Source organism: Sphingomonas sp. (genome assembly GCF_017304615.1).
In the GTDB taxonomy this organism is placed as follows: Bacteria; Pseudomonadota; Alphaproteobacteria; order Sphingomonadales; family Sphingomonadaceae; genus Sphingomonas.
On sequence record NZ_JAFKLZ010000001.1, the window covers coordinates 111,764 to 166,426 of the forward strand.

60 protein-coding genes (2 of these 60 only partly in view) are annotated in these 54,663 nt (G+C 65.2%); 25 read left to right on the forward strand and 35 right to left on the reverse strand.

Annotated elements, in window-relative coordinates; translation table 11 throughout:
* The 3 genes from J0J06_RS00580 to mutS all read right to left on the reverse strand — a co-directional run.
* Positions 1-1,295 carry the start of a [protein-PII] uridylyltransferase gene (locus J0J06_RS00580; RefSeq protein ID WP_294039417.1) on the reverse strand. The gene continues 1,456 nt to the left of window position 1, outside the view, so the window shows 1,295 of its 2,751 coding nt (coding positions 1-1,295); its start codon is at positions 1,293-1,295; the stop codon falls past the left edge of the window.
* 41 nt (positions 1,296-1,336) lie between these two features.
* Positions 1,337-1,723: a helix-turn-helix transcriptional regulator gene (locus J0J06_RS00585; RefSeq protein WP_294039418.1), complete on the reverse strand. Its 387-nt coding sequence runs from the start codon at positions 1,721-1,723 to the stop codon at positions 1,337-1,339.
* Positions 1,724-1,786: 63 nt separating this feature from the next.
* Positions 1,787-4,366: a DNA mismatch repair protein MutS gene (gene mutS / locus J0J06_RS00590; RefSeq protein WP_294040790.1), complete on the reverse strand. Its 2,580-nt coding sequence runs from the start codon at positions 4,364-4,366 to the stop codon at positions 1,787-1,789.
* A 215-nt stretch (positions 4,367-4,581) separates the two neighbouring features.
* Here mutS and J0J06_RS00595 point away from each other — a divergent pair, with 215 nt between their 5' ends.
* Together J0J06_RS00595 and J0J06_RS00600 are read left to right on the forward strand one after the other, a co-directional pair.
* Positions 4,582-6,840, forward strand: coding sequence for an NADP-dependent malic enzyme (locus J0J06_RS00595; RefSeq protein ID WP_294039419.1), 2,259 nt, complete (start codon positions 4,582-4,584; stop codon positions 6,838-6,840).
* 60 nt (positions 6,841-6,900) lie between these two features.
* On the forward strand, positions 6,901-7,521 hold the full coding sequence (locus J0J06_RS00600) for a TIGR02281 family clan AA aspartic protease (RefSeq protein WP_294039420.1): 621 nt from the start codon (positions 6,901-6,903) through the stop codon (positions 7,519-7,521).
* Here J0J06_RS00600 and J0J06_RS00605 read toward each other — a convergent pair.
* Positions 7,518-8,306 (reverse strand): SDR family oxidoreductase, encoded by a 789-nt coding sequence (locus J0J06_RS00605; RefSeq protein ID WP_294039421.1) that lies wholly within the window; start codon positions 8,304-8,306, stop codon positions 7,518-7,520. The two genes, J0J06_RS00600 and J0J06_RS00605, sit on opposite strands and share 4 nt — an antisense overlap.
* Before the next feature lie 40 nt (positions 8,307-8,346).
* A complete protein-coding gene (locus J0J06_RS00610; RefSeq protein ID WP_294039422.1) occupies positions 8,347-9,492 on the reverse strand; it encodes an acyl-CoA dehydrogenase family protein in 1,146 nt (381 codons plus the stop codon).
* Positions 9,493-9,628: 136 nt separating this feature from the next.
* On the opposite strand from J0J06_RS00610, the gene J0J06_RS00615 reads away from it, so the two are divergent.
* The 4 genes from J0J06_RS00615 to J0J06_RS00630 all read left to right on the forward strand — a co-directional run bounded on the left by J0J06_RS00615 (position 9,629) and on the right by J0J06_RS00630 (position 12,667).
* Positions 9,629-10,459 carry an SDR family NAD(P)-dependent oxidoreductase gene (locus J0J06_RS00615; protein WP_294039423.1) on the forward strand — a complete coding sequence of 277 codons (831 nt, stop codon included), beginning with the start codon at positions 9,629-9,631 and terminating at the stop codon, positions 10,457-10,459.
* Positions 10,456-11,064 (forward strand): MFS transporter, encoded by a 609-nt coding sequence (locus J0J06_RS00620; protein WP_294039424.1) that lies wholly within the window; start codon positions 10,456-10,458, stop codon positions 11,062-11,064. The genes J0J06_RS00615 and J0J06_RS00620 overlap by 4 nt, the downstream gene beginning before the upstream one ends.
* Positions 10,985-11,935, forward strand: a complete 951-nt coding sequence (locus J0J06_RS00625) for an MFS transporter (protein WP_294039425.1) — start codon at positions 10,985-10,987, stop codon at positions 11,933-11,935. Before J0J06_RS00620 ends, J0J06_RS00625 begins: the two co-directional genes overlap by 80 nt.
* Positions 11,936-12,112: 177 nt before the next feature.
* Positions 12,113-12,667: a CHAP domain-containing protein gene (locus J0J06_RS00630; RefSeq protein WP_294039426.1), complete on the forward strand. Its 555-nt coding sequence runs from the start codon at positions 12,113-12,115 to the stop codon at positions 12,665-12,667.
* 60 nt (positions 12,668-12,727) lie between these two features.
* Here the strand turns inward: J0J06_RS00630 and msrB are convergent, their stop codons facing one another.
* The 4 genes from msrB to J0J06_RS00650 form a co-directional block, all read right to left on the reverse strand.
* The gene (gene msrB, locus J0J06_RS00635; protein ID WP_294039427.1) at positions 12,728-13,219 is read right to left on the reverse strand and encodes a peptide-methionine (R)-S-oxide reductase MsrB; all 492 of its coding nucleotides are present in this window, start codon (positions 13,217-13,219) and stop codon (positions 12,728-12,730) included.
* Between the two features lie 52 nt (positions 13,220-13,271).
* Entirely contained in the window at positions 13,272-14,513 is a 1,242-nt protein-coding gene (locus J0J06_RS00640) for a cytochrome P450 (protein WP_294040791.1), read from the reverse strand.
* Positions 14,514-14,609: 96 nt separating this feature from the next.
* The gene (locus J0J06_RS00645) at positions 14,610-15,836 is read right to left on the reverse strand and encodes an ABC transporter permease (protein WP_294039428.1); all 1,227 of its coding nucleotides are present in this window, start codon (positions 15,834-15,836) and stop codon (positions 14,610-14,612) included.
* Complete coding sequence (locus J0J06_RS00650) at positions 15,836-16,777, reverse strand: ATP-binding cassette domain-containing protein (protein WP_294039429.1); 942 nt, start codon at positions 16,775-16,777, stop codon at positions 15,836-15,838. Before J0J06_RS00650 ends, J0J06_RS00645 begins: the two co-directional genes overlap by 1 nt.
* Before the next feature lie 44 nt (positions 16,778-16,821).
* On the opposite strand from J0J06_RS00650, the gene queG reads away from it, so the two are divergent.
* Positions 16,822-17,883, forward strand: a complete 1,062-nt coding sequence (gene queG, locus J0J06_RS00655) for a tRNA epoxyqueuosine(34) reductase QueG (protein ID WP_294039430.1) — start codon at positions 16,822-16,824, stop codon at positions 17,881-17,883.
* Here the strand turns inward: queG and J0J06_RS00660 are convergent.
* Together J0J06_RS00660 and J0J06_RS00665 are read right to left on the reverse strand one after the other, a co-directional pair.
* A complete protein-coding gene (locus J0J06_RS00660; RefSeq protein WP_294039431.1) occupies positions 17,857-18,225 on the reverse strand; it encodes a hypothetical protein in 369 nt (122 codons plus the stop codon). The two genes, queG and J0J06_RS00660, sit on opposite strands and share 27 nt — an antisense overlap.
* On the reverse strand, positions 18,222-18,902 hold the full coding sequence (locus J0J06_RS00665) for an EI24 domain-containing protein (RefSeq protein WP_294039432.1): 681 nt from the start codon (positions 18,900-18,902) through the stop codon (positions 18,222-18,224). Before J0J06_RS00665 ends, J0J06_RS00660 begins: the two co-directional genes overlap by 4 nt.
* Positions 18,903-18,961: 59 nt before the next feature.
* Between J0J06_RS00665 and J0J06_RS00670 the strand changes: the two genes are divergently transcribed.
* Entirely contained in the window at positions 18,962-19,960 is a 999-nt protein-coding gene (locus J0J06_RS00670; RefSeq protein ID WP_294039433.1) for an adenosine kinase, read from the forward strand.
* Between the two features lie 71 nt (positions 19,961-20,031).
* Here the strand turns inward: J0J06_RS00670 and J0J06_RS00675 are convergent, their stop codons facing one another.
* The 8 genes from J0J06_RS00675 to hisB all read right to left on the reverse strand — a co-directional run bounded on the left by J0J06_RS00675 (position 20,032) and on the right by hisB (position 25,450).
* Positions 20,032-21,645: an amino acid permease gene (locus tag J0J06_RS00675; protein ID WP_294039434.1), complete on the reverse strand. Its 1,614-nt coding sequence runs from the start codon at positions 21,643-21,645 to the stop codon at positions 20,032-20,034.
* Between the two features lie 74 nt (positions 21,646-21,719).
* Positions 21,720-22,097, reverse strand: coding sequence for a histidine triad nucleotide-binding protein (locus J0J06_RS00680; RefSeq protein WP_294040792.1), 378 nt, complete (start codon positions 22,095-22,097; stop codon positions 21,720-21,722).
* Complete coding sequence (locus J0J06_RS00685) at positions 22,097-22,417, reverse strand: phosphoribosyl-ATP diphosphatase (protein ID WP_294039435.1); 321 nt, start codon at positions 22,415-22,417, stop codon at positions 22,097-22,099. Before J0J06_RS00685 ends, J0J06_RS00680 begins: the two co-directional genes overlap by 1 nt.
* A gap of 33 nt (positions 22,418-22,450) precedes the next feature.
* Complete coding sequence (locus J0J06_RS00690; RefSeq protein WP_294039436.1) at positions 22,451-22,651, reverse strand: hypothetical protein; 201 nt, start codon at positions 22,649-22,651, stop codon at positions 22,451-22,453.
* A 111-nt stretch (positions 22,652-22,762) separates the two neighbouring features.
* The gene (gene hisF / locus J0J06_RS00695; RefSeq protein WP_294039437.1) at positions 22,763-23,530 is read right to left on the reverse strand and encodes an imidazole glycerol phosphate synthase subunit HisF; all 768 of its coding nucleotides are present in this window, start codon (positions 23,528-23,530) and stop codon (positions 22,763-22,765) included.
* Entirely contained in the window at positions 23,527-24,264 is a 738-nt protein-coding gene (hisA, locus tag J0J06_RS00700) for a 1-(5-phosphoribosyl)-5-[(5-phosphoribosylamino)methylideneamino]imidazole-4-carboxamide isomerase (RefSeq protein WP_294039438.1), read from the reverse strand. The genes hisF and hisA overlap by 4 nt, the downstream gene beginning before the upstream one ends.
* Positions 24,261-24,866 carry an imidazole glycerol phosphate synthase subunit HisH gene (gene hisH / locus J0J06_RS00705; protein WP_294039439.1) on the reverse strand — a complete coding sequence of 202 codons (606 nt, stop codon included), beginning with the start codon at positions 24,864-24,866 and terminating at the stop codon, positions 24,261-24,263. Before hisH ends, hisA begins: the two co-directional genes overlap by 4 nt.
* Positions 24,863-25,450, reverse strand: coding sequence for an imidazoleglycerol-phosphate dehydratase HisB (hisB, locus tag J0J06_RS00710; protein WP_294039440.1), 588 nt, complete (start codon positions 25,448-25,450; stop codon positions 24,863-24,865). The genes hisH and hisB overlap by 4 nt, the downstream gene beginning before the upstream one ends.
* Before the next feature lie 71 nt (positions 25,451-25,521).
* Here hisB and J0J06_RS00715 point away from each other — a divergent pair, with 71 nt between their 5' ends.
* Positions 25,522-25,998: a ClpXP protease specificity-enhancing factor SspB gene (locus tag J0J06_RS00715; RefSeq protein ID WP_294039441.1), complete on the forward strand. Its 477-nt coding sequence runs from the start codon at positions 25,522-25,524 to the stop codon at positions 25,996-25,998.
* A gap of 96 nt (positions 25,999-26,094) precedes the next feature.
* On the forward strand, positions 26,095-27,486 hold the full coding sequence (fumC, locus tag J0J06_RS00720) for a class II fumarate hydratase (protein WP_294039442.1): 1,392 nt from the start codon (positions 26,095-26,097) through the stop codon (positions 27,484-27,486).
* On the opposite strand, the gene J0J06_RS00725 is transcribed toward fumC, so the two are convergent.
* Positions 27,483-27,809 carry a metalloregulator ArsR/SmtB family transcription factor gene (locus J0J06_RS00725; RefSeq protein ID WP_294039443.1) on the reverse strand — a complete coding sequence of 109 codons (327 nt, stop codon included), beginning with the start codon at positions 27,807-27,809 and terminating at the stop codon, positions 27,483-27,485. The two genes, fumC and J0J06_RS00725, sit on opposite strands and share 4 nt — an antisense overlap.
* An 84-nt stretch (positions 27,810-27,893) precedes the next feature.
* Between J0J06_RS00725 and J0J06_RS00730 the strand changes: the two genes are divergently transcribed.
* From J0J06_RS00730 to J0J06_RS00740, 3 genes are read left to right on the forward strand one after another with little or no spacing between them, the layout of a single operon-like run.
* Complete coding sequence (locus tag J0J06_RS00730; protein ID WP_294039444.1) at positions 27,894-28,115, forward strand: hypothetical protein; 222 nt, start codon at positions 27,894-27,896, stop codon at positions 28,113-28,115.
* A gap of 48 nt (positions 28,116-28,163) precedes the next feature.
* Entirely contained in the window at positions 28,164-28,823 is a 660-nt protein-coding gene (gmk, locus tag J0J06_RS00735; RefSeq protein WP_294039445.1) for a guanylate kinase, read from the forward strand.
* 19 nt (positions 28,824-28,842) lie between these two features.
* Positions 28,843-29,616, forward strand: a complete 774-nt coding sequence (locus J0J06_RS00740) for a hypothetical protein (RefSeq protein ID WP_294039446.1) — start codon at positions 28,843-28,845, stop codon at positions 29,614-29,616.
* On the opposite strand, the gene J0J06_RS00745 is transcribed toward J0J06_RS00740, so the two are convergent.
* From J0J06_RS00745 to J0J06_RS00775, 7 genes are all read right to left on the reverse strand, one after another.
* A complete protein-coding gene (locus J0J06_RS00745) occupies positions 29,605-30,288 on the reverse strand; it encodes an ATP12 family chaperone protein (protein ID WP_294039447.1) in 684 nt (227 codons plus the stop codon). The two genes, J0J06_RS00740 and J0J06_RS00745, sit on opposite strands and share 12 nt — an antisense overlap.
* Entirely contained in the window at positions 30,285-30,548 is a 264-nt protein-coding gene (locus J0J06_RS00750; protein WP_294039448.1) for a hypothetical protein, read from the reverse strand. Before J0J06_RS00750 ends, J0J06_RS00745 begins: the two co-directional genes overlap by 4 nt.
* On the reverse strand, positions 30,548-31,204 hold the full coding sequence (locus tag J0J06_RS00755) for an HAD-IA family hydrolase (RefSeq protein WP_294039449.1): 657 nt from the start codon (positions 31,202-31,204) through the stop codon (positions 30,548-30,550). The genes J0J06_RS00750 and J0J06_RS00755 overlap by 1 nt, the downstream gene beginning before the upstream one ends.
* Entirely contained in the window at positions 31,201-31,800 is a 600-nt protein-coding gene (locus J0J06_RS00760; RefSeq protein WP_294039450.1) for an FMN-binding negative transcriptional regulator, read from the reverse strand. The genes J0J06_RS00755 and J0J06_RS00760 overlap by 4 nt, the downstream gene beginning before the upstream one ends.
* Positions 31,800-32,951 (reverse strand): RluA family pseudouridine synthase, encoded by a 1,152-nt coding sequence (locus J0J06_RS00765; RefSeq protein ID WP_294039451.1) that lies wholly within the window; start codon positions 32,949-32,951, stop codon positions 31,800-31,802. Before J0J06_RS00765 ends, J0J06_RS00760 begins: the two co-directional genes overlap by 1 nt.
* Positions 32,948-33,322, reverse strand: coding sequence for a fluoride efflux transporter CrcB (gene crcB, locus J0J06_RS00770; protein WP_294040793.1), 375 nt, complete (start codon positions 33,320-33,322; stop codon positions 32,948-32,950). The genes J0J06_RS00765 and crcB overlap by 4 nt, the downstream gene beginning before the upstream one ends.
* A 136-nt stretch (positions 33,323-33,458) precedes the next feature.
* Positions 33,459-34,226: a hypothetical protein gene (locus J0J06_RS00775; protein WP_294039452.1), complete on the reverse strand. Its 768-nt coding sequence runs from the start codon at positions 34,224-34,226 to the stop codon at positions 33,459-33,461.
* Positions 34,227-34,330: 104 nt separating this feature from the next.
* On the opposite strand from J0J06_RS00775, the gene J0J06_RS00780 reads away from it, so the two are divergent.
* Complete coding sequence (locus J0J06_RS00780; RefSeq protein WP_294039453.1) at positions 34,331-34,552, forward strand: hypothetical protein; 222 nt, start codon at positions 34,331-34,333, stop codon at positions 34,550-34,552.
* A gap of 55 nt (positions 34,553-34,607) precedes the next feature.
* Here J0J06_RS00780 and J0J06_RS00785 read toward each other — a convergent pair whose 3' ends face one another.
* From J0J06_RS00785 to J0J06_RS00795, 3 genes are all read right to left on the reverse strand, one after another.
* Positions 34,608-35,177 carry a glycine zipper 2TM domain-containing protein gene (locus J0J06_RS00785; RefSeq protein ID WP_294039454.1) on the reverse strand — a complete coding sequence of 190 codons (570 nt, stop codon included), beginning with the start codon at positions 35,175-35,177 and terminating at the stop codon, positions 34,608-34,610.
* Between the two features lie 99 nt (positions 35,178-35,276).
* Entirely contained in the window at positions 35,277-35,702 is a 426-nt protein-coding gene (locus J0J06_RS00790; RefSeq protein ID WP_294039455.1) for an OsmC family protein, read from the reverse strand.
* A 75-nt stretch (positions 35,703-35,777) separates the two neighbouring features.
* Positions 35,778-36,086 carry a glycine zipper 2TM domain-containing protein gene (locus J0J06_RS00795; protein WP_294039456.1) on the reverse strand — a complete coding sequence of 103 codons (309 nt, stop codon included), beginning with the start codon at positions 36,084-36,086 and terminating at the stop codon, positions 35,778-35,780.
* A 948-nt stretch (positions 36,087-37,034) separates the two neighbouring features.
* On the opposite strand from J0J06_RS00795, the gene J0J06_RS00800 reads away from it, so the two are divergent.
* From J0J06_RS00800 to J0J06_RS00810, 3 genes are read left to right on the forward strand one after another with little or no spacing between them, the layout of a single operon-like run.
* Positions 37,035-37,649 (forward strand): hypothetical protein, encoded by a 615-nt coding sequence (locus tag J0J06_RS00800; protein WP_294039457.1) that lies wholly within the window; start codon positions 37,035-37,037, stop codon positions 37,647-37,649.
* A 5-nt stretch (positions 37,650-37,654) separates the two neighbouring features.
* The gene (locus tag J0J06_RS00805) at positions 37,655-38,287 is read left to right on the forward strand and encodes a trimeric intracellular cation channel family protein (protein ID WP_294039458.1); all 633 of its coding nucleotides are present in this window, start codon (positions 37,655-37,657) and stop codon (positions 38,285-38,287) included.
* Complete coding sequence (locus tag J0J06_RS00810; RefSeq protein ID WP_294039459.1) at positions 38,284-38,748, forward strand: hypothetical protein; 465 nt, start codon at positions 38,284-38,286, stop codon at positions 38,746-38,748. The genes J0J06_RS00805 and J0J06_RS00810 overlap by 4 nt, the downstream gene beginning before the upstream one ends.
* On the opposite strand, the gene J0J06_RS00815 is transcribed toward J0J06_RS00810, so the two are convergent.
* Entirely contained in the window at positions 38,745-39,311 is a 567-nt protein-coding gene (locus tag J0J06_RS00815) for a GNAT family N-acetyltransferase (protein ID WP_294039460.1), read from the reverse strand. The genes J0J06_RS00810 and J0J06_RS00815 overlap by 4 nt on opposite strands.
* Positions 39,308-41,191, reverse strand: coding sequence for a signal peptide peptidase SppA (sppA, locus tag J0J06_RS00820; RefSeq protein ID WP_294039461.1), 1,884 nt, complete (start codon positions 41,189-41,191; stop codon positions 39,308-39,310). Before sppA ends, J0J06_RS00815 begins: the two co-directional genes overlap by 4 nt.
* Positions 41,192-41,324: 133 nt before the next feature.
* Between sppA and J0J06_RS00825 the strand changes: the two genes are divergently transcribed.
* Positions 41,325-42,206: an IS1595 family transposase gene (locus tag J0J06_RS00825; RefSeq protein WP_294039462.1), complete on the forward strand. Its 882-nt coding sequence runs from the start codon at positions 41,325-41,327 to the stop codon at positions 42,204-42,206.
* Between the two features lie 50 nt (positions 42,207-42,256).
* On the opposite strand, the gene J0J06_RS00830 is transcribed toward J0J06_RS00825, so the two are convergent.
* The gene (locus J0J06_RS00830; protein WP_294039463.1) at positions 42,257-43,000 is read right to left on the reverse strand and encodes a hypothetical protein; all 744 of its coding nucleotides are present in this window, start codon (positions 42,998-43,000) and stop codon (positions 42,257-42,259) included.
* A gap of 69 nt (positions 43,001-43,069) precedes the next feature.
* Between J0J06_RS00830 and J0J06_RS00835 the strand changes: the two genes are divergently transcribed.
* The 3 genes from J0J06_RS00835 to groL all read left to right on the forward strand — a co-directional run bounded on the left by J0J06_RS00835 (position 43,070) and on the right by groL (position 46,598).
* A complete protein-coding gene (locus J0J06_RS00835; RefSeq protein WP_294039464.1) occupies positions 43,070-44,482 on the forward strand; it encodes an MATE family efflux transporter in 1,413 nt (470 codons plus the stop codon).
* Positions 44,483-44,612: 130 nt separating this feature from the next.
* Positions 44,613-44,900 (forward strand): co-chaperone GroES, encoded by a 288-nt coding sequence (gene groES, locus J0J06_RS00840; protein ID WP_294039465.1) that lies wholly within the window; start codon positions 44,613-44,615, stop codon positions 44,898-44,900.
* A gap of 54 nt (positions 44,901-44,954) precedes the next feature.
* Positions 44,955-46,598, forward strand: coding sequence for a chaperonin GroEL (groL, locus tag J0J06_RS00845; protein ID WP_294039466.1), 1,644 nt, complete (start codon positions 44,955-44,957; stop codon positions 46,596-46,598).
* Between the two features lie 254 nt (positions 46,599-46,852).
* Here the strand turns inward: groL and J0J06_RS00850 are convergent, their stop codons facing one another.
* Positions 46,853-47,335 carry a GNAT family N-acetyltransferase gene (locus tag J0J06_RS00850; RefSeq protein WP_294039467.1) on the reverse strand — a complete coding sequence of 161 codons (483 nt, stop codon included), beginning with the start codon at positions 47,333-47,335 and terminating at the stop codon, positions 46,853-46,855.
* A gap of 119 nt (positions 47,336-47,454) precedes the next feature.
* Between J0J06_RS00850 and pepF the strand changes: the two genes are divergently transcribed.
* The gene (gene pepF, locus J0J06_RS00855; RefSeq protein ID WP_294039468.1) at positions 47,455-49,314 is read left to right on the forward strand and encodes an oligoendopeptidase F; all 1,860 of its coding nucleotides are present in this window, start codon (positions 47,455-47,457) and stop codon (positions 49,312-49,314) included.
* A 50-nt stretch (positions 49,315-49,364) separates the two neighbouring features.
* A complete protein-coding gene (locus J0J06_RS00860) occupies positions 49,365-50,987 on the forward strand; it encodes a DUF6311 domain-containing protein (RefSeq protein WP_294039469.1) in 1,623 nt (540 codons plus the stop codon).
* Here J0J06_RS00860 and J0J06_RS00865 read toward each other — a convergent pair.
* Positions 50,984-52,033, reverse strand: a complete 1,050-nt coding sequence (locus J0J06_RS00865) for a mannose-1-phosphate guanylyltransferase/mannose-6-phosphate isomerase (protein ID WP_294039470.1) — start codon at positions 52,031-52,033, stop codon at positions 50,984-50,986. The two genes, J0J06_RS00860 and J0J06_RS00865, sit on opposite strands and share 4 nt — an antisense overlap.
* Before the next feature lie 184 nt (positions 52,034-52,217).
* Between J0J06_RS00865 and J0J06_RS00870 the strand changes: the two genes are divergently transcribed.
* Both J0J06_RS00870 and prsK read left to right on the forward strand, forming a co-directional pair.
* Entirely contained in the window at positions 52,218-53,606 is a 1,389-nt protein-coding gene (locus J0J06_RS00870; RefSeq protein WP_294039471.1) for a TIGR03013 family XrtA/PEP-CTERM system glycosyltransferase, read from the forward strand.
* Position 53,607: 1 nt separating this feature from the next.
* Positions 53,608-54,663, forward strand: the 5' portion of a protein-coding gene (gene prsK, locus J0J06_RS00875) for an XrtA/PEP-CTERM system histidine kinase PrsK (RefSeq protein ID WP_294039472.1). Its footprint extends 993 nt past the window's final position; only the first 1,056 of its 2,049 coding nucleotides appear in the window; its start codon is at positions 53,608-53,610; the stop codon falls past the right edge of the window.

A 54,663-nucleotide genomic window follows, 5' to 3' on the forward strand; every position in this document is an offset into this window, starting at 1 on the left:
TCGTCGACCAGCTTCGCGTCGCGCGCTGCGGCGCGCATCGCGAGTGGGTGGATTTCCAGGTCATGCCGGTCGGCCAGCGCGAACATCTCGATCAACCGGGTCGGTTTTTCGGCGAGAAAATTGTCGTTGGGGAGCGCGAGGCGCCCGCGATCGAGAACGAAGCCGTTGAGCTTCCATGGCCGCCGCCGCAGAGTCGGCAGCCCGAACCGCCGCCCGCGCGCCGCAAACTTCTCATCGAGGTGCGCCAGGAACACACCCGTCAGGTCGCCGACCGCCTTCGCCTGCAGGAAGTAGTAATGCATGAAGCGTTCGACCTTGGACTTGCCCGGCCGGTCGGCGAACCGCATCCGCTCCGCAATGTCACGCTGCATGTCGAAGGTCAGGCGATCCTCCGCGCGGCCCGCGATCGAATGCAGGTGGCACCGGACCGCCCAGAGGAAATTGTCGGCGCGGTGGAATTGGGCATATTCGGAAGCGGAGAACAGGCCGGTCTCGACCAGTTGCGACGCGGTCTGGACGTTATAGACATACTTGCCGATCCAAAAGAGCGCGTGGAGGTCGCGCAACGACCCCTTGCCCTCCTTGACATTGGGTTCGACGACGTAGCGTGTGTCGCCCATCCGTTTGTGGCGCTGGTCGCGTTCGGCGAGCTTCTCCGCGATGAAGGTGCGCTCGGTATTGTTCTGGACCTCGGCCTTGAAGCGGCGTGCCGCCTCGTCGTACAGATTCTGGTCGCCCCAAACGTAGCGCGCCTCGAGCAACGCGGTGCGGATCGTCACGTCGCCCTTCGCCTGGCGCACCATTTCGTCGACGCTGCGGATCGACTGACCCACCTTCAGCCCCAGGTCCCACAGCGAATAGAGGATCGATTCGACCACCTGTTCGTGCCACGGCGTTTCCCTCCACGGCGTCAGGAAGCCGATGTCCACGTCCGAATAGGGCGCCATTTCGCCACGCCCATAGCCGCCGACCGCAATCAGCGTGAGCCGTTCAGCGGCGGTGGGGTTGCTGAGCGGGTAGAGCCGCTGGACGGTGAAATCGTAGAGCAGGCGCAGAATCTGGTCGATCAGGAACGCCTGGGACGCGGCGATCTCCAGTCCGCGCGACGGGTGCGCGATCAGCCGCGCCTCGATCTCCGCACGACCCGCCGCCAGCGCCGCCTTCAATTCTCTGGTTGCCGCCTGGCGCAGCCTGCCGCTGTCGTTGCCCTCGATCGCGGCGGCCAATGTATCGGCCAAGGCGCGCCGATCGATGATCGCACGGCGTTGCGGCAACGTGTCGAAGCGCGAGGACATGGCTGGTCAGATAGGGACGAAATGCCGCCCCGTCACGCACGTTAGCGCCGCTTGAATTGCGCGGCGCGGACGCGCCGTGCCGGCTGGCCGCTCCAGCCGAGATCGAAGCGATCGCGCGCGTCGAACTGTTCGGTGATCGCGTCACGCAGGCAATCGGTGATCCAGTCGCGCGAGACGCCGACCATTCGGGCGTAATTGCGCGCGAAACCGATCGCATAGACCGAGGCCGCGAAGCCGTCGAACCGGCCTTCCTCGATCGCGGCGAGGTGGCGGACGGCGATGCGCGTCTCGCCGGCTACATCCTGCAGCGTCATGCCCATGCGCTCGCGCGCGGTGCGCAAGGTTGGGCCGGCGACCGTCGGTGAGGGAACTGGCATCGCCAGCATGCCCGGTCCCGACGCCGGGAACAGCCCGTCCTGGATTTCCATGAGTCGCATCTCCCCGCCCGCGCAAACTCGCACTAATGTGTGGATCGCGCAACGATCGCGGGATCAGGCGTCGCGAGCGAGTGTCTTGAGGCGGTACAGAATCTCCAGCGCGTCTCGGGGGGAGAGGGCATCGACGTCCAACGCTTCGACTTCGGCGCGGATCGCGTCGCATTCCTCTTCCTCGGCCTCGACTGCGGCCGCGAACAGCGGGAGATCGTCGAGTCCGGCTGCCAGCCCGCCGGTCTTGGCACGGCCGGCTTCCAGCTTGGCGAGCACCGCCTTCGCGCGGGCGATGGTCGCGGGCGGCAGACCGGCGAGCCGCGCGACGGCGAGGCCATAGCTGCGGTCGGCGGGGCCGTCGGCCAATTCGTGCAGCAGGACGAGGTCGCCCTTCCATTCGCGCGCGCGGACGTGGTGCAGCGTTAGGGCGTCGCAGCGTTCTGCGAGGCGGGTCAGTTCGTGATAGTGCGTCGCGAACAAGCAGCGGCAGCGATTGTCCTCGTGGATCGCCTCGACCACGGCCCAGGCGATGGCCAGACCATCGTACGTGGACGTGCCGCGCCCGACCTCATCGAGGATCACGAACGACTGCGGCGTCGCTTGCGCCAGGATCGCGGCAGTCTCGACCATCTCGACCATGAAGGTCGATCGCCCGCGCGCCAGATTGTCGGACGCGCCGACGCGGCTGAACAGGCGATCGACAAGGCCGAGCGTTGCGCTCGTCGCTGGCACGAAGCTGCCTGCCTGGGCGAGCACGGCGATCAGCGCGTTCTGGCGCAGGAAGGTCGATTTGCCGCCCATGTTGGGGCCGGTAACGAGCCACAGCCGGTTGGTTTCGGACAGGCCGCAATCGTTGGCGACGAACCGCTCGCCGGTGCGGCGGACGGCGTCTTCGACGACCGGGTGCCGCCCTCCCTCGATGTCGAAACACGCGTGATCGGCGAGATGCGGCCGCGCCCAGCCACCCTCGGCGGCGCGTTCGGCCAAGCCCGCCGCTACATCGAGCCGCGCCAGCGCGTCGGCGGTCGCGGCGATCGCTTCGCGACTGGCGAGCGCCGTTTGCGTCAGATCCTCCAGGTGCGCGGCTTCCGCAGCGAGCGCGTGGCTGCCGGCCTGCGTCACCTTCATCGCGAGTTCGTGCAGTTCGGGCGCGTTGAACCGCACCACGCCCGCCAGCGTCTGGCGGTGGGTAAACCCGCTGTCCGCCGCCATCAGCGCGTCGGCGGCCTTTGCCGGCACCTCGACATGATAGCCGAGCACGCCGTTGTGGCGGATCTTGAGCGCCGTCGCCCCGGTCCGGCCGCGATATTCGGCCTCCAGCGCAGCAATCGCGCGCCGCCCGCCCGCGCCGATGTCGCGCAGATCGTCGAGCGCGCTGTCATACCCTTCCGCGATATAGCCGCCGTCCGAGGCGTCGATCGGCGGCATCGGTACCAGCGCGCGCTTGTAGAGGTCGATCAGCGCGCCATGACCGCGCAGCCGCGGTGCGATTTCGGCTAGGAGCCGGGGCAGCTCGGCCAATCTGTCGATTCGCTCGCCGAGTAGCCATGCGCCGTCGAGGCCGTCACGTAACTGGCCAAGATCGCGCGGAGAGCCGCGGCCCGCCGCAATCCGCCCGAGCGCGCGTCCGATGTCAGGCAGGCTGCGCAGCGTCGCGCGCAGGCTTTCGCGCAAACCGCCATCGTCGTGCAGCCGTTGCACCAGATCCAGCCGCGCCTCGATAGCCGCCTTGTCCATCAACGGCGCGCCAACATCCGCCGCCAGCAACCGCGCGCCCGCGCCCGTCACCGTACGATCGACCGCGTCGAGCAAGCTGCCCTTGCGCTGGCCGGTCTGCGTTTGAGTCAGTTCCAGGCTCTCGCGCGTCGCAGCGTCGATTGCCATCGTCTGCGCCGCGCTGGCGATGCGCGGTGGGCGCAGGAAGGGGAGCGAACCCTTCGCGGTATGCTCCAGATACGCGACCAGTCCGCCTGCCGCGGCCAGCCCCGCACGGCTCAACTGCCCGAAGCCGTCGAGCGTCGCGACGCCGTAGACGCGTTTCAATCGCGTTTCGGCGGTGGTCGAATCGAACTCGCTTTTGGGGCGCAGGGTCGTGGCGTATTGCTCGACCGCGCTGCCCTCGCTGGCGATGACCTCCGCCGCGCTCAACCGCGCGAGTTCGGCCGCCAAACCGCCTGCATCCGTCTCCACCAGTTCGAACCGCCCGGTCGACACGTCCGCCGCCGCGACCGCGATGGCGCCCGCCGCCTCGCCGATCGCGACGCACCAGTTCGCGGCGCGCGCGTCGAGCAACGCTTCCTCGGTCAGCGTCCCCGCCGTCACCACGCGCACGATCGCGCGCGCGATCAAAGCCTTCGAACCGCCGCGCTTCTTCGCCTCGGCCGGGCTTTCGGTCTGGTCGGCGATCGCGACGCGATGCCCCGCCTTGATCAACCGTTGGAGATAACCGACCGCGGCATGCGCAGGCACGCCGCACATCGGGATCTTCTCGCCCGCATGCTCGCCGCGCGCCGTCAGCGCGATGTCGAGCACGGCGCTCGCGACTTTGGCGTCGTCGAAGAACAGTTCGAAGAAATCGCCCATCCGATAGAATAGCAGGCAATCGCCGGCTTCCGCCTTGAGCGCGAGATATTGCGCCATCATCGGGGTGGGGGCGGCGTCGGCCATCGCGTCCGAGTTAGCCGACGCTCGCCATGCCGCAAACCCGTCGCGCGGCTTTGCTGTGGTAAAATGTGCGGATAATCGCACGGTCCGGCTTTCATGATCGAGCAATCGGCACGGCGCAGGAGGGCGGCAAGCCGGTTCCCTTATCGGCATGCGGCTCCTAAGGGTGAGCCGACAGAGAGGTTGCTCCACCAATGACCGAGAAGAAGTCCGCCCAGTTTTCCGACCGCGAAGCATTGCTGTTCCATTCGGAGGGACGGCCCGGCAAGATCGAGATCATCGCGTCGAAGCCGATGGCGACGCAGCGCGACCTCGCGCTCGCCTATTCGCCGGGCGTGGCGGTGCCGGTCGAAGCAATCGCGGCCGATCCAGCGACGGCGTATGATTACACGGTCAAGGGCAATCTGGTCGCGGTCATCTCGAACGGCACCGCGATCCTTGGCCTCGGCAATCTTGGCGCGCTGGCGTCGAAGCCGGTGATGGAAGGCAAAGCGGTACTGTTCAAACGCTTCGCCGATGTGGATGCGATCGACCTGGAGGTAGAGACCGAGGATGTCGATCGATTCATCGGCTGCGTGGAACTCCTGGGCGCCAGCTTCGGCGGGATCAACCTTGAGGACATCAAGGCGCCCGAATGCTTCATCATCGAGCAGACGCTGCGCGAGCGGATGAACATCCCGGTCTTCCATGACGACCAGCATGGCACCGCGATCATCACCGCCGCCGGTCTCATCAACGCGTGCCTGCTGACCGGACGGCAGCTGTCGGAGATCAAGGTCGCGGTGAACGGCGCGGGCGCGGCGGCGATCGCCTGCACCGCGCTGATCAAGGCGATGGGCGTGCGCAACGAGAACGTCATCATGTGCGACCGGTCGGGCGTGATCTATCAGGGCCGCGAGAACATCAATCAATGGCAGTCGGCGCATGCGGCCGTAACCGAAAAGCGGACCCTTAAGGAAGCGCTGGTGGGGGCCGACCTGTTCCTCGGCCTGTCGGCGGCCGGCGCTGTCACGCCGGACATGGTGAGGGACATGGCTCCCGCGCCGATCATCTTCGCGATGGCCAACCCGGTCCCCGAAATCCTGCCCGAACTGGCGAAGGAAGCGCGTCCCGACGCGATCATCGCCACAGGGCGGTCGGACTATCCGAACCAGGTAAACAACGTGCTCGGCTTCCCGTTCATCTTCCGCGGTGCGCTCGACGTGCGCGCGACCGAAATCAACGAGGAAATGAAGATCGCCGCCGCCCAGGCGATCGCCGAACTCGCACGCGAACAGGTGCCGGAGGAAGTCGCCGCGGCGTACGGCGTGCGCCACACGTTCGGTCCCGAATACATCATCCCCGCGCCCTTCGATCCGCGGTTGATGGAGGTCGTTCCCGCCGCGGTCGCCAAGGCGGCGATGGACACCGGCTTCGCGACGAAACCAATCCTCGACATGGCGGCCTATCGCCAGCAGCTCCGCGCACGGCTCAATCCGACCACGTCGGTGCTGACGCTCGCTTACGAAGGCGCGCGCGCGCAGCCCAAGCGCGTGCTGTTCGCGGAAGGCGAGGAGGAAGTGGTACTGCGCGCCGCCGTTGCGTTCCGCGAGGGCGGCTATGGCACCCCGGTGCTGGTCGGCCGCGACGACGTCCACGATCGCCTCCGCGCGCTCGGCGTCAAGGACGTCGAGGAATATGAAGTCCATAATAGCCGCATTTCGCCGCTCGTGCCGCGCATGATCGATTTCCTGTACCAGCGGTTGCAGCGGCGCGGCTATCTGCGCCGCGACGTCGAGCGGATGATCAACCAGGACCGCAATACATTCGGCGCGGTGCTGCTCCAACTCGGCGAGGCCGATGCGATGATCACCGGCGTCACGCGGACCTACGCCCAAACAATGCGCGACGTTCGCCGCGTGATTGACGTCGAGGCGGGGCGGACGGCGTTCGGCATCCACGTCATGGTCGGGCGCAGCCATACCGTCTTCATGGCCGACACCACGATCAACGAGCGGCCGACGGCTGAGGAACTTGCCGACATCGCCGAGCAGACTGCGGCGGTCGCGCGGCGGATGGGGCACGAACCGCGCGTCGCGTTCCTCAGCTATTCGACGTTCGGCAATCCCGAGGGGCGCTGGCTGGAAAATCTGCGCGACGCGATCGGGGTGCTCGACAAGCGTCAGGTGGGGTTCGAATATGAAGGCGAAATGGCGCCCGACGTCGCGCTCAACCCCCGGCAGCTCGCCAACTATCCGTTCGCACGCCTGTCCGGCCCCGCCAACGTGCTGATCATGCCGGGTCTGCAGTCCGCCAACATCTCGGCGAAACTGCTCCGCGAACTGGGCGGCGATTCGGTGATCGGCCCCATGCTGGTGGGCATGGAAAAGCCCGTCCAAATCGCCCCGATGACCTCGACCGCGAGCGAACTGGTGACGCTGGCGGTGCTCGCAGCGGGAGGGATTGCAGGGTAGTCGAGCCACTGGCGAAGCCGCGTCAGCCGCCATACATCTGTGCCATGGCAGATACGCGGCATGGCTGACGGGTTGGGTGGATCGACGCAGCTTTATCTGCTGATCGGCGGCGCAGCGGTCGTCCTGCTGCTGGCGCAGCGTTTTCGCGTGGTCGGGCGGATCGTGTCGTTCGTGTTCATGCTGGGAGCGATCGCGCTGGCGGCGCTGCTGATCGGCGAGCGCGGCCGGTTCGACCCGACATTTGCGCGGATCGCGTCCTTCCTCCAGCTCGATCGAAACCAGGAAGTCGTCGGCAAGGAAATGCGCGTGCCGATGGCGAGCGACGGGCATTTCTGGGTGACGGTGAAGTTCGGCGACGTCGAGCGGCGGATGCTGGTCGACAGCGGCGCGACGGTCACCGCGCTATCGGCGGCAACCGCCGAGGCCGTTGGTCTCAAGCCTGACCGAAGTCCGTTCCCGATGATCGTTCAGACCGCGAACGGATCGATCCGCGCGACCACTGCTACCGCGCCCGAAATCCGCATCGGCAATATCGTCGCGCGCGACTTACCCGTCGTTACCTCGCCTGCGTTCGGCGACATGGACGTGATCGGGATGAACTTCCTGTCGCGGCTCAAGAGCTGGCGGGTGGAGGGGCGGACGCTGATCCTGACTCCGAACCACCCGCAACCCGAAAGCTAGGCGTCGATCGAGACGCCCAGCGAGGCGTTGACCAGCCCGCCGTCGACCACCAGCGTATCGCCGACGACATAGTCCGACGCGCGACTGGCAAGGAAGATCGCGGCGCCCGCCATATCCTCGTCGGTGCCGATCCGGCGCATCGGGATCCGCTTGGCGACTTCGTCACCATGGTCGCGCGCAGCCTTGTTCATTTCGCTGGCGAACGCACCGGGAGCGAGGCTGGTGACGATGATCGCGTCGTTGATCAGTCGCGCCGCCATTCGCTTTGTCAGGTAGATCAGCGCCGATTTGGAGGCGTGGTAGCTGTAGGTTTCCCAGGGATTGAGCCGCAGGCCGTCGATCGAGGTGATGTTGATGACCTTTGACGGCCTGTCGTAGCTCGCCTTGGCCTTGAGCATCCCATGCAGCGCCTGTGTCAGGAAAAAGGGCGACTTGACGTTGAGGTCCATCACTTTGTCCCAGCCGCTCTCCGGGAACTCCTCGAACGGCACGCCCCACGCCGCGCCGGCGTTGTTGACCAGAATGTCGAGGTGATCCTCATGCTCCGCCATCTTCGCCGCGAGCGCCTTGCATCCTTCGACCGTCGAAACGTCCATAGGAATGGGAATGCAGTTTGGTCCGAGCTCGGCGGCGGTTTCCTCGCATGCCGGGGCCTTGCGCGAGGAGATATAGACCTTCGCCCCCTGCGCGATATAGCCCGCCGCGATCATCTTGCCGATGCCGCGCGACCCGCCGGTGATAAGGGCGACGCGTCCCTCCAGGCTGAAGAACTTGCTCGTGTCCATGTCGGTCTCCTGAGTGTGATGGCTTGCCCTGGGGAGGAGGTCAGCCGCCGCGCTTGATGGTTTCGCGCGCGATGATGAGTTGCTGGATCTGGCTGGTGCCTTCGTAGATCCGGAACAGGCGTACGTCGCGATAGAGGCGTTCGATGCCGTAATCGGCGATATAGCCCGCGCCGCCGTAGATCTGGACCGCGCGGTCGGCGACGCGGCCGACCATCTCGCTGGCGAAGTATTTGGCGGCCGCCGATTCCATCACGACGTCCTTGCCGGCGTCCTTGGCGGCGGCGGTTTCGAGCACCATCGCTTTTGCGACCAACGCTTCGGTCTTGGAGTCGGCGATCATCGCCTGGATCAACTGGTGCTCGGCAATCGGTTTGCCGAACTGCTTGCGCTCGGTTGCATACGCAACGCAATCGGCGATCAGCCGCTCGGCCACCCCGACGCACACCGCGCTGATGTGCAGCCGCCCGCGATCGAGCACGCGCATCGCGATCTTGAACCCTTCGCCTTCCGCGCCGAGCCGGTTTTCGACCGGGACGATCACGTCATCGAAGATCACATCGGCGACCTTCGCGCCCTTCTGCCCCATCTTCTTCTCGGGTTCGCCGATCGATACGCCGGCCAAATCGCGGGGTACCAGGAATGCCGACACCCCGCGCGCGCCCGTATCGTCGCCAGTACGCGCCATGACGGTGAACAGGTCGGCCTTGTCGGCGTTCGTTATGTAGCGCTTGGTCCCCGACAGGCGATAGGCCTGCCCATCCCACACCGCCCGGGTCTTCACTGCGCCCGAATCCGATCCGACATCCGGCTCGGTGAGCGCGAAGCTGGTGATGATCTCGCCGCTCGCGATCCGGTGCAGCCACTCGGCCTTCTGCGCGTCGTTGCCCGCCATCACTAGGCCCTGGCTGCCGATCCCGACATTGGTGCCGAAGCTCGACCGGAACGCGGGCGTGGTGCGGCCAAGCTCGATCGCGACCTTCGCCTCTTCCAGCATCGTCAGCCCGAGCCCGCCATATTCCTCGGCGATCGACAGGCCGAAAAGTCCCATCTCCTTCATCTCTGCGATGACGTCGTTGGGAAGCGCATCGTTCGCCTCAACCTCGGCCTCCAGGGGGCGCAACCGTTCTGCCACGAACCGGCGGACCGTATCGATCAAAGCGTCGAAGGTTTCGGCGTCAAGCGCCATCGTGGCTCTCCTGTCTTTCCCGCGATCCGATGCATCAAAGCATCGTGGCTCGCAAACCCGAAATTCGAAAAACGCCGATTGACCACCCTTTGTGCACCCTTATGCTGATCCGAAAACAAGGACGCAGGAGAAGTTGATGCGGTTTCAGGGCAAGCGCGCGGTCGTCACCGGCGGCGCTTCGGGCATCGGACGCGCGACGGCGCTGCGCCTGGTCGATGAAGGCGCGGACGTGCTGATCGGCGACCTCGACGTCGCGGGCGGCCAGGAACTCGCCGACACCTCGAACGGCCGCATCCGGTTCCAGCGCACTGACGTCACGCAAGCCGCCGAGATCGAAGCATTGATGGCGGCGGCCGACGCCGCAGGCGGGATCGACGTGCTGTTCAACAATGCCGGTGCGGCGGGCAGCCGGGAGAAGATCGACGAGATTTCGCCCGACGACTGGGACCGCACGATGGCGCTGCTGCTCCGGTCGGTGGCGATGGGTATCCGATACGCCGCGCCGTTGATGGCGAAGCGCGGCGGCGGGGCGATCGTCAACACATCGTCGGTGTCGGCGCTGGGCAGCGGCTATGCCCCGACCGCTTATTCGACCGCGAAGGCCGGCGTGCTGCACCTCACCAAGATAGCCGCTGCCGACCTCGCCAAGCATAATATTCGCGTCAATGCGGTGATCCCCGGCTTCATCACGACCAACATCTTCACCTCCGCACTCGGGCTGGAGGGGGCGGCGCGCGACCACGTCAACGGCGTGATCGCGCAGACCGCCGCAAAGGCGCAGCCGGTCCAGCGCGCCGGACGGCCTGAAGACATTGCGGCGGCCGTCGCCTACCTCGCGAGCGACGACGCGGCGTTCGTCACCGGCACGGATATTCTCGTCGATGGCGGGATGCTGATCGGCACGCGAGCGAGCTGGGACGACAGCGTGCCGGGCATCTTCTCCGCGCTGGAGGCAGCCTCGGCGTGAGCGACGCGCAGGTCGATGCAGCGGGCGGCATCGCCGTCCCGGTCCGGCGACGCCTGAAGACGGGCGTGACGCTGGCCTACGGGTTCGGGTCGGTGGCGTACGGCGCGAAGGACGCCGCGTTCGGTACCTTTCTGCTGATCTATTACAATCAAGTGCTCGGACTGAATTCGTTCAAGGTCGGGTTGGTGATCATGGCCGCGCTCGTCTTCGACGCGTTCATCGATCCGATGGTCGGCATCCTGTCCGACCGCACGCGCAGTCGCTGGGGACGGCGGCATCCCTGGCTCTACGCCTCCGCCGCGCCGATCGCGATCGGCTGGTTGTTGCTGTGGAACCCGCCGGCGGGGAGCGAGGCCTTCCGGCTCGGCTGGCTGTTCGTCACCGCCGTCATCACGCGCAGCGCGGTCAGTTGTTTTGAGGTGCCCAGCCAGGCGCTCACCCCCGAACTGACCACCGATTATGACGAACGGACCCGGATTACCGCATACCGTTACTTGTTCGGCTGGGCGGGGGGGATTGAGCATCGTGCTGCTCGCGTATGGCGTGCTACTGCTGCCGTCCGACGATTATCCGGTCGGGCTGCTCAACCTGACGGGCTATCATAGGCTGGCGTTGGCTGCGGCGTTACTGATGGTCGTGGGCGTGCTGGTCTCGGCAATCGGTACGCATGGCGAGATCCAGCGCTTGCCCAAGGTCGAGGTCGAATCGCAGTCGTTCGGCGCGGTACTGCGTGAATTGTGGGGGACGCTGCATAATCGCGGGTTCGTGATCCTGATCCTCGCGGGCGTATGCGCTTACACCAATCAGGGGATCGGGTACGCGCTCGCCAATTATTTCTATGCCTATGCCTGGAAGCTCAGTCCCGGCGCGCTGCAACTGCTGCCGCTGACGCTATTCGCGGGAGCGATGGCCGCCTTCATCATCGCGCCGCGCATCGGTCGCAACACCAGCAAGCCGAAGGCGGCTAGCGCATTCGTGTTGCTGGGGGCGGGGTCGTATATCGTTCCCTACGCGATGCTTATGCTTGACGTGTTGCCGCCACCGGGTTGGACGCGAGTAGCCATATTATATCCGATGTTCGCGACGACGACGGCGCTCAACGTGTCGTCGTTCATCCTTGGCGCGTCAATGATGGCCGATGTCGTCGAGGAATCGCAGTCACGCACCGGGCGGCGGAACGAGGGCGTGTTTTTCGCCGGATCGTTCTTCGTCCAGAAATGTACGTCCGGCCTCGGCATCGCCGCCGCGGGTGCGATCCTGGCGCTCGCTGGATTGCAGGAAAAGATGGATCCGGCGACGGTGTCGCAGGCGAAGGTCAATCATCTCGTCCTGATGTTCATCCTCATCTATGCCACGCTGGGGTCGATTGCAGCGTTCCTGTTCACCCGTTTCCCGTTCGGCCGCGCCGAGCACGAGGCACGACTGGCAGGGCTGGCGGCCGCGGAAAACGAAGGACTTCCGCACGTTTCCGATTGACGATTCGCCATGCTGCGCTTGCGAAATAGGACAGCGTTCCCTCCTCAATAGGGCGCTCATCGGCGACTCCACACAGTTCGTCGTGAAAGCCTCCGTTCATCCCCGCGACAGGGTTTCCATGTCGGATTTGTCCATCTAGCCCATCATCAACAGTTCACGACGACCTTCGGGGGGTCCATGAAATTTGGTGTTTTGACAGCGCGTTTTGCGCTGGCGGCGGTGTGCGCCCTGATGACGGTGGTTCCCGCCCAAGCTCGCTTCTGGCAGTGCGCGCCTTACGCCCGGGAAGTTTCCGGCATCCAGATCTTCGGTAACGCCAACACCTGGTGGTCGCAGGCCGCCGGAAAGTATGAACGGGGCAATGCGCCGAAGGTCGGCGCGGTGCTCTCGTTCCGGTCGACCGGCAAGATGCGCCTCGGTCATGTTGCGACAGTTGCGGCGATCGTCAGCGATCGCGAAGTACTGCTCAACCATGCCAATTGGTCGCGCCGCGGCGGCATCGAATATACCGCGCGCGCGGTCGACGTGTCGGCGGCGGGCGACTGGAGCGAGGTTCGCGTATGGTACGGGCCGCAGGGCGGCCTCGGCACTTCGGTCTATCCGACCAACGGCTTCATCTACGCCAACGGCGCGCCGAGCGACGACCGGATGGATGACGAACCCAAGCTGCCCTCGCTGCAAATGGCGAGTGTCGCCGCCGGCACCGGCCGCATGGTGGGTGTGCGCGACTAAGCCGATCCAGCGCAGGTTTTCGAAAGCCCCGTCCCGGACAGCCGGGGCGGGGCTTTTTCTTCATGCCTTGCCCGGTGCGAAGGTCATCGCGACGCCGTTCATGCAGTATCGCAACCCGGTCGGCTTCGGCCCGTCGTTGAATACATGGCCCAGATGCCCGCCACAGCGGCGGCAATGCACTTCGGTCCGTGACATGCCTAGCGATCCATCGGCGCGCGTGCGGATCGCGTTGGGCAACGGCTTCCAGAAGCTGGGCCAGCCGGTGCCGCTGTCGAATTTGGTCGCTGACGAATAGAGCGCCAGCGCGCAGCCCTTGCACGAAAACGTGCCCGCGCGGTGCTCGTCGTTGAGTGGGCTGGAAAAGGGTCGTTCGGTATCTTCGTGGCGCAGCACTTCGTACGCCGCCGGACCGAGCTTTTTGCGCCATTCGGCGTCGGTCATCGTCACTTCGAACTTTTCGGGCGGCTGGGCGGGAGCCGCGCGGCAGCCGAAAAGGACGATGCTGGCGGTGCCGGCGCTCGCAAGGCTCAGGAATTCGCGTCGATTGGTCATATCGGGTCTCCGTCGTTCATAGATACGAGCGACGGACGCATTTTGTTACCCGTCAGTATTTGCTGAGTTCGACCGGCAGCTTGCGATAACCGTGGACGAAACAGGCGGACACGCGCTCCGGCTCGCCGACCACGTTCACGCGCATGCGGCGCTTGGCCATTTCCTCCAGCAGAACGCTGACCTGCAATTCGGCGAGGCGCGCGCCGACGCAGCGGTGGATGCCGTGCCCGAACGCCAGGTGGCGCCGCGCATTGGGGCGATCGACCTGAATGTCGTCGGCGTTGTCGCCGAACACGCTCGCGTCGCGATTGGCCGATAGATACCACAGGGCCAGCTTGTCGCCCGCCTTGATGAGCTGGCCTTCGAGTTCATGATCCTGCGTCGCGGTGCGGCGCATATGCGCGAGCGGGGTCTGCCAGCGGATGATTTCCTGGACCGTATTGGCGATCAGCGACGGGTCGCCCTCCACCTTGGCGCGCTCGTCGGGAAATTTGTCGAGGCCATAGGCGATCGCGCTCATCGTGTTGCGCGTCGTGTCGTTGCCGCCGACGATCAGCAGGATCAGGTTCCCCAGGAATTCGTACTGGTCCATTTCCGACATCGCGTCCGAATGGATCATCATGCTGATGAGGTCGGGGGTGGGTTCCTTGCCGACCTTCTGGTTCCACAGATTGCCGAAATAGGCCCCGCACTCGAACATGTGCTTCAGGCGTTCCTCACGCAGTTCGGGCGTCTTCACCAGTTCGATATCGCCCGCCCAGTCGGACCAGAAGGTCAGCTTGCGCCGGTCCTCCCACGGGAAATCGAAAAGGATCGCCAGCATCTGCGTGGTCAGTTCGATCGACACGGTATCGACCCAATCGAACTCCCTGCCATATTCGAGACTGTCGAGAATCTCTGCGGTGCGGCGGACAATGTCGTCCTTCATCCGCACCATCTCGCTCGGCGTGAAGGCGGGGGCGACGGTACGACGCTGGCCGGTGTGTTTCGGCCGATCCATCGCGATGAACATCGGCATCTTCACGTCGCTGTCGGGCATCATGTCGGCGAGCGTGATGCCGCCGGCCTCGGACGAGAAGATGTCGGGGAGCGATTCAGCCTCGACGATCGGCTTGTAGGTGGAAACGGACCAATAGGGGCCGAAGTCCGATCCCTCGACGCGATAGACCGGGGCCTTTTCGCGCAGTTCCTCGAACGGAGCCTGCCATATGTCGTCGCGGTAGAGTTCGGGACGGGAGACGTCGAGCGGATCGATGGGTCCGTCATATTTGAGGACGGGGCCGCCCGCCACCATCTGCATGACCTCTTCCTGCGATTTGGTCGCCATCGCCCACTCTCCTATTTTTACCAGATCAAGACGATACTTACACAAATGTCAATAGCGTATCGGCTAACCTGCTTTCGATCTCTTCGGTCCGCCGCCCGATTTGAGCACGCCCCGCCGGAACCAACTCGCGCCGAGCCAGATCACCACCGATACCCACAGTAATTGCCACAGGATCGCGATCGCATGCGGCCAGAGCGACGGCGAATTCGCGGCTTGCGCGGCCATCGCCATCGGCGAACTGAACGGGAAGATTTCGGCGATCAGCGCGATCATGCCGCCGGGATTGGCCGCGGCGGTCGTCGCCAGCCCGACCATGCCCATCTGCACGAACGTCATCGGCAGTGACATCATCTGCAATTCGCGCTGGGTCGACGCCTGTGCGCCCAGGATCAGATAGGCCGCGCCGACCAGCAGATAGGACATCACGAAATAGATGAGGAACAGCAGGGCGAACATCGGCTTGCCCACCGCCGGTGCGACTTGCGCGAGTTCGACCGCCATGCGGGCGGGCAACAGGCTGGTGATTTGCGAGACGACCGTGCCCCAGAACCCGACGAACAGCAAAGCGACGCCGAACATGCCGATCAGCTTGCCGACGAACACCGATTCGAGCGGCACTGCGGCGGCGAGCACTTCGATCACCTTGTTGTTGCGTTCCTCCGCCATCGTCCCGATCGTGAGGCCGGCAAGGAACAGTGTCAGCAGGAATATCGCCATCACCGCCAGGAACGCGGCGGTGCCATGTCCGGTGACGGTCACTTGCGTCTGCGCGATCCGAGTCTTGATCGGCGTGCTGAGAGGCGCGGCCGAACCCACGCGATCGGCGCGCAGCACCTGGTCGGCCAGCATTGCGAGATAGTTCGCCTCGCTCGCCGCGCCGTTGCCGTAGAGGATGTGCGGCTTTTCGAGTGGGCCGTAGAGGACGGCATCGACATCGCCCTCGCGGCTGCCGATCAGGCCGCGTGCCTGGGCGTCGGGGTTCCGTTCGGGCAGCTTGAACTCGATCGGCGGGGGCGCCTCGCGACGATCGAACACCGTGCGCAACTGCGCATCGATCGTCTGGATCGCGGGGGTGCGGTCGGGCGTGGTCAGCACGACCAATTTGCTGCGCTCGATCACGCTCTGCGTCATTGACGACGCCCCGACGCCGCCCGCCGCGCCGAACGCGATGGTGAGGAGAGGAGAGAGCAGGAATATCAGGAACGTCGGCGTGAAGACGGTCGCGATGAAATCGCGTCGCGCCACGGTCAGCGCCTGGCGGATATGGCGGCGGAACGAACCGGCGGCCATCACAACGACTCCGTTTCAATTTGGGCTTCGGCTTCGGCCAGCGCCTTAGCGCCGACGATCTTGACGAAGGCGTCATGCAGACCGGGCCGCTCGATCGACAGCCCCGCCACACCATGGCCCGATTGCGTCAACAGCCGCAACATGTCTTCGATCCCGCCATCGGGCACCGGGAAGATCCATTCCCGCCCATTATGCCGCGCGTCGGCGGGCAGGATTCCGGCGATCGACTGGTCGTCGCGTTCGGGCGTGTAGTGCGCCTGCATCGGCAATTGCCCGCGGGCATCGTTGACCGTGCCCTCGAACCGGCGCTTGCCCCCGGCGATGATCGCGAGCCGGTCGCACAGCCGCTCGGCGTGCGCCATGACATGGGTCGAAAACAGTACCGTCGCCCCGCGCGCCTGCTCGCCGCGGATCAGCTTTTCGAGATTCTCCTGGTTGACCGGATCGAGTCCCGAAAACGGCTCATCCAGCACCAGCAGATCGGGCTGATGCACCACCGATCCGAGCAACTGGACGAGCTGCGCCATGCCCTTCGACAGTTTGCGGATCTTGGTGTCGACCGCATAGCCCAGGCCCGCATTCTCCATCAGGTCGACCGCGCGCTTGCGTCCCACGGTCCATGGCAGGCCGCGCAACGCCCCCATGAACGCGATCGCCTCGCGCGCCTTCATCGCCGGGTAGAGACCACGTTCCTCGGGCAGATAGCCGACCTGATCGCTGGCGTCGCGCGGATGGCTGTGGCCGAGTAACGTCCGCTTGCCTTCGTCCGGCTCGATGATGCCGAGCAGCATACGGAGCGTCGTCGTCTTGCCCGCGCCGTTGGGACCCAGCACGCCGTAGATGGTGCCCGCCGGCACCGCCAGGTCGATCCCGTCGACCACTCTCCGTTGCCCGAATTTCTTGACCAGGCCGTTGGCGGTGACCGCCAGGGTTTGTGTCACGCAAACTATCCCTTTGTTCTCGGCAATCGTGGTAGCGGGGCGCGGTGGATCACGAAAGGCCATTCGAGGAACGGTTGCGGGCCGAGGCGTTAGCGCTCGGTTTCGCGGACATCGGCGTCGCTCGCGCCGACGCCGCGCCGCTGGCGGGCGCGCGTTTGCGGCAATGGCTGGACGAAGGCCGCCATGGCGAGATGATATGGATGGAGGAGCGCGCGGCGCAGCGCGGGGCCCCGGTCGGGTTATGGCCCGAGGTGAAAAGCGTGATCGCGCTGGGGATGAGCTACGCGCCCGGCCGCGATCCGCTGGCGTTGGCGGGCGAGGGGGATCTGGGATGGATTTCGGTCTATGCGCAAGGGGGCGACTATCATGACGTCGTCAAGCGCGCGTTGAAGGCGCTGGCGCGGTGGATCGTCGCCGAAGCGCCGGGTTCCGACCTCAAGGTGTTCGTGGACACCGCACCCGTGATGGAAAAGCCGCTGGCCGAGGCCGCGGGACTGGGCTGGCAGGGCAAGCATACCAACCTGGTCAGCCGCACGCATGGCAGCTGGCTGTTTCTCGGCGCGATCTACACCACGCTCGACCTCGCGCCGTCGCGGGCGGGGGATAATCGCTGCGGGTCGTGCGACGCGTGCCAGCGCGCCTGCCCGACCGACGCGTTTCCTGCGCCCTATCGTCTCGATGCGCGGCGCTGCATCTCCTACCTGACGATCGAGCATAAGGGGCCGGTGCCGGAAGAGTTCAGGGCGGCGCTCGGCAATCGCATTTACGGCTGCGACGATTGTCTCGCGGTGTGCCCGTGGAACAAGTTCGCCGATGCTGCGGCTGCTAACCGCGCCTTCCTGCCGCGCGCGGAATTCGCAGCTCCTGCACTCGCGGAGCTGCTGGCGCTCGACGATGCGGGGTTTCGTCAGGTGTTCGCGGGATCGCCGATCAAGCGGATCGGGCGTGATCGGATGGTGCGGAACGCCGCCTATGCGGCGGGCAACAGCGGTGACGCGGCGCTGGTTCCGTTACTGGAGGTGCTTAGCAACGATTCTTCGGAGGTCGTTCGCGATGCCGCCGGCTGGGCGATCGCGCGGCTACTTCCCGCCACCCCGCCGCGCTAACGCTGCCACGCAACTCGCGCGGTCGATCGGGCTGCCGTCCGGCTGGCGGGTATCGACATAGGTGACGGTTGCCTCGCCGCCGCCTTTGGACGGGTAGAGATAGGTGTCGAGAACGCAGATCGTCCCCTTGAACTGTAGTTTGCGCGCATTGCCTTCGCGGACATCGGCATCGGGCGCGCCGAACGTGCGGGTGAGTTCGGCGGCGTCACGGCCCATGACGCGCTCGAGCCCAGTGGTCGGGATCGGCCGCAGCACGATCGGGGCCACGGTTACCGGGCGCGGCGCCGCCTCGCCGCATCCGGCAAGCAGCAGCGCGCCGCCGACTATCATCGCCCGCTTCATCGCCGTCTCCCATGGAATTGATGAGTCGCCATCGCCGCGCCGAGCACGGGCGCGACAAGGTTGACGATCGGCACGCTCAGCAACGCCGCGACGATCACGCCCATGTCCCACCGCCTCCATCGCGTATCGCGCGCCCATTGTTTCATCTCAGCGCTGGACAGGTGCCGCGCCGCGACCATCTCGCCCAGATCGGCGCCGAGCAGCCAGCCGTTGGCCGCATAGAACAGCAACGGCGTGCCCACTCCCGTAACCAGCAGCACGACATAGACCGGGGCCAGCACGATATTGATCAGCAAGGTACGCAACGCGGAGCGCAACCCCATTGCCGCCGACCGCGCGATCGGCACATGATGCGCGCTGGCCAGCGCCTCCGGATAGTGCCGCCGTTCGACAGCGACCACGATCTCGTCGCCGAACAGCCAGATCACCGCTACCGCGATCGCGCGGAACAATACCCAGCCGAACAGCAGCATCGCCAGGAACCCGCTGATCGCGGCGAGATTGCCGGTCTCTTCGTCCCAGCCGAGCTGGTCGATAACCAGCCACCGCGTCGCGAACCACAATCCCGCGCCGAGCAAGAGGAACACGACCACCGTCAGCGCGATGGTCTTAGCAAACACGCGCAGGATCGCGGGGTCGGTCAGGTCGCCGATCGACAGGAAGAACGCGCGAAACATCGTTGCGCGGGTCTAGCGAGATGCGTAGGGCGCGGCCAACCTTTTCCCGGAGACATATTTTGACCAGCCCGACCTATGACGTCGTCGCGATCGGCAACGCGATCGTCGACATCCTTTCCCAGGCGACCGACGAGTTCATCGTAGCCGAGGGGATGACCAAGGGCGGCATGCAGTTGATCTTCGATCCCGCCGCCGCCGACGCGCTGTATTCACGGATGGGGCCCGGGCGCGAAGTGTCGGGCGGATCGGCCGCCAACACGATCGCGGGGCTCGCCGCGCTCGGCCATGCGACCGGCTTTATCGGCCAGGTCGCGGATGACCAGCTTGGCGCGGTCTTCGCGCATGACGTGAAGGCGCTGGGCGTGCATTTCCCGACTGCGCCCGCGACCGGTGGCGATCCGACGGGACGCTGCCTTGTGCTGATCACGCCAGATGGCCAGCGCACCATGAACACCTTCCTCGGCGCGGCGCAGTTTCTGCCCGAAGCGGCCGTCGATCAGGCGACGATCGAAGCGGGCGCGATCCTCTATCTCGAAGGCTATCTGTGGAATGCCGACCAGTCGCGCGACGCGATGAAGCGCGCGATCGCGATGGCGCGGGGGGCGGGGCGCAAGGTCGCGCTTACGCTGTCCGACGTGTTCGTGGTCGAGGGGCATCGCGCCGAATTCTTCGAACTGATCGACGCCGGCCAGATCGACATCTTGTTCGCCAACGACAACGAAGTCCGCGCGATGATGCAGGACGACGACATTGCCGCGGCGGTGTCCGCCTTGTCGGCGCGCGTGCCGCTGCTGGTCTGCACGCATGGCGCATCGGGGGCCGAGGCGCACAAGGATGGCGAGCATGCCCGCGTACCCGCCGAACCCGTCGATGACGTGGTGGACACGACCGGCGCGGGCGACCTGTTCGCCGCCGGTTTCCTGGCCGGGCAGGCGCAGGGCCGCGATCTCGCCACGAGCCTCCGCATGGGCGCGCTCTGCGCCGCCGAATGCATCGGCCATATCGGCCCGCGTCCTGTCGCCGACATCAAGCAGCTGGTCGCCGATAAGATCGGCTGAGCGAGCCTGGGACAAACAAAAAAAGGCCGGGGATCGCCCCCCGGCCTTTTTTGTTTTCGCCTGTCCGCCGATTAGTCGAGCGGGTGCGACGTCTCAGGCAGCATCGCCGGGTCGTCGACCACGTCGATGATCCCGCGCCCGACATGGCTCCGGCTACGGCTGTAGAGGAAATAGACGACCAGGCCGATTGCGCCCCAGCCAACCAGCACGAGCTTCGATGTCGTGTCCAGCGCAGCATAGAGGACGATGCAGCCGATGATCGCCAACGGCGCTACAATCCACACCGCTGGGGTGCGGAACGCGCGCTTGCGAGTTGGGTCCTTGCGACGCAGCACCAGCACTGCGGTCGCGACCATCGCGAACGCGAACAACGTGCCTGCGTTGGAATAGTCCGCCAGGCTGCCGACCGGTAACAGACCGGCGAAGACCAAAGCGAACGTGCCGGTGACGGCGGTTACGACATATGGCGTCTTAAACTTCGGATGCACCTTCGCGAACGACGACGGAAGCAAGCCGTCACGCGCCATCGTGAAGAACACGCGGGTCTGGCCGAACATCATCATTAGCACGACCGACGGCAACGCGATGATTGCGGCGAGACCCACAAAATAACCGATCCGCGAATAACCGATCGTCTGGAGCACATGTACCAACGCGTGATCGGAGCAGACCAAGGGCTGGGTCGCGCCGCTCGCCACGATTGCTGCACACCGGCCGGTCATTTCGGGCGACCCTGGCGCCAGGAATGCGCCAGCGGCCGACGTCACCGGTTGCGCGCCCAGCGTGCCAATCGCACCCGCTGCTACGAGCAAGTAGATCAAGGTGCAGATCAACAGGCTGCAGATCAGACCGATCGGCACATTGCGCTGCGGATTCTTGGTTTCCTCCGCCGCAGTCGAAACCGCGTCAAAACCGACGTAAGCGAAGAAAATCGACGCGGCTGCACCGACATAACCCGTGCCGCTGGTCAGATTGCCGAAACCGGTCGGCGTGAACGGGCTGAAATTGTCGGACTTCAGCAAGGGCAATGTCAGGATGATGAACGCCGTCAACGCGACGAGCTTGACGACGACAAGCACGGCATTGACCATCGCGCTCTCCGTCGTTCCCCAGATCAGCAAACCGGTCACGACCAACACGATAACGACCGCCGGGAGGTTGATATAGCCGCCATGCTGCGCGGCATTGAGCAAGTCTTGGGTCGGCGCGCTGCCGAATGCCAGTGACACCTTAGCCATCAGGCCATTGGCGTTGCTGATTATCTCCGGAAAATATACGTGGCTATCTTTTAGCGCGCCGACGAAGTGGTTTGACCACCCTACGGCCACCGCGCTGGCGCCCAGGGCATATTCTAAGACAAGTGCCCATCCGACCATCCAGGCCAGCGTCTCGCCCATAACGGCATAGGTGTAGGTGTAAGCTGACCCGGCAACCGGCACCATCGACGCCAGTTCCGAATAGCAAAGCGCCGCCACCGCGCAGACGAAGCCGGCGATGCAGAAACTGATCATCATGCCTGGGCCGGCCTTTTGCGCGGCGACGGCTGTCAGTACAAAGATACCCGTGCCAATCACCGCGCCGACGCCCAACATGGTGAGCTGGAACGCGCCGAGCGACCGGTGCAGCCCTTTCTTCTCGGCGGTCGCGAGGATCGCGTCCAATGGTTTAACGCGGTCGAAAATCATGTGTGGGCCACCCCTTGGCTTGTCATTTTGTGTTGGCACCGGAGCCTAACCACAAAAGCGGGTGGCGCAATCCCTTAACGCGCGAGCATCGGCCCCATCGGTTTGCCGCCGAACAGATGGACGTGCAGGTGGGGAATCTCCTGTCCGCTGTGCAGCCCGACATTGGCGAGCAGGCGATAACCCGGCGCGACGAGATCGAGATCGCGCGCGACCTTGCCCACGACACGCACGAAGCCCGCGATTTCTTCCGCCGACGCCCGCGCGCTGAAATCGTCCCATGAGACATAGGCGCCGGTCGGGATCACCAGGATATGGATCGGCGCGACCGGGGCGATGTCGTGGAACGCGATCGCCCACTCGTCCTCGTACACCCGCTTCGACGGGATTTCGTCGCGCAGGATCTTCGCGAAGATGTTCTGGTCGTCATAGGGCAAGGTCGCGTCGATCGGCATCATTCGCTCCGATTGGCTTTTTCGGTCAGGCCCGATTGTCCAGTGCGCCGCGCGAGTTCGGCGCGGACGTCGTCGAGCGACAGGCCCGCGTCGGCGAGCAGCACAAGGAGGTGATAGATCAGGTCCGCGGCCTCCACCGTCAGCGCGCTCGCGTCGTCGCCCATCGCCGCGATGACCGTCTCGACGGCTTCCTCCCCGACCTTCTGCGCGATCTTGGCTCGGCCCTTGGCGAACAATTGCGCGGTGTAGGAGGTCGCGGGATCATCGCCCCTGCGCGAGCGGATAATTGCGTCGAGCGCATCCAGCGGGTCGTCGGCCATCGAACGGATCGGTGGCCGCGCGCGCGCGCAACGTCAATCCTCGACGTGGGTATCGGGCTGCTTGAACCGCTTCCGGAGCGCGCGGCGGACTAGCCACACGCCGCCGACCGCCATCGCGAATAGGGCGATATCCGAGAGTTCGGGCATGCTGCGCGTGTGGATGATGCCACTGTGCGGCGGTACCTGCGCGAAGGCCGGGGTCGCGAACAGCAACAAGGACAGGACGAAGCGCATGGCGTCTGATTAAACACCCAACTCTTAATTCTCCGTCATGCCGGACGTGTTCCGGCATCCGGCTTCTTCTCTGGCGGAACAGCGGGACCCCGGATCAAGTCGGGGGGGCGATCAGGAGAGAGGGACCCGCACCGGAATCCCCGCTGTCGCCAATGCGCGGTGGGCGTCGGCAATGCTGGCCTCGCCGAAATGGAAAATGCTGGCGGCGAGCACCGCGCTGGCATGGCCGTCGCGAATGCCCGCGACCAGGTCGTCGAGCCCGCCGACGCCACCCGACGCCACCACCGGCACGCTCACCCGGTCGGCGATCGTGCGGATCAGGTCGAGGTCGTAGCCGTCGCGCTTGCCGTCGCGGTCCATGCTGGTGACCAACAATTCGCCCGCACCCAGCTCGGCGAGCCGTAACGCGTGCGCGACAGCGTCAAGTCCGGTCGACTTGCGCCCGCCATGCGTGAACACTTCCCAGCCGCCACCCGACCGCCGCGCATCGACCGAGCCAACGACGCACTGGCTGCCGAAGCGTTCGGCGATCTCGCCGACCAGGTCGGGCCGCGCCACCGCCGCCGAATTGACCGCGACCTTGTCCGCGCCCGCTAGCAACAGCGCCCGTGCATCCTCGACCGAGCGCACCCCGCCGCCGACCGTCAACGGCATGAAGCACACTTCCGCCGTCCGCCGCACGACGTCGAGGATCGTCCCCCGCGCCTCGTGGCTGGCGGTGATGTCGAGGAAGCAAAGCTCGTCCGCCCCCGCGGCGTCATACGCTTGTGCCTGCTCGACCGGATCGCCGGCGTCGCGCAGGTCGACGAAATTGACCCCTTTAACCACGCGCCCGTTCGCAACGTCGAGGCATGGAATCACGCGTGCCCGGACGGTCACGCGCCTGCTTCCGCCACCGCGATCGCCGTCGCCAGATCGAGGCGGCCGTCATACAGTGCGCGGCCCGTGATCACGCCTTCGATCCCGTCGCGAGCGTGCAGTGCCAGCACGTGGATTTCGCCGATCCCTGCCACGCCGCCGCTCGCGATGACGGGAATGTCAACCGATCGTGCGAGATCGACGGTGGCCTCGACGTTACAGCCCTTGAGCAACCCGTCGCGCCCGACATCGGTGAAAAGGAGCGCCGCCACCCCGGCGTCCTCGAACCGGCGCGCGAGATCGTGGACCGCGACGTCCGATACGTCCGCCCAGCCGCGCGTCGCGATCATGCCGTCCTTGGCATCGACCGCGACGACGATCCCGCCGGGAAAATCGTGCGCCGCCTCGCGAACCAGATCGGGGTTCTCCAGCGCGGCGGTTCCGATCACCAGCCGCGCAACGCCGGCGTCGAACCAGCCCTCGATCGCCGCGCGGTCGCGAATGCCGCCACCGAGCTGGACATGGCCGGGGAATGCCTCGACCACCGCGCGCACAACCTCGCCGTTGACCGACTGTCCGGCGAACGCGCCGTCGAGATCGACCATGTGGAGGTGCTGCGCGCCCGCCGCGGCGAACGCCATCGCCTGCGCGATCGGATCGTTGCCGTAGATTGTCGCCGAGTCCATGTCGCCTTCGGACAGGCGGACGACGTTGCCGCCCTTCAGGTCGATGGCGGGGAAGACGATCAGGCTCATGGCCGCCACTCCAGAAAACGCGAGAGCAGATCAAGGCCGTAGCGCTGGCTCTTTTCGGGGTGGAACTGCACCCCAGCGAGGTTGTCGCGCGCGATCGCCGCGACGACCGGGCCGGCATGGTCGGTCGTCGCCACCACATCGTCGCCCTCGAACGCGAAGGAATGAAGGAAATAGGCCTCGCCCGGTTCGATCAACGGGTGGGGAGCGGTGGGGCGGACGTCGTTCCAGCCCATGTGCGGGACTTTGGCGGTGGGATCGCTCGGCTTCAGGCGCCGGACGCGTCCGCTGATCCAGCCAAGGCCCGGATGCTCGCCCATTTCCTCGCCAGCGTCGGCCATCAATTGCATGCCGACACAGATGCCGAGGAAGGGCGCGCCATCGCCGCGTACGCGCTGTTCGATCGCCTCGACCATGCCGTCCACGCCGCGCAATGCCGACGCGCACGCGCCGAACGCGCCGACGCCCGGCAGGACGATGCGATCAGCTTTCGCCACCACATCCGGGTTGTCGGTCACCGCGATGTCGTGCGCGCCAGCGACCTTCAGCGCGTTCGCGACCGAATGGAGGTTGCCCGCGCCATAGTCGATCAAGGCGACGGTCAAAGCGTTCCCTTGGTCGAGGGGATCGCGTCGGCCTTGCGCGGATCAATCTCGACCGCCTCGCGCAACGCGCGCGCCAGTCCCTTGAACGCGGCCTCGGCGATGTGATGGTTGTTCGACCCGTAGAGCGTCTCGATGTGCAAGGTAAGCCCGGCGGTCTGCGCGAACGAGTGGAAGAAATGCTCGAACATCTCGGTATCCATCTCGCCGAGGCGTTTTTGCGAAAACTCGGCTTTCCACACCAGGAACGGCCGCCCGGAAATGTCGAGCGCGACGCGCGTCAGCGTCTCGTCCATCGGTGACAGCGCATCGGCATAGCGCCGGATGCCGCGCTTCTCGCCCAGCGCCTGCGCCACTGCCTCGCCGATCGCGAGCCCGGTATCCTCGACCGTGTGATGCTGGTCGATGTGCAGGTCGCCGACCGTCTTCACGTCGAGATCGATCAGCGAATGGCGGCTGAGCTGTTCGAGCATATGGTCGAAGAACCCGATGCCCGTGGACACCCGATACGCCCCCGTCCCGTCGAGATTGACGGTGACGTCGATGCTGGTCTCGCTCGTCTTGCGGCTGATCGTCGCGGTGCGCATGCCGCTCCCCATAGCGCCACCGCGCGCCTATGCAATCTTGACCCCGTCCTCGCATTGGTTACCGAAGGGATATGAGCGAGCAGTTGCCCGACAGCCTGATTCCCTATGACGAGATCGTCCAAGAGGCGTTGCGCGCCGTGGTCGGCCGCGTGCTGGGGTCGGTCGCGGCTGGCGGCGGCCTGCCCGGCGAGCATCATTTCTACATCACCTTCAAGACTCAGGCGCCTGGCGTCGACATCCCGTCGCGGCTGATCGAGCGATTTCCGGACGAGATGACGATCGTCCTGCAGAACCGGTATTGGGATCTCACGGTGGACGATGAGCGGTTTTCGGTGGGTCTCAGCTTCAATCAGGTGCCGTCGAAGCTCGACATTCCCTATTCGGCGATCACGGGTTTTCACGATCCAGCGGTGAACTTCGAACTGCGCTTCCAGGCGCAGGAGGAACCCGAAGGACCGGAGCCGCACGACGAGGCTGAAAACGATCCGGTCGAGCGGGTCGATGACGGGTCGAACGTCGTGAGCGTGGATTTCAAGCGGAAGAAATAAACTTCTTCGTCACCCCGGCCTTGAGCCGGGGTCCCGCTCCTTCAGCCGGCGGAAGAAGCGGGATGCCGGATCAAGTCCGGCATGACGGAGATGGTGATGGCTGACACTCGAACCGAGACCGACTCGATCGGCGCAATCGAGGTCCCTTCGTCGGCCTATTGGGGCGCGCAGACCCAGCGATCGATCGAGAATTTTCCGTTCCCGGCTACCGAACGCATGCCGATCGCGATCGTTCATGCCCTCGCTCTCGTGAAACAGGCGGCGGCGCGGGTGAACCGGCGGCACGGCCTGCCGCCCGACCTGGCCGACGCGATCGAGGCGGCTGCGGCCGAAGTCGTCGCGGGCAAGCTCGACGACCAGTTCCCGCTCGTGATCTGGCAGACGGGCAGCGGCACGCAGTCGAACATGAACGTCAACGAGGTCATCGCCGGCCGCGCCAACGAGATGCTGACGGGTACACGCGGCGGCAAGACGCCGGTCCACCCCAACGACCATGTCAACATGAGCCAGTCGTCGAACGACAGCTTCCCGACCGCTCTGCATGTTGCGGCGGCACTGGCGGCGACGCGGCGGTTGTTCCCCGCGATCGATCGGCTTGCCGACGCGCTGCTCGCCAAAGCGAAAGCGTGGGACGACATCGTCAAGATCGGGCGCACCCACTTGCAGGACGCGACGCCGCTGACGCTGGGCCAGGAGTTTTCGGGCTATTACGCGCAACTGAAACTCGCGCGCACCCGCACCGAGCCGTTCGTCATCCACGCGCTCTCGAGGCTGGCGCAGGGTGGCACCGCCGTCGGCACCGGACTCAACGCGCCGGCGGGGTTCGATACCGAAGTCGCCTTCGAGCTATCGACGCTGACCGGCTTTGCGTTCGAAACCGCGCCCAACAAGTTCGAGGCGCTGGCGTCGAACGATACTTTGGTCGATTTCTCTGGCCGTCTGAACAGCCTGGCGGTCGCGTTGACAAAAATCGCCAACGACATCCGCTTGCTCGGCTCCGGCCCGCGCTCGGGGATCGGCGAGTTAGCGCTGCCCGCCAACGAGCCGGGCAGCTCGATCATGCCCGGCAAGGTCAACCCGACCCAGTGCGAGATGCTGACGATGGTTGCGGGCCAGGTGATCGGAAACCACCAGGCGGTGACCGTCGGCGGGATGCAGGGGCATTTGGAGCTTAACGTGTTCAAGCCGTTGATCGGCGCCAACGTGCTGCGCTCGATCGACCTCCTTGCCGTGGGCATGGAAAGCTTCGCCGAACGCTGTGTCGATGGGCTGGAGCCCGACCGCCGCCGAATCGCCGAACTTGTCGATCGCTCGCTGATGCTCGTCACCGCGCTCGCGCCCGAAATCGGCTACGACAATGCCGCGAAGATCGCGAAATACGCGCATGAACACGGCCTTACGCTTAAGGAGGCAGGGCTCGGCCTCGGTCTGGTCGATGAAGCGACGTTCGACCGCGTCGTGCGGCCAGAGGTTATGGTCGGCCGCTAGTCGGCGGCAACGAGATATTCGTCGATCCGGTCGAACGGCCGCCGCCGGTCGCGGCGCCGGTCATCGACCCAATGCTCGACGAGCCGCATCGCGACCGGATCGATCATGCAGGTCCGCACGCGTCCTTCCTTATACGATCGCACCAGTCCGGCAGTTTCGAGTACCGCAAGATGCTGCATCACCGCCGGAAGCGACATGGGGAACGGCGCCGCGATCGCGCTGACGGTCATCGGCTGCTCCACGAGCCGCTCGACGATGGCGCGTCGCGTGGGGTCGGAAAGCGCCTGAAACACACGGTCGAGCAGATTCGATTCGCTAAGCATATGCTTTACTATTGAGCTTCGCTCGATTTGCGAAGGAACCTTGGCCGCGCGGCGCAGTTTCATCGCAAAAGCGAAAGGGCACTCATGAAATTCAGCACGATTCTGGGCGCGACGATCGGTAGCGCGATCGATGGCAGCGATGGGGACGATTCGACCGTGGACGGCGCGATCATCGGCGCAGCGACGGCGGCCGCGGTGCGCGTTGCCGTGCCGCTGGCCGTAACGTTCGCGACCGGCTGGCTGGTGTGGCGCGGCATCGGCAAGGCGCGTGACGCCGTGTTCGGACCCAAACCGGTCACCGAATAGCACGCGACTCGCCTTGACGTGGAGCGGTGCTCCACGCCAAAGGCGCACATGGTCGATCATCGCGCGTCGCAACCCAAAAGCTTCAAACGGCGCGGCTTGATGTTCGTGCTGTCATCGCCATCGGGGGCAGGCAAATCGACGATCGCCAAACGGCTGCTCAAGGAAGAGCACAACCGGCTGAAAATGTCGGTGTCCTACACGACGCGCCCGATCCGCGAGGGTGAGGTCGACGGCAAGGACTATCACTTCGTCGATACCGCGACGTTCCGCCAGATGGTGGAGGACGACCAGTTCCTCGAATGGGCCCGCGTGATGGGCGACAATCGCTATGGCACGCCGCGCGATACGGTGTTCAAGGATCTGGAGCACGGGCGTGACATCCTGTTCGACATCGATTGGCAGGGTGCTCAGCAATTGTTCCAGCTTGCCGGGGGCGACGTGGTGCGCGTGTTCATCCTGCCGCCGGGGCTCAGGACGCTGCGGGAGCGGCTCGAAAAGCGCGCGACCGACAGCAAGGAAGTCATCGACAACCGCATGGACCGCGCGCTCGGCGAAGTCAGCCACTGGGACGGCTACGATTATGTCCTGGTCAATGACGACCTCGACGATTGCTATGAGTGCGTGCAGACGATCCTGACGGCCGAACGGTTGAAGCGCTCACGCCAGCGCGGTATGATCGGGTTCATCCGGCGCCTGCCGGAGATGTAGCCACGGCTTGGGGGAGCCGATGATGCCCTATCGTTACGCGCATTACGTCATTCTGCTGGCGCTGGTCCCGGCGATCGGCCTTGCGTTCTGGCCAGCTTATTTCAGCAATCTACGCGGCGCGAGCTGGGTATTCCATGCGCACGGCCTGACGGCGAGCTGCTGGATCATACTCGCGCTGGCGCAGAGCTGGACGGCGCACGCCAAGCGGTTCGTGTGGCACAGACTGGCGGCTCGCTCGGTGCTGGTGCTGGTGCCACTGTTCGCCGCCGGCGGGGCGCTCGCGCTGCAGGGCATGGCGACCAAGTTCTTGACGAAGAGCGACCCGTTCTATGGGGCGTTCGGCGCGCGGCTGGGCATGGATGATATCGTTTCGACAATCATGCTGGTGGCTATGGTCCGCGCGGCGATCGTCAATCGCCGGCGGGTCGGGCTGCACGCCGCTTACATGCTCGCGACCGTGGCGCTGGTGCTGCCACCAGTGTTCTCGCGATTGCCGCTGCCACGCTGGTGGCACCTTGCGGACCTGCTGACGATCGCCATCGCGCTCGCGGTTTATCTCGCGCGGCGGCGCGACGGCTGGCCGTTCCTGCTCGTCACGGTGTACAGCGTCTGGCGCATCGTCCAGTTCGAGACGATTGCCGCGAGCGACTGGTGGGCGGCCGCATTCGCACAGATCAAGGATCTGCCGCCGCTGCCGATCGTACTGGGCGCGTTCGTCGCGTCCGGCGTGGCGATCTGGTCGGCGTGGCCCTGGAAGCGGACGACGCGCGTCCGACCGTTATCAGCGGCCTAGCGTCAGGAAGCGCACCGCCGCGTCGAATTCGGCGCGATGCGCGGCGCGCGTTTGCGCGGCCAGCGCGTCCTCGCCCCATTGCTCAGCCTGCCAATCCTCGTCGAGGTTCGCGGCGGTCCACACGGCCTCCGCCGCCATCGCGCCTTCGATCAGCGCGAGGCCGAGCACCAGCGACCCGGTGATCGTGACGATCGGGGACAGCCCTGCGAGTTCAAAGGCATCGCGCGTCGCCACCGCGACCGCCAGTTTCTCGATCGTCGCGTCGGGTTGCGGTTGGTGCATGACCCCCGACGCCAGCTCGAACTGCACGCCATAGCGTCCCTCCGCCCAGTCGAGCGGCGGATTCCACAACGCGTTCTGCCGCTCGATCAGGTCGGGCGGCGCGTCGGCGCGGTAGCAGAGCAAGTCGCTCTCGGCATAAGCGGCGAGGTTGGCGGCGAACACCGCGGGGTCGGCCGGGATGCGTTCGATCGCGGCGTTTGACAGGCCCGTCAGCGGCATCGCGCGCGGGTCTATGTCGCCCTCGACGCTGCGCCATTCCTCGGCGACCGCGTCGGCGAGCGCGTCGGTCGGCAGCACCAGCGGCAGCCGGCCGGGCGTGCGGACCGGCTTGCCGTCGAGCCGTACGCCGCGCTCGGCATCGACGGTGACGTCCTTCCAGAACCTCTTCATTTCCGCAGCTTGGGCGGCCGCCGCCGGTTGGTCCGCACGTTCCCCGGCGTCGCCCAGCGATGCGCGAGCGCCAGCGGCACGACCCATGACATGTAGATCGCCGACAGCACGATCGCGCCGCCCAGCACCTTCATCTGCCATTGCGGATAGCGAGCGGTGAGCACCAGCCCGAATACGGCCCCGGCGGCGCCGATCAGCCGCGTGGCGGTAATCATGAGGTAGCGATTGCGCGACTGCGCCGGGCTGGGTTCTTCGGTCATCACGCTTCCAGATGCTGCGGCAAGTCGGCGACTTCAAGCGCGATGCTATGCGCGCCAGCGTCCGCCAGTTCGTCCGGCGAATGATAACCCCAGCCCACGCCGATCGCACGCACGCCGGCATTTACCGCCATCATGACGTCATAGGTCGTATCGCCGATCATCGCGGTACGCGCGGGATCGGCCCCGGTTTCGGCGATTGCCACCTCGATCATCGACGGATGCGGCTTGGACGGGTGGCGATCCGACGTCTGGAGCGTCACGAAATGATGCGCGAGTCCGTGCGTCGATAGGACATGCGCCAGCCCGCGATCGGACTTGCCCGTCGCGACGCCGAGCCGCCAGCCTTGGTCGGCGAGCCGCTCGACCAGCGCGCCGACCCCGTCGAACAGCGGCTCCTCGTCGAGCGCCCCGCTCGCGCGCATCGCGACAAACTTGTCCTTGTATTTCTGCGCAAGGACGCGGTGGTCGGCGTCCGATGCGTCGGGCAGCAACGCCTGCATCGCCTCGACCAGGCTCAACCCGACGATCCGGCGGATCGCGTCGCGCGGCGGCACGGCGATCCGCGCTTCAGCGAACGCTTCCTCGACAGCGCGGCAGATATTCGCCTGGCTATCGACCAGCGTCCCGTCGCAGTCGAAGATCGCGAGCCGCGTCACAGGTTGCGCATCCAGTGTGCGATCCCGCGCCGGCCCGATGCCTCGGCGCCGTCGGCGGCAGCAAGGCGCGCAGCCTCGGGCTTGTTCTGGCCGAGCTTGAGCGTTCCGCGCCATCCCGCGATTTCCAGCCGGAAGCCTACAATCGCGGCGGTCAGCTTGCCGAACAATTTGGGGTCCATCTTGTCGCGCGTCCACGGCGTCTTGGGCGCGAGCTTCGCTTCTTGTTCGGCGGACAGCTGATCGAGTTGCGCGACCAGATCGTCGTCGATCATCCGCCGCATCACGCCTTCCAGCTCGACCGCGACGTAATTCCAGGTCGGCACCTGATCCGGCCCGAGTCGATACCAGTCCGGGCTGACGTAACCGTCCGGCCCCAGCGCCGTGAAGAGCCCGGTCGCGCCGTCGAGGTACCGCGCGATCCCGTTGCCGCGCGCGACGTGCAGACCCAGCGTGTCGTCGTCCAGCCACACCACCGGCACCTGCGCCACGCGCGGCCCGTCTGGCGTCGCGGCGAACAACTGGCCGAAGCCAAGTTCGCTCACCAGCGCGCGCATGGCGTCGCGATCTTCCCAGCGGAAGGTGGAATTGGGATGCATCAGCGCTTCTTCGGGCTGGGCTTTTTCGTACCCGGCTTCCTGCCCTTCGCCGCACCCCGGCGCGGCGCATCGGCCGCCCCGCGATTGCGCCGTTCGCCCTTGCGCTCCTTGCGCACGGTCTTGGCGTGCTGCTTGGCGCGGGTCTTCTGTTCGGCCTTGGTCGGGGCGGGGGCCTCGTCGAGCGGCATCATGTTGCCGAGCATCTGGTCGAACCCGAGTTGCGCCAGGCTTTCGGCGAAATGCGCGGGCAGTTCGGCCTCGACGTCGATCTTGCCACCGTCGGGATGATCGACCGCGATCCGCCGCGAATGGAGGTGCATCTTGCGGCTGATCCCGCCGGTCAGGAACGCCGCAGGCCCGCCATATTTGCCGTCGCCGACGATCGGGTGGCCGATCGCCGCCATGTGGACGCGGAGCTGGTGCGTGCGGCCGGTATAGGGGGTCAGCTCGACCCAGGCGGTCGAATTGCCGGCGCGTTCGATCACGCGATAGCGGCTCCGCGACGCTTGCCCGTTCTCCTCATCGACATGCATCTTCTCGCCGCCGGTGCCGGGCTGCTTGGCGAGCGGCAAGTCGATCACGCCGTCCTCGATCGACGGCACGCCGACGATCAGCGCCCAATAGACCTTCTTGGCGCTGCGCCCCGAAAAGCTCTTGGCGAAGAAGGCGGCGGCACGAGCCGTGCGCGCCACGAGCAACGCCCCCGACGTATCCTTGTCGAGCCGGTGGACCAGCTTGGGCCGGCCCTCATTGTCGTATTGCAGCGCGTCGAGCAGGCCATCGACATGCGCGGTCGTCTTGGTCCCGCCCTGCGTCGCGAGGCCGGGCGGCTTGTTGAGCACGAACGCCTGTGCGTCCTGGTGGATCACCATGTCGCGCGCGAATTCCACTTCCTCGTCGGACAAAGGCGGCCGTTCGCGCTTGGGCTTGCCCGCGACCTGGACCGGCTCGGGCGGCGGCACGCGAAGCGTCTGGCCCGCGGCGATGCGATCGCCCGGCGTCGCGCGCGCGCCGTCGACCCGGAGCTGGCCGGTACGCGCCCATTTCGCGACGAGCGTGAAGCTGGTGTCGGGCAAATGCCGCTTGAACCAGCGATCTAGCCGGATGCCGTCGTCGTCGGGCGCGACGGTGAAGGTGCGGATGTCGCTCATGCAATGGCCCTGACCAGATACAGCCCGCCGAACAGCGCCAGCACCGATCCGATCACCGATACAAGCACGTAGGTCAGCGCGACGCCCCATTGCCCGCGTTCGATCATCGTCACCGTATCGAGCGAAAAGGCGGAGAAGGTCGTGAACCCGCCGAGCACGCCGACGCCGATCAGCAACCGCGTATGCTCGTTGCCTCCCGTGCGGGCCAGCAATCCTGCGAGCAGTCCCATGACGAACCCGCCAATCAGGTTCACCGCCAGCGTGCCCCAAGGATAATTGGGTCCGAACGCCGCCAGCATCGTCTTGCCGACAGCGTAACGTCCCGCGCTGCCGACCGCGCCGCCGACCATGACCAGAAGGAAATTCATTATCCGCCTGTAGCGGAGCGACGCCGCTAAACAAACGGCTGGTTTCAGCACCCACGCGAACTGCGCTGCCTATGCTGTCCGCTATCGGGTAGGCGGCCTCGCGTGGGTGCTGAAGGGGGTAGAAGCGATCAGCGGGACATCAGTTCCCGTTGTTCGCCACAATATCGACCTCGGTACGGCCATCGCCGCGCGTGTCAAAGTAAATTACGTATGCGGCGCCATCGCGGCGCGTGCCGCCGAGCACATGCTGGCCGTCATTGGCCTGATGCTCGGCCGAATAGCCGGCGGCGGTGACGCGGCCGTAATACCAGTCGAGCACGGTCTGGATCGACGCCTCGGTCGAAAAGTTGACTACGCGCAGCGCGCAACCGCCTGCCGCGGCCCCCGCGGCTTCATCGACGCGTGCATCGGGATAGAGCGGCAAAGCGGCGGGCAGGCGCTGCGCCCAGCCGGTCGAATATTGCAGCTCGTTCGCGCAGCCCGCGGTGCGCTGGTCGCGCTGGCGCCTGGCGAGCGCGCCGAGTGTCACCGAATCGTTCTTCACCTTGCACTGCGGGCAATCGCCTGAGGCGGGCGGGGTCGGCTTGCTGCCGCTCGACGATGATGAACCGCCCGCGGCGATGGTGCCGTCGGTCTTGCCACCCGCGACCGAATCCGGCGGCAGCGCACCCGAATAGGGTTGCTGCGGTGGGCGCACCGCGTCGGCGTTGGACTGGCCGGTCAGCGCCGGATCGACCATGATCTGATCCTGCAACGCGGCGCGTATCGCTGGGTCGCTGGAATTGGCGGTGTTGCTCGCGAGTTCGGCGTCGAGCGAATCGAGATTGCTTTCGGCGGCCGGCTGCGACCCGCACGCGACAAGCCCGAGCGGGGCGAGTGCGACTAGTATCAAATGGCGGACAGCCACGCCGGCAACACTCCGATGGTTCGATGCGGGCGATAGCAAAGAAGGCGTTAAGATAGAGCTACGCAGGCCTTGCGCGGCGGTGCGCACATCCCACATGCTGGCTCATGCTCAACCTTGTCTCGATCCTGATCGGCATCGTCCTGCTCGTCTTCGTGCTGGTCGGCCTGATCCCGTTCCTCGGCTGGCTCAACTGGCTGGCGCTGGTGATAGGCGCGGTCGGCGTGCTGTTGGGTGCCTTGTCGCGGCACAAGTCCGGGTTGATCTTCAACATCGTCCTGCTGCTGATCGCCGCGTGGCGGCTGTCGCTCGGCGGCGGGATCTTATGACGCGAAAAGGGCCCGGCGGTTGCCGAGCCCTTCGCTTGACCGGTAGGTCAGTCGCTTAGCGGCATTGGACCTGCCCGCGGTCGATCGACGACCCCAAAGCCGCGCCGCCAGCCGCGCCCAGCAGGGTGCCGAGCGTGCTCGACCGTCCGTTCGACAGTGAGTTGCCGATCAGCCCGCCCAGCACACCGCCGACGATCAGGCCTGTCGTCCCGTCCGAACGGCGGCAATAATATTGGCCGTTCGATCCGCGATAGATGCGGTCGTTCCGATACAGCCGGCGCGGCTGGTAATAGCGGCCGTCGCGATAATAGCGGTTGGCATAATAGTAACGCTGGCCGGGCTCCAGCCGATTATAGTCATACCCGCGCCACGTCTGCCAGTTGCGCGTGTCGCGGCGATAGTCGCGCCGGGCGTCGCGGATTTCCCGATCGCGCTCGCGCTGCGCCCGGGCCACATCGCGGCGGCTATCGGCATTGCGCAAGTCACGGCGATAGTCCTTGTTCGCATCGCGTACTTCGTCGCGATATTCGCGGCCGGCATCGCGCGGATTGCTTTGGGCAAAAGACGTCATCGGGGCCGCCATCGTGGTGGCGGCCAGGGCGGCCAGAAGGAGCCGTCGCATCATAATTCTCCCTTTCGTTTTGGAGTTCCCGTAAAACCCGCCGTGTCGCTCGAAGGTTGCGTGAACCCGAAACTACCGGGCGTTCAGGCGCGCGACAGGTTTTCAGGTGAGCGTGTGTTCCAACGTGATCTCGGCGTTGAGCACCTTCGATACCGGGCAGTTCGCCTTGGCGTCGGCGGCGATTTGCGCAAAGCGGTCGGCATCCATGCCCGGCACGCTGGCGGTCAGCGTCAGGTCGGATCGTGTGATCGCGAACCCTTCGCCTTGCTTGTCCAGGGTGACCTTGGCGGTCGTTTGCAGCGTGCCGTCGCTGAACCCCTCGCGGGCGAGGGCGAAGCTCAGGGCCATGGTGAAGCAGCTCGCGTGCGCTGCGGCGATCAGCTCCTCCGGGTTGGTACCCGGCTCGTCGCCGAACCGCGTGCCGAACCCGTATTTCTGGTCACTTAGCACGCCCGACTGCGTCGACACATGCCCGACGCCATCCTTCCCGAAACCTTCATATTTCGCCGAACCGCTGCGTGTCGTCATTGCTGGCTCCATAAGAAAAAAGGGGCACGACCCATTGGCCGCGCCCCGTTCGTATCACACCTGACGGCGCAGCGCTCAGCGGCAGCGGCGCTTCTTGGTGATCGTCTTGTCGATCGCCTGGCCACCGAATGCCCCGGCCACGCCACCCACTGCGGTGCCGAGCAGCTTGTCGCCGCGACCCGCGATGCCGTTGCCGATCAGCGCGCCGGCGACGCCCCCAACCACCAGGCCGGTCGTGCCGTTCGAACGGCGGCAATAGGTGCGGCCATCCTTGCCGCGCCATTCGCGATAATGGTATTTCTTGGCCTGCACCGGCGTGACCGGCACGATGGCGGTCGATGCGACCATCGTCATCGCCCCGCAGGCGAGCAGCAGCTTTCGCATGTCGAATTCCCTTTGCTTTGGATCAATGCCGCAAGCGTAACGTCTTTGCTGCCCGCAAAGTTTCATCCCGTTCCAAATCCCCTGCGGCAGCTGATCAGCATGTGCACGATATCCACGTTATCCACAGGCTGCCGGCGTCGGTTAACGCTTGGCGCGAATCGGAATCGATGACAGCTTCATGACATCAGGAAGCTGAACGGCTTGGCGAGAAATCGGCAGTTTGTTCAAGGACTTGAGCTTCGAGAAACAGGCCGGACCGCAAGGGAAGGACGATGGTTTCGAAGGTGGGACATCGGCCCCCGCTGACCCCGGACGGATCGCGCAAGCGAGAAGACCGGAACAGGCATCACCGATGTTCCAAATGCGAAGAAGGTAGCTTCGGCTAGGTTCTTCGTAAGGCCGCCGGTGGCCGGGAATGCTGAGACTCTTCGGATGATCGCGCCCGGCCCCGACGACCGAACCGGGAAGTCTGGTGGATCTTCGGATCAAACCGACGGATCGGATGCGAGATTCAGGAAGCCTTCGGGTTTTCGGGGTGGAGCAGATCGCGAAGCTGGATGTGCCTTCGGGTGGATCGAGTGGAGCGAGCCTTCGGAAACGGAGCGCCTTCGGGCGAAACCGGGCTGGGGCGACCGCGAAGCAGGAAAGGCCTTCGGGCCGATCGGTGGAGCGGGCGAAGCGAAGGGAGTCTTCTGACGAACGGAGCGGAGCGAAACCGCAGAGTTGCGATGGTCTTCGGGCCGCGCGGCCGAGCAAACCGTGAAACCTGGCGCCGCTCCTTGGAGCCGCACGGATGTAGCGAGCCGCCGAAACCAGAAGGCGCGGCAGGGGCTTCGGCTCAGGCAAGCGGATCGAAGTCCGGCGACAGGGGAGTCGGTCGCAAGACCGGCTCCCCAATTGCGTTTGGGGGCGGCTGGACTGGCAACATTTGCCTGATATCACGACGACATGTTCGTCTTTGCAGCCCTACTCACTATTGCCGACCCGACAGCGACCTTCATAGATGATTTGCGCAACTGCGGCATCGACGAGACGCGTGCGCTCGTGGAGTATCGCGACGACTTGCAGGATCGCGAAACAGGTGTGGGTGGTTCGGCACCCGTATCGGACCAGCAGATGGGCTGCTTGGCTGAGGCTGCCGCGAAACATGGGTATTTCGTAGAGTTCGCCGATCCCGCGTTGAACCGGCGCTTCTCGGAAATCTACCGACCGAAAATGGGGGAGGTTGGCATGGCTGCGGCTCGACAGGAGCTTGCGAAACGAGGTCTGCTGGAGAAGGCGCCAAAATTCGATGCCGGGCAGCCGCTTCCTGCTTATGCGGGGCGTGTCGAACATTTTTGTGGAGCCAAGCCGGGCAGTCTGCTCATAGCGACTGGGGCGACAACGTTGACAATCGATCCGCTGGCTTTGCGGAAGATGCCTAGCAAAAAAGCCAGCGGTCAGATCGAATGTGTGCTGATGACCCTGATCGCCGCCGACCTAGAGCCCAAAGGCATGTCATTCGGATTCACTGGTAACGAAGCTTACGCACCGGCCCAACCTGATACCGACGAGCGTCGCTGACCTCCATGCTTCCCCACACCTCATGGCTCCCCGCGATCGCGCCGTGGCTCGACCTGGCGGGGCTGGTCGTGTTCGCTGCGTCGGGTGCGCTCGCGGCGGCGCGGCGGGGGCAGACGATGGTGACCCTGTGTTTCTTCGCGCTCGTCACCGGCGTGGGCGGGGGGACGGTGCGCGATCTGCTGATCGGCGCGCCGGTATTCTGGATCCATGACAGCCGCGCGGCGGCCGCCTGCCTGGTGGTCGCGTTCGCGGTGTGGCTGACCCCTGCGGCATGGTGGCGCGGGCAAGCGCTCGATTGGTTCGATGCGGTGGGCCTTGCTGGCTATGCCGTGTTCGGCGCGGCCAAGGCGATCGGTTACGGCGTGCCGCCGGTGCCCGCCGCGCTGATGGGCGTGGTAACGGGGTGCGTCGGCGGGATCATCCGCGATGTGCTGGCGGGCGAGCCGTCGATCATCATGCGGCCCGAAATCTACGTGACCGCGGCGGCGCTCGCGGCAGGGCTGTATGTCGGTCTCGGGCAAATCGGCGTGCCGTTACCGGTCGCGGCGGGGTTTGGCGCAGTCGCCGGGTTCGCGTTGCGCGCGGTCGCGATCCGCTGGAAGCTCGCGCTGCCGGCCTATCGCGGCGGAACGCGGTGATCGCGGCGCTGCTGACGCTGGCGAGCCCGGCGCCGGTATTGCTGCCGCAACTCCAGCCGTTTGGTTTCCTCGTCGGTCATTGCTGGCAGGGGGAGATCGCACCGGGGCAGATTGACCGTCATTGCTTCACGGTCCTCACCGACGGGACGGTGCGAGACCGGCATCTGGTCAGCGAGCGCGGGAAGCGGGTGCTGGCGGGGGAGACCGTCTATCGCTGGGACGCGGGAGCGGGAGCGATCGCGTTCATCTATCGCGACTCCATGGGCGGGCGCGTCGCGGGATCGGTGCGTTCGCGCGGCAATCTTATCGGATTTTCCGGCGCCTACACTACGCGCGGCGGCCAGCGATTCCGCATTGCGTCGCGCTGGGCGCGGATCGGTGACACGACCTATCGGGCCGAGATCCGCTCCACCGACCTGCCGCAGGTCAACGCGACGACACTGTATCGGCGCATCGACTAGCCTCGCTGTACGAGTCCGACCTCGCTGAATTTCTTCGGTTGAGCGGGCGGGATCGTCGCTTCGTTAAGTTCGCACTGCCAAAAACCAACGTCGATCCAGCGCCCCTGCTTGAACCCGAGTTCGCGCAACACGCCCTGGCGACGGAACCCGGTCGCTTCGTGCAGCGCCATCGAATAATCGTTGGGCAGCGAGATAACGCTGATCGCCTGGACGAAGCCCTGCGCACGCAGCGTATCGATCAGCGCGTGATACAGCAGTCTTCCCATTCCCTGGCCCTGCGCGGGTCCGGCAACATAGACCGACGTTTCGACGACATAGCGATAAGCAGGCCGCTCGCGGAACTTGCTGGCATAGGCATAAGCGAGAACGGCATCGCCATCCTCCTCGCCATTGGTCGCGACCAGCCAGGGATAAAGACCCTCCGACGCCGCCATCCGCTCTCCCATCGTCGCGGCGTCGGGCGCTTCGGTCTCGAACGAGACCGTGCCGGTCATCACATAAGGAGCGTAGATCGCCGCGATCGCCGCCGCATCGTCGGGCCGGGCAGGGCGGAGCGCGATCAAGACCAGATCGCCTTGACCAGCATCTGGACCAGGCTGAGGTCGCTACCGCTCGGCCGCTTGTCCTCAAACCCCGCACATTCGAGGCAGCGGGCCTGGACCGAATTTGCCGTCGCCAGCCGTTTCGCATCGCCCAGCGCGCGGGCCAGAACGTCCTGACGCTCGGCCGCGATCACCGCGAACACGTCACGCGCACTGGCGCTGTCGCTGCTGCTGTCGTCGTCGCCGTTGAACCCGGCGATCAATTGCGCGAGCCAGCCCGGCTTCTTTTCCAGATAGACGCGCGCGACGTTCTTGGGGTCGATCCCGGCGCGCTTGGCGGCCTCCGCGACCGCGTCGTCGAGCGTGCCGAACCGATCGACCAGCCCGATCTGCCGCGCGGTGCCGCCATCCCATACCCGGCCCTGGCCGATCTCATCGACCCGCTGCGGCGTGAGTTTGCGCGCCGCCGCGACGCGCGCGATGAACTGCGCGTAGCCATGTTCGATCGACGATTGCAGGATCGCATCGACCTGCGGGTTGGTGCCGCCATAGACGTCCGGCTGGCCCGACAGCGGCGTTGTCTTGACCCCGTCCGTGGTGACGCCGAGCTTGCCGAGCGAATTCTCGAAGGTTGGGATGATCCCGAAAATGCCGATCGACCCGGTGATCGTGTTGGGCTCGGCAAAGATCACATCGCCCGCGGTAGATACCCAATAGCCGCCCGACGCCGCCAGACCGCCCATCGACACCACGACCGGCAGCCCCTGCTTCTTCGCTTCAAGCACCGCCAGCCGGATCGTTTCCGACGCCAGGGCCGATCCGCCAGGCGAATCGACCCGCACCACCAGCGCCTTCAATTCTTTTTTCGCCAAAGCGTCGAGCACCGCCTTGGCGATCGTGTCGCCCGCCGCGACGCCCGGACCCGAATTGCCATCGACGATGTCACCCGCGACGGTCACGATGCCGATCTTGTCGCCACGGGTGGCGAGTGGATTGGCCGCGACCCAGTCGGAATATTTGATCGTGGCATAGGTGCCCGCGACCTTTTTCGGCGCATCGCCCGCCAGTTCGGCGACGTGGCGGCCGAACGCGATGCGATCGCCCAGCTTGTCGACCAGCCCCGCCGCCAGGTTCGCCTTGGCGATGTCGCCCGCTGTCGCGGCGACGGCCTGGTCGGGGTTGGTCAGGAACTGGTCGATCTGCGCCTTGGGCCGCGCCTTGTGGATCAAGTCCTTCCACTGGCCGAAGATCGAGGCATAGAGCGCGGTCAGCGCTTCCTTCGCCTCGGGCGACTGTTCGGAGCGGGTGTAGGGCTCGACGAACGATTTGAACTTGCCGACGCGATAGACGTGGACGTTGACGCCAAGCTTGTCGATCAGCCCCTTGTAATAGAGCCGGTTGCCGCCCGGCCCCGAGAACAGCGTGCCGCCCATCGGGTTCACCCAGATCTCGCTGGCGCTCGACGCGAGCAGGTAACTGCCGTCGGTATAAGCGGTGGCGTAAGCGAGCACTTTCTTGCCCGAAGCCTTGAACCGGCCGACCGCATTGGCGACCTCGGTCACCGCGGCGGGCGTACCGCCGCCATAGCTGTCGAGGTCGAGCACCAGCACCTTGACGCGAGCGTCGCTCTTCGCGGCGTCGATCGCGCGGACGAGGTCGCTCAGGCGGAATTCGCGGTCTGGGCTCGCGCCCTGCGCAGCGGCCAGCGCGGTGGGCGTGGCCGGTTGTTCGACGATCGGCCCATTGAGCTTCAGCACGAGCGCCCCGTCGCGGATCGCGCCGGCATTCGGCCTGGCCGACAACAGCGCGAACAGCGCGCCGAAGAAGATCAGCATGAACAGCAGAACCAGGCCGTCCTTGATGCCGACCAGGATTTTCCAGGCGCCCCGAACCAGTTTCACGTTCGCTTCTCCACGGTGCGCCGGCACGGCGCGCCTCACGCGATAGCCGCAAGTGTTGTGGTTGAGCAATACGCGCCAAGCAGATAACATATATCCCCTTGAAACAAGTAAGGCGTTGTGCCATACAATATGCATGAGCAACAAAGCCCCGACGCTTCGCCAGTTTCAGGACCGCTTCCCCACGGAAGATAGCTGTCTGGAGCATCTGATGCGGACCCGCTACGGCGCGCGTCACGACTGTCAGGGGTGCGGGCGTGAGGCGACTTATTACCGCGTCAAGGCGCGTCGCTCCTACGCGTGCGAGCATTGCGGCTATCAAGTCTATCCGACCGCTGGCACGCCGTTCGACCGCACCCGCACGCCGCTGCGCGATTGGTTCTTCGTCATGTTCCAGTTCTGCTCTTCGCGGAACGGCGTCGCGGCGAAAGAGGTCGAGCGCCAGCTTGGGGTTACCTACAAAACGGCTTGGCGCATGTGCCACATGATCCGCGAATATATGGGTCAGGTTGACGGTGACGGCCCGCTGGGCGGCCCGGACGGGATCGTGGAGATTGACGAAACGATCATTGGCGGTCGCGTCACGGGCAAGGGGTCAGGCCCGCAAATCCGCAGCAAGACTGTCGTCATGGGACTTCTGGAACGTGGCGGGTCGATCAAGACCACGGTGATCCCGAATGTTCGTCGCGCCACCCTGTGGCCGGTAATCGAGGCGCATGTGTTGCGCGGCACCGTCATCAGCACCGACGAATTGATCTCGTATCGGTCGATCTCGGTGAAGGGCTACCGTCACATGACGGTCAACCACAATAAGGGTCAGTATGTCGGCGCGGACGGAGCAAGCGTGAACGGCGTTGAGTCGTTCTGGTCGGCGTTAAAGCGCGGGATCAACGGCACCCACATTCATGTCAGTCAGAAGCATCTTCCGAAGTATCTGGCGGAGTTTGAGTATCGCCACAATATGCGTCAGACGCCTCACCTGATGCTTGATCGGCTGATGGCTTCTTTCGTTCGCTAGGGGGGACCATCGCCTCTAGGAGGCGGTCGAACTTGGCGTTGGGGTCGCGATCAGCCATCAATCCGAGCCTCCTGTGGCAATAGATTCGCCAACGATTCTCGTCGCTCGCGCGCGAGATCTCTGTATGCAGCGTTACTGTTTTCGATCGCCTCAACGTTCAATTGGTGCTCGTTGAAAAACGCCGTATTTTCGGTAGGATCAAATAACCCAATACGGCCCAAACTGCCCTCAACCGGTTGAAGTATTGGAACTGGCCTCCTTGGGGTTACTCCGCCTGCGCCTAGCCCCAAAAGGGCGCGAGTGCGATGCTGACCGGAGAACGCGGCATCACAGCGTATTTCAAGAATGCTTTTGATTGAAGGCCAGTGTTTCGGCCCACCGTGCCTGGCTTCATCAAGCACCCGCTTGTATTCTTCGATTGCAGCCTCGCCTCGGTCAATCTCCCTATCTGCGATGACCGCCAAGCGAAATTTCTCGTATCGCGTGGCTACGTCGAGGATTGGGGCAATTGCATTATCGCGCGCTAGCGCATTTCTCTCCTCTGACGCTCTGTTTGCGCTGTCGGCCAAATGGCCAATCCGCCACAGCGACAGAAGGACCAGCCCAAGCCCAAACACAGTGAACCATGGCGAGTGGATTACTGTCTGAAACCAATTAGCGCCCAGCACGCCGACCATTAGACCGCTGCCGCTCTGATAGTCATTGAAGCGGTCCCAGAGAAAGGCCAGCAGACCAAAAAATCCGGCAAAACTCCATTTTGGGTTCGCCCGAAGGCGGGAGAGAATCGATCGCATACGCCCTGATAGCACATAATGAGGCTACTTGTCTTGACGGTATATATGGGAAGCAGATAGGGGCAGGATATGGACGCGCCAGCCGCCCTCACGCCGCTGGCCGGCCCCGCACCCGCGACGATCGGGGAGGAAACGCGCGCGCTTGCACGACTGGCTTTGCCGCTGGCGGGCGCCAACCTGCTCCAGATGGCGGTCTATGCGATCGACGTGATGTTCGTCGCACGTCTGTCGGCGATCGATTTCGCGGCGGCGACGCTCGGGGTGTTCCTGTTCGGGCTGCTGATGTGGGCGCTGATGGGACTGACGGGGGCCTGTGCGCCGCTGATCGCGGCCGAACTCGGCGCGCGGGCGCATGCCGTGCGCCAAGTGCGGCGGTCGTTCCGCATGGCGATGTGGCTGGCGATGGTCAGCAGCCTGGCGGCGATCGTGCTGCTCGCGAACGGCGAGCGAGTCTTGCTGCTGCTGGGTCAGGACCCGCATGTGTCGCGGCGAGCTGGGGCGTTTCTCGGCATCCTGCTGTTCGCGCTGCTGCCCAATATCTGGGGCAGCGTGATGCGCACCGTCGCGGCGGCGCTCGGTCGGCCGGGCTGGGCGATGCTGGTGACGGCGGGCGCGGTCGGGGTCAACGCGCTCGGCAACTGGTTGCTGGTGTTCGGTCATGGCGGCTTTCCCGCGCTCGGGCTGGAAGGCTCGGCGACCGCCAGCGTGATCACCGCGGTCGCGATGATGCTGGCCTATGCCCTGATCTTGGCGTTCGACCCGCGCCTTCGCCGGTATCGTTTGTTCGGCAAATGGTGGCAGCCGCATTGGCGGCGGTTTAGGGAGATCGTCCGCATCGGCACGCCGATCGCGCTGATCTTCACGCTCGAAGGCGGATTGTTCGGCGGGGCGGCATTCCTGATGGGCCTGATCGGCGTGACCGAGGTTGCCGCGCACGCGATCGCCCTGAACATCGCGGCGCTCGCCTTTCAGGTGCCGCTGGGCATTTCCCAGGCCGCGACGATCCGCGTCGGGATGGCCTATGGCGCGCGCGACCATGCCTGGATCGGCCGCGCGGGCTGGGCGGCGATCGTCGGCGGCACCGGGTTCATGGTCCTGACCGCGACCTTCATCTGGCTCGCGCCGCGGCTGGTGATCGGCATCTATGTCGATCCGGGCGATCCGTCGCGCGCGGGCGAGGTGGCGCTCGCGATCCGGTATCTGGCGGTCGCCGCCGCGTTCCAGTTGTTCGACGGCGCTCAAGCCGTCGGCGCGGGGAGCCTTCGCGGGCTTCAGGATACGCGCGCGCCGATGCTGATCGCGGCGTTCGGATACTGGGTTGCGGGGTTCGGCACCGCCATCTTCCTCGGCTTTCATACCCCCTTGCGCGGGGTCGGCATCTGGATCGGACTGGCGGTCGGCTTGTTCGTCGTTTCCGGCCTGCTCGTCGTGCGCTGGGCGATGCGCGATCGGCTCGGCCTGCTCCCGCCACGCGCCGCCTGACTGGCGGTTTTCAAATAAACCATGCGGGGCCATTGACGCGGCCCTGCACGCTCCACATATGCGCCCCGTTGGCACTCACGTGAGTCGAGTGCCAAGGACCGTTTTTCAGTCAAGCAAGAGGGTAACAGCAATGAACTTCCGTCCGTTGCACGACCGCGTTCTCGTCCGCCGCATCGAGGCCGACGAAAAGACCGCGGGCGGGATCATCATCCCGGACACCGCCAAGGAAAAGCCGCAGGAAGGCGAAGTGATCGCCGCCGGCGCCGGCGCCAAGGACGAAGCCGGCAAGGTTACGCCGCTCGACGTCAAGGCGGGCGACAAGATCCTGTTCGGCAAGTGGTCGGGCACCGAGGTCAAGCTGAACGGCGAAGACCTGCTGATCATGAAGGAATCCGACATCCTCGGGATCGTCGGCTGAGCCTTCTTTCACCTAACTTTCGACTAAACTTCCAAATCTGAAAGGTCAGCCAACATGGCAGCCAAGGACGTAAAATTCAGCCGCGACGCGCGTGAGCGCATCCTGCGTGGCGTCGACATCCTCGCCGACGCGGTCAAGGTCACGCTGGGGCCGAAGGGCCGCAACGTCGTGATCGAAAAGAGTTATGGCGCGCCGCGCATCACCAAGGACGGCGTCACCGTCGCCAAGGAGATCGAGCTCAAGGACAAGTTCGAGAACATGGGCGCGCAGATGTTGCGCGAAGTGGCCTCGAAGACCAACGACAATGCCGGTGACGGCACGACCACCGCGACCGTTCTCGCTCAGGCGATCGTTCGCGAAGGCATGAAGTCGGTCGCCGCCGGCATGAACCCGATGGACCTGAAGCGCGGCATCGACCAGGCGGTCGAGAAGGTCATCGCCGACCTGCAGTCGCGTTCGAAGCCGGTCGCCGGGTCGAACGAGATCGCCCAGGTCGGCATCATCTCGGCCAATGGCGACACTGTCGTCGGCGAGAAGATCGCCGAAGCGATGGAAAAGGTCGGCAAGGAAGGCGTGATCACCGTCGAAGAGGCGAAGGGTCTCGAATTCGAGCTCGACGTCGTCGAGGGCATGCAGTTCGACCGCGGCTATCTGTCGCCGTATTTCATCACCAACCCGGAAAAGATGACGGTCGAGCTCCAGGATCCGTACATCCTGATCCACGAGAAGAAGTTGTCGAACCTGCAGGCGATGCTCCCGATCCTGGAAGCCGTCGTCCAGTCGGGCCGTCCGCTGCTGATCATCGCCGAGGACATCGAGGGCGAGGCGCTGGCAACGCTCGTCGTGAACAAGCTGCGCGGCGGTCTGAAGGTCGCGGCCGTCAAGGCGCCGGGCTTCGGCGATCGTCGCAAGGCGATGCTCGAAGACATCGCGATCCTGACCAAGGGCGAGATGATCTCGGAAGACCTCGGCATCAAGCTGGAGAACGTCACTGTCGGCATGCTGGGCACCGCCAAGCGCGTCTCGATCGACAAGGACAACACCACCATCGTCGATGGCGCCGGTGATGCCGAGGCGATCAAGGGCCGCACCGAAGCGATCCGTGCGCAGATCGAGAACACCACCAGCGATTACGACCGTGAGAAGCTCCAGGAGCGTCTCGCCAAGCTCGCCGGCGGCGTTGCGGTGATCAAGGTCGGCGGTTCCACCGAGGTCGAGGTGAAGGAGCGCAAGGACCGTGTCGATGACGCGCTGCACGCGACCCGCGCGGCCGTCGAAGAGGGCATCGTTCCCGGTGGCGGCACAGCGCTGCTGTACGCGACCAAGGCGCTCGACGGCCTGACCGGCGCGAACGACGACCAGACCCGCGGCGTGGACATCGTCCGCAAGTCGCTGTCGGCTCTGGTGCGTCAGATCGCGGCTAATGCCGGCCATGACGGCGCGGTCGTCGCGGGCAAGCTGCTCGAAGGCAACGACGTGACCGTCGGCTTCAACGCGCAGACCGACAAGTACGAGAACCTGGTCGCGGCCGGCGTCGTCGACCCGACCAAGGTCGTCCGCACCGCGCTGCAGAACGCAGCGTCGGTCGCCGGCCTGCTGATCACCACCGAAGCGGCGGTGTCGGAAGTCCCCGAGGACAAGCCGGCGATGCCGATGGGCGGCGGCGGCATGGGCGGCATGGGCGGCATGGACTTCTAATCCGAACGCGGCTTGGGCCCAGCAAGCTTGGCCCCGGACTCGCGTCGGATCGGACGGCGGGCTTCGGCCCACGGCCGAAGTCCCGGTCGACGACAGCGCGGGCTTTGCCCGCGCCGCTCAGACGAAAAGAAGGGGCCGGTGGAGCGATCCGCCGGCCCTTTTTTTGTCAGCTGCTGTGCTCCGGTGAAGGCCGGAGCCTTGGCAAGGGAATTCGACTGAGGCCAACGCTCCGGCCTCCGCCGGAGCACGTCTATCTACCGCGGTCCCACATACAGCATCGCGACGTTGCACCGGGCATAGCGCCGCCCGAACTCCTCCATGATCCCGGTATCATGGACGAACCCGGTCTTTTCATACAGCCGCACCCCGGTCGCGCCCTTCGTGTTGCTGAGCAGGTAGAGCCGGTCGCACCCCAGCGCGAACGCCCGGTCGATCATCGCGTGGAGCAGGAATTCCCCGGCGCCGCGCCCGCGCGCCTCCGGCACCACGCCCATCTTGGTCAGCTCGAACTGGCGATCCCCCGTCTTCTGCAACCCGCACGTGCCGATGATGCCGAGTTCACGGTCCTCGACGAAGAGTATCGCGCCGCCGGGGTCGACGATCCGCTCTCGCGGGTTTTCCAGCACCTCGATGTCGGTCGGTTCAAGCATGTACATGTCCGCGATCCACTGCGCGTTGATGCGGTGGAAGTGGCTGGCGAGGTCGTCGCTGAATTCGCGGATGACGAGGCTGGGCATGCGATCATCCTGGCCTGTCGCTCCAACGGCGGCAAGGTGTCTCGCTTGGGCAAAACACTCTTTTCTTTCCAACGCCGCCGGGACACATTGCGCGCTTCCTTCCTTCTCCGGAGTCGCACATGCTCGACCTGTCCCGCCGTGAAGCCCTGGCCGCGACTGCCCTTGCCGGGCTCGTCGCCTCAATGCCCGCCTGGGCGCAGGACGGCGGCGGCGGGGCGCAATGGGATCTGACCGATCTCTATCCGAACGACGCGGCTTGGGACGAAGCGCGCAAGAAGGTGATGGCCGACATCCCGTCGCTGACGAAATACCAGGGTCGGCTGGGTGAGAGCGCCGCGACACTGGCCGCGTTCCTGACCGCGCAGTCGAACCTGGATCGCGCCGCCAGCCGGGTGTTCGTCTACGCCTCGCTGAGCGCTGACGCCGATTTGCGCGTCTCCGCCAACCAGGAGCGCGAGGCGCAGGCGCGCGACCTGCTGACCAGTTTCGGCGAGGCGGTCGCATGGTCCGGGCCTGAGCTGCTCGCGCTGGGCAAGGCGAAGATCGAGGGTTTCATCGCGAGCAACGACACGCTGAAGAAGCATTTCGATTTCCAGCTCCGCGATGTCATCCGCCAGGCCGATCATTTGCTGTCGCCGGAGGGCGAGGCGCTGCTGGCCGGACTCGGATCACCGCTGTCCGGCCCAGGCAACATCCGCGAACAATTGGTGGCGTCGGATATTCCGTGGCCCACCGTCAAGCTGTCGACGGGCAAGGACGTGCGGCTCGACGATCAGGCCTATACGCTCAACCGCGACGCGCCGAACCGCGCGGACCGCAAGCTGGTGTTCGATACGTTCTGGGCGGCGTACGGCAAGTTCCAGAACTCGCTGGGCGCGGCGTACCTCTCGCATCTGAAGGCCGACATCTTTCGCAAGAAGGCGCGCAAATACCCGACTTCGCTGGCGATGGCGCTGTCGGACAGCAACGTGCCCGAAGGCGTGTACCGCACCCTGGTCGCGGAGACGAACAACGGCTTGCCCCAGCTGCATCGTTATTTCGAGCTTCGGCGCAAGATGCTCGGTCTGCCCGACATGGCTTATTACGATATTTACCCGCCGCTGGTGTCGCTGGACAAGAAGGTCTCGGTGCCGGAAATGCGCACCGCCACGATGGCGGCGGTCAAGCCGCTCGGCCCGGAATATGGCGATATGTTCGCCAAGGCCAGCGCGCTGAAATGGATGGATCCCTTGCCGCGGCCGGGCAAGAAATCGGGGGCGTACATGAACCCCGGCGCCGCGTTCGACGTCCACCCCTATCTGTTGCTCAACCTGGGTGAGAATTACGAGGGGATGACGACCTACGCCCATGAATGGGGGCATGCGATGCACACGTTGCTCGCCAACAAGTATCAGGTTTACGAAAAGACCAATTATCCGATTTTCACTGCAGAGATCGCCTCGACCTGCAACGAGCAATTGCTGGTCGCCTACATGGTCGCCAACGCGAAAACCAAGCAGGAGAAACTGTTCTATCTCGGCCAGTTGCTGGAGGGGATACGCGGCACCTTCTTCCGCCAGACGATGTTCGCCGAATTCGAGTTGTCGGTGCATGACAAGGCGGAAGCCGGGGAGGGGCTGTCGGGCGAGAAGTTCAGCGCGATCTATCTCGACCTGCTCAAGCGCTATCACGGGCCGAAGGTCACGGTGTCGGACACCTATGCGTCGGAATGGGCCTATATTCCGCACTTTTACAACAGCTTCTACGTCTATCAGTATGCGACCTGCATCTCCGCCGCGTCTTTTTTCGCGCGGTCGGTGCTGAAGGGTGGACCCAAGGAGCGCGACAATTATCTCGGCGTGCTGAAGGCGGGCGGATCGGATTACCCATATGACATCCTGAAGCGCGCCGGACTCGATATGGCGTCGCCGGCACCGTACCAGGCGGTGATCGCGACGTTCAAGGACACGCTCGACCAGATCGAGGCGCTGATCGCATAAATCGCCGCGCCGTTAACCCTATTTTCCGCCCGGTGCGGCAATAGGGTGCAATGCGTTCGATCTACATTCGTGCGGCGGTCCTGACCGCGATCGCGCTGGCGATGTTCGGCGCGTGGATGCATTGGTCGGTGCTCGACCCGCACAATGTCGGCTGGTTGCTGTCGGGTGAGGATCGCGGGCAGGGTCCGATCGGGATGGTCGCCTATCTGCGCGCGGGCGGGCCGTGGCCGTCGCTACACGAACCGCTGTTGATGGCGCCGGAGGGGCTGTCGCTGTTGTTCAGCGACAGCATTCCACTGCTCGGGCTGCTGCTCAAGCCGCTCGGCGTATCGGGCGACCTCCAGTTTGTCGGCCTCTGGTATCTCCTCTGCGTCGTGTTGCAGGTGTGGTTCGCTTGGAGGCTGGTCCGGCCCTACGCGCCCGACGACCTTGCGGCGCTCGTGGGCACGGTATTGCTCGCGGCAATGCCGGCTTTGTTCAATCGCTACGGGCATCCCAGCCTGTGCGCGCAATGGCTGGTCCTGTGGGCGCTTTGGGTATTTGTCGACGAAGATCGTGCACGGCGCCCCGCGCAGTGGATGGCGGTTCTGGGCATCGCTGCGATGGTCCACACCTATCTGCTGCTGATGGTCGCGGCGTTCTGGGGCAGCGCAATGCTCTGTGCACTGTGGGCCGGACCGGCTCGGGCCCGAGTGCTGGCGGGTGCGGCGGCGGTGGTGGTGTTCGTCGCAGCGATCCTGTGGTGGCACGGGGCCTTCGCCGGCCGTTACGCCTCGACCGGCACCTATGGCGCGTTTCCGCTGGCGCTGGATGCGTGGTGGAACCCGGCAAACCCCGGCTACACCGCCTTGATCCCATCGTCGCCGGAGGATCACGGGCGAGGGTTCGAGGGGTTGCAGTATCTGGGCGCCGGCTTGCTTGCATTGGTGGTGGTCGCGCTCGGCTCATGGCTCGCCCGGCGTGGGGAGGATGGCGGTAAAGGATCGCCCTCATCGCTCGCGCGGCTGCGCTGGCTGCTGCCGGCGTTCGCGGTCGTCGCGATCGCCGCGATTGGGCCGCAGCCGATGTGGCGCGGCGCACCGATCTTTACGATCCACTTGCCGCAAGGCCTGACCGACGCGCTCGATCCGATCCGCGCGGGGGGAAGGCTCGCCTGGCCGCCGACCTATACGCTGGCGTTCGCGGCGATCGTCATGGCGATGCGGCTGCGGCGTGCGACGGTCGTGTTAGCCGCGGCGCTCGCGCTGCAGGTCGTCGATCTTGCGCCGATGCTGGCGGCCGTTCATGCAACTAGTGCCAAGGCGACTGACCGGTCGGTCTATCACCGCACGACCGATCCGCGGTGGTCCGCCTTGACCGCCGGGGCAAGTTCGGTCGAATTCGAACCCGCCACGCCGTTTGTCGATTTGCAAACGATGCAGGAAATCTCGTGGCGCGCGGTGACCGCCTGCCGGCCGGTGCGGTTCACCTATGCCGCGCGCGAGAGCATCGCCGTGCGCGCGAGGCTGGATGCCGACAGCGCGGCGTTTCAGGGCGGCAGGCTCGATCCGACGCGGCTCTACGTGCTGCTCGACGGCAAAGCGCCGGCGGCGCTGGCAGGGCGCGTACAGCGGCTCGACGGGGTCGCGATCATCGCGCCCACGGCCTCAGCGCCCCAGACCGTCTGCCGCTAGTCCTTCATCGCCTCGATCAGTTTCTTGACCTCTTGGCTGCGCCCGCGCGGCATCACGAGCACGTCCTTGCCGTTGGCGACGACGATCAGGTCGGTCACGCCCACCAGAGCGACCCGGACGCCATCAGCCTGGACCAGGCAATTCTCGGTCTCGATCGCGACGACATCGCCGTTGCAGGCATTGCCGCTGTCGTCGCAGGCGCTGAGTTCGTGGAGCGCATCCCAGCTGCCGAGGTCGCTCCACCCCATGCTGACCGGCACGACCGCGACGCGATCGGCCTTTTCCATCACCGCATAATCGACCGATTCGGACGGCGACGCGGCGAAGGCGTCGGCGTCGGGGTATAGCCGCGTGCCCTTCGTTTCGCCCTTCGAGAGCGCCTGTTGAGCGGCGTTGAGCATGTCAGGCGCATGCGCCGCCAGCGCGTTCAGGAACGCATCGGCGCGGAACAGGAATATCCCGCCGTTCCACACATGATCGCCCGCCGCGAGCATCGCCTCTGCGCGATCACGCGGCGGCTTTTCGACGAAGCGCGCGACGCGGTGGACGCGGGGCGCGATGCTCTCACCGACATGAATCCAGCCATACCCAGTTTCCGGCGCGTGCGGATCGATCCCGAACGTGACCAGCCAGCCTTGGTCGACCATCGGCATCGCCGCCTCGATCGCGGCGTGGAAGGCGGGCGTGTCGGCGATGACATGGTCGGACGGCATCACCAGCAACGCCGCATCGTTTCCCGCCGTCAGCGCCGCCAGCGCGATCGCCGGAGCTGTATTGCGGGCCACCGGTTCCAGGATCAGGCGATGCTCGGAGAGGCCGATGTCGCCGAGCTGAGCCTCGATCTCGTCGGCATGGCGGGCATTGGCGACCACGATCGGCGTACCGAAGGCGGTACCCGCGGTGCGCCGCGCGGTCAGTTGCAGCATGGTTTCGTCGTCGGTCAGGGCGAGCAATTGCTTGGGCTTTTCCGGCGTCGACATCGGCCACAAGCGCGTTCCCGATCCTCCCGACAGGATGACAGGAATGATCGTCGTCGGCGCGTCCATGCGTGAGTCCTTGGGTTGAGTTGACGTGGCTGTAGTGTCTTCCCCGGATTTGCCAAACTCGCAGGAGCAGCACGAGTTTCCGCGGTGGGCGCATTCACCCTTCGTTTGTCAATTTCTGCGACACGCTTTCCCGGGCCCTGTCGGAAATCCTTACACGCCGCGCGGGGCCAAGAGGCGATGACGAATGATCAGGCTGTTCAAGCACTATGTGCCGCATGCCGTCCTGTTTCTGGGGTTCCTGGACTTCGCGCTGCTGATCGCGGCGATGGAAGTGGGCTATGCGCTGCGCCTGCATCAGCTCGGCAGCGTGGTGGAGCCGATCAGCGAACGCTTGCCGCAATTGCTCGTCTATGCCGCCTCGCTGGAGATCGCGATGGTCGCGGTCGGGGTGTACGGCGCGGATTCGCTGCAATCGCTGCGCCGCGCGACGGCGCGCATCCTAGTCGCGATTTCGCTCGGCGTAATCTTGCTGTCGGTGGTCTTTTTTATCTCGCCCGTACTCAGTTTCTGGCGATCCAACCTGTTCTACGCGATGGCGATCTCGGTCCCCGCCTTGGTCGCCCTGCGCGTCCTGCTCGGCAAGATGCTCGGCAGCCAGGTGTTCAAGCGCCGCGTCGTCGTGCTTGGCGCGGGCGCTCGCGCGGCCCGACTCAAGGCGTTGGCGCAACGACCCGGATCGGCGTTCGTCGTCGTCGGCTATGTGTCGATGAGCGAAACCAACCGGGTCATACCGGAAGCGATCGCGCGCGACGCGATCTACAATCTGGCGGATCATGTCGTGCTGCTCAATGCGAGCGAGGTCGTGCTGGCGCTGGAGGAACGGCGTAACGCGTTGCCGCTCAAGGACTTGTTGCGGATCAAGACCACAGGCGTCCACGTCAACGAAATCTCGACCTTCCTGGAGCGCGAGACCGGGCGAGTTGACCTGCAATCGGTCAATCCGAGCTGGTTGATCTTTTCCGACGGTTTTTCGTCGGGACGGATGCTGTCGGGCGTGTTCAAGCGGTTGTTCGACATCGTCGTCAGCGCGCTGCTGCTGACGCTGGTCGCGCCGATCATCATCGCGACAGCCATCGCGATCAAGCTGGAGAGCAAGGGTCCCGCCTTCTACCGCCAGCGTCGCGTCGGACTTTATGGCGAGGGGTTCGACTGCATCAAGCTGCGCTCGATGCGGCAGGACGCGGAGGTCGGCGGCAAGGCGATCTGGGCCGAAAAGGCAGATCCGCGCATCACGCGCATCGGGCGCTTCATCCGCAAGGTGCGGATCGACGAATTGCCGCAATGCTGGTCCGTGCTGAAGGGCGAAATGAGTTTCGTCGGCCCCCGTCCCGAACGCCCGGAGTTCGTCGAGGATCTGGAACAGCGGATCAACTATTATGCCGAGCGCCACATGGTGAAGCCGGGGATCACCGGCTGGGCGCAGATCAACTATCCGTACGGAGCATCGATCGAGGATAGCCGGCAGAAGCTCGAATACGATCTCTACTATGCCAAGAATTATTCGCCCTTCCTCGACCTGCTGATCATTCTTCAGACGATCCGCGTCGTGATCTGGCCGGAAGGGGCGCGGTAACATGGTCGCCGCGGCGGTCATTCTGTGGGGTCATGCGCTGGCGGCATTGCTATTCGCCGGTCTGGCCCTGTCGCGGTTGCACGCGGGCGGGGGTAGCCTGCCGCGGACGGCGTTCCTGGCCGCGCTGGCGCTGACCGCATTGTGGGCGCTGGCGATGGCGGGGATCGGCGGTGGCGAGCTGGTGACGGGGGTCGCTGAATCGCTCCGCAATCTCGGCTGGCTGGGCTTCATGTTCGCCTTGCTCCGCCGCGACAGCGCCCGCCGGGGGACGGCGGTGACGACGATATACGGCGTCATCGCGCTCGTCGCGCTGGTGGGGATTGGGCTGGCGCTATTCCAGACGGCGGCGGAGCCGAACATTGCCGGGCCAATCGCCGCGGCGCGGATCGTCTTGCGAATGATGGTCGCGGTAGGCGCGCTGGTGCTGGTCAATCACCTCTATTCGATGGTCGCACCCGCGGCGAGAGGCGGTATCCGGCTGGCGGTGATCGCGCTGGCGATGATGTGGCTAGCCGATCTGGCGCTCTATGCCTTGGCCTATATTGGTGGCGACTGGCCACAGGCGCTGATCGCGGCGCGGGGTATCGTGATGGCAGCGATCGTGCCGATGCTGGCGGTAGCGGTGCACCGCAACGGCGACTGGACGCTCAACATCTCGCGGACGGTGACGTGGCAGTCACTGACGCTCGTCGCGCTGACGATCTACGCGATGGCGACGGTCCTGGTAATCGGCGCGATCCAGACGTTCGGTGGCGGTTACGCCCGGGTGGCGCAGACCGCGTTCGTATTCGGATCGGCCGCCGCGCTGCTGACATTGCTGTCGTCGCCGACGGTGAAAGCGTGGCTGCGCGTGATCGTGGCGAAGCACCTGTTCCGTCACCGCTATGACTACCGCGCCGAATGGGTGCGCTTTACCGAAACGCTGGGGTTGCCCGGCGAAAGCGCGGCGCCGCTCGAGGAGCGCATTGTCAAGGCGGTCGCCGATCTGACGGATTCCCCCGCAGGGTTGTTGCTGATGGCGGACGGCAATGGGTTATCGCTCGGCACCGGGTGGCAA

Bases quoted from the DNA above. Each gene is read 5' to 3' on its own strand.
- mutS (WP_294040790.1), bottom strand. From the start codon at position 4,366: ATGATGGCGCAATATCTCGCGCTCAAGGCGGAAGCCGGCGATTGCCTG.
- J0J06_RS00830 (WP_294039463.1), bottom strand. From the start codon at position 43,000: ATGCGATCGATTCTCTCCCGCCTTCGGGCGAACCCAAAATGGAGTTTT.
- J0J06_RS00750 (WP_294039448.1), bottom strand. From the start codon at position 30,548: ATGACCGAAGAACCCAGCCCGGCGCAGTCGCGCAATCGCTACCTCATG.
- J0J06_RS00765 (WP_294039451.1), bottom strand. From the start codon at position 32,951: ATGAGCGACATCCGCACCTTCACCGTCGCGCCCGACGACGACGGCATC.
- J0J06_RS00605 (WP_294039421.1), bottom strand. From the start codon at position 8,306: ATGGACACGAGCAAGTTCTTCAGCCTGGAGGGACGCGTCGCCCTTATC.
- J0J06_RS00730 (WP_294039444.1), top strand. From the start codon at position 27,894: ATGAAATTCAGCACGATTCTGGGCGCGACGATCGGTAGCGCGATCGAT.
- J0J06_RS00690 (WP_294039436.1), bottom strand. From the start codon at position 22,651: ATGCGCTTCGTCCTGTCCTTGTTGCTGTTCGCGACCCCGGCCTTCGCG.
- msrB (WP_294039427.1), bottom strand. From the start codon at position 13,219: ATGACCAATCGACGCGAATTCCTGAGCCTTGCGAGCGCCGGCACCGCC.
- J0J06_RS00640 (WP_294040791.1), bottom strand. From the start codon at position 14,513: ATGGTGGCGGGCGGCCCCGTCCTCAAATATGACGGACCCATCGATCCG.
- pepF (WP_294039468.1), top strand. From the start codon at position 47,455: ATGCTCGACCTGTCCCGCCGTGAAGCCCTGGCCGCGACTGCCCTTGCC.
- groL (WP_294039466.1), top strand. From the start codon at position 44,955: ATGGCAGCCAAGGACGTAAAATTCAGCCGCGACGCGCGTGAGCGCATC.
- J0J06_RS00615 (WP_294039423.1), top strand. From the start codon at position 9,629: ATGCGGTTTCAGGGCAAGCGCGCGGTCGTCACCGGCGGCGCTTCGGGC.
- J0J06_RS00645 (WP_294039428.1), bottom strand. From the start codon at position 15,836: ATGGCCGCCGGTTCGTTCCGCCGCCATATCCGCCAGGCGCTGACCGTG.
- J0J06_RS00865 (WP_294039470.1), bottom strand. From the start codon at position 52,033: ATGGACGCGCCGACGACGATCATTCCTGTCATCCTGTCGGGAGGATCG.
- J0J06_RS00870 (WP_294039471.1), top strand. From the start codon at position 52,218: ATGATCAGGCTGTTCAAGCACTATGTGCCGCATGCCGTCCTGTTTCTG.
- J0J06_RS00665 (WP_294039432.1), bottom strand. From the start codon at position 18,902: ATGTTTCGCGCGTTCTTCCTGTCGATCGGCGACCTGACCGACCCCGCG.
- J0J06_RS00715 (WP_294039441.1), top strand. From the start codon at position 25,522: ATGAGCGAGCAGTTGCCCGACAGCCTGATTCCCTATGACGAGATCGTC.
- J0J06_RS00805 (WP_294039458.1), top strand. From the start codon at position 37,655: ATGCTTCCCCACACCTCATGGCTCCCCGCGATCGCGCCGTGGCTCGAC.
- J0J06_RS00600 (WP_294039420.1), top strand. From the start codon at position 6,901: ATGGCTGACGGGTTGGGTGGATCGACGCAGCTTTATCTGCTGATCGGC.
- J0J06_RS00795 (WP_294039456.1), bottom strand. From the start codon at position 36,086: ATGCGAAAGCTGCTGCTCGCCTGCGGGGCGATGACGATGGTCGCATCG.
- J0J06_RS00760 (WP_294039450.1), bottom strand. From the start codon at position 31,800: ATGCATCCCAATTCCACCTTCCGCTGGGAAGATCGCGACGCCATGCGC.
- hisB (WP_294039440.1), bottom strand. From the start codon at position 25,450: ATGCGCACCGCGACGATCAGCCGCAAGACGAGCGAGACCAGCATCGAC.
- J0J06_RS00785 (WP_294039454.1), bottom strand. From the start codon at position 35,177: ATGATGCGACGGCTCCTTCTGGCCGCCCTGGCCGCCACCACGATGGCG.
- J0J06_RS00740 (WP_294039446.1), top strand. From the start codon at position 28,843: ATGATGCCCTATCGTTACGCGCATTACGTCATTCTGCTGGCGCTGGTC.
- J0J06_RS00825 (WP_294039462.1), top strand. From the start codon at position 41,325: ATGAGCAACAAAGCCCCGACGCTTCGCCAGTTTCAGGACCGCTTCCCC.
- groES (WP_294039465.1), top strand. From the start codon at position 44,613: ATGAACTTCCGTCCGTTGCACGACCGCGTTCTCGTCCGCCGCATCGAG.
- J0J06_RS00745 (WP_294039447.1), bottom strand. From the start codon at position 30,288: ATGAAGAGGTTCTGGAAGGACGTCACCGTCGATGCCGAGCGCGGCGTA.
- J0J06_RS00610 (WP_294039422.1), bottom strand. From the start codon at position 9,492: ATGGCGCTTGACGCCGAAACCTTCGACGCTTTGATCGATACGGTCCGC.
- J0J06_RS00685 (WP_294039435.1), bottom strand. From the start codon at position 22,417: ATGGCCGACGACCCGCTGGATGCGCTCGACGCAATTATCCGCTCGCGC.
- J0J06_RS00680 (WP_294040792.1), bottom strand. From the start codon at position 22,097: ATGCCGATCGACGCGACCTTGCCCTATGACGACCAGAACATCTTCGCG.
- J0J06_RS00835 (WP_294039464.1), top strand. From the start codon at position 43,070: ATGGACGCGCCAGCCGCCCTCACGCCGCTGGCCGGCCCCGCACCCGCG.
- hisA (WP_294039438.1), bottom strand. From the start codon at position 24,264: ATGAGCCTGATCGTCTTCCCCGCCATCGACCTGAAGGGCGGCAACGTC.
- J0J06_RS00850 (WP_294039467.1), bottom strand. From the start codon at position 47,335: ATGCCCAGCCTCGTCATCCGCGAATTCAGCGACGACCTCGCCAGCCAC.
- J0J06_RS00595 (WP_294039419.1), top strand. From the start codon at position 4,582: ATGACCGAGAAGAAGTCCGCCCAGTTTTCCGACCGCGAAGCATTGCTG.
- J0J06_RS00860 (WP_294039469.1), top strand. From the start codon at position 49,365: ATGCGTTCGATCTACATTCGTGCGGCGGTCCTGACCGCGATCGCGCTG.
- J0J06_RS00725 (WP_294039443.1), bottom strand. From the start codon at position 27,809: ATGCTTAGCGAATCGAATCTGCTCGACCGTGTGTTTCAGGCGCTTTCC.
- J0J06_RS00585 (WP_294039418.1), bottom strand. From the start codon at position 1,723: ATGGAAATCCAGGACGGGCTGTTCCCGGCGTCGGGACCGGGCATGCTG.
- fumC (WP_294039442.1), top strand. From the start codon at position 26,095: ATGGCTGACACTCGAACCGAGACCGACTCGATCGGCGCAATCGAGGTC.
- J0J06_RS00660 (WP_294039431.1), bottom strand. From the start codon at position 18,225: ATGAAGCGGGCGATGATAGTCGGCGGCGCGCTGCTGCTTGCCGGATGC.
- J0J06_RS00790 (WP_294039455.1), bottom strand. From the start codon at position 35,702: ATGACGACACGCAGCGGTTCGGCGAAATATGAAGGTTTCGGGAAGGAT.
- J0J06_RS00800 (WP_294039457.1), top strand. From the start codon at position 37,035: ATGTTCGTCTTTGCAGCCCTACTCACTATTGCCGACCCGACAGCGACC.
- J0J06_RS00675 (WP_294039434.1), bottom strand. From the start codon at position 21,645: ATGATTTTCGACCGCGTTAAACCATTGGACGCGATCCTCGCGACCGCC.
- J0J06_RS00780 (WP_294039453.1), top strand. From the start codon at position 34,331: ATGCTCAACCTTGTCTCGATCCTGATCGGCATCGTCCTGCTCGTCTTC.
- gmk (WP_294039445.1), top strand. From the start codon at position 28,164: ATGGTCGATCATCGCGCGTCGCAACCCAAAAGCTTCAAACGGCGCGGC.
- J0J06_RS00630 (WP_294039426.1), top strand. From the start codon at position 12,113: ATGAAATTTGGTGTTTTGACAGCGCGTTTTGCGCTGGCGGCGGTGTGC.